At 71.2% G+C, this 55,737-nt stretch carries 51 protein-coding genes and 4 pseudogenes (1 of these 55 cut by a window edge); 26 read left to right on the forward strand and 29 right to left on the reverse strand.

The features are described 5' to 3' along the window. The 5 genes and pseudogenes from ACIBNA_RS33670 to ACIBNA_RS33690 form a co-directional block, all read right to left on the reverse strand. Positions 1 to 2,683 (reverse strand): trypsin-like peptidase domain-containing protein (locus tag ACIBNA_RS33670; RefSeq protein WP_399169022.1); only part of this gene is annotated, 2,683 nt, incomplete at its 3' end. Positions 2,684 to 2,716: 33 nt separating this feature from the next. After that, positions 2,717 to 3,058, reverse strand: coding sequence for a CU044_2847 family protein (locus ACIBNA_RS33675; protein ID WP_399168972.1), 342 nt, complete (start codon positions 3,056 to 3,058; stop codon positions 2,717 to 2,719). 192 nt (positions 3,059 to 3,250) lie between these two features. Continuing rightward, positions 3,251 to 3,566, reverse strand: a pseudogene (locus ACIBNA_RS33680) (transposase); the annotation flags it as partial. A 144-nt stretch (positions 3,567 to 3,710) separates the two neighbouring features. Next, positions 3,711 to 4,286, reverse strand: coding sequence for a hypothetical protein (locus ACIBNA_RS33685; RefSeq protein WP_399168973.1), 576 nt, complete (start codon positions 4,284 to 4,286; stop codon positions 3,711 to 3,713). A 139-nt stretch (positions 4,287 to 4,425) separates the two neighbouring features. Further along, positions 4,426 to 4,833 (reverse strand): SRPBCC family protein, encoded by a 408-nt coding sequence (locus ACIBNA_RS33690; RefSeq protein WP_399169023.1) that lies wholly within the window; start codon positions 4,831 to 4,833, stop codon positions 4,426 to 4,428. A gap of 124 nt (positions 4,834 to 4,957) precedes the next feature. Between ACIBNA_RS33690 and ACIBNA_RS33695 the strand changes: the two genes are divergently transcribed. Next, positions 4,958 to 5,362 (forward strand): VOC family protein, encoded by a 405-nt coding sequence (locus tag ACIBNA_RS33695; protein ID WP_274820575.1) that lies wholly within the window; start codon positions 4,958 to 4,960, stop codon positions 5,360 to 5,362. Here ACIBNA_RS33695 and ACIBNA_RS33700 read toward each other — a convergent pair. Both ACIBNA_RS33700 and ACIBNA_RS33705 read right to left on the reverse strand, forming a co-directional pair. Continuing rightward, positions 5,342 to 6,031 (reverse strand): DUF6597 domain-containing transcriptional factor, encoded by a 690-nt coding sequence (locus tag ACIBNA_RS33700; protein ID WP_399168974.1) that lies wholly within the window; start codon positions 6,029 to 6,031, stop codon positions 5,342 to 5,344. The genes ACIBNA_RS33695 and ACIBNA_RS33700 overlap by 21 nt on opposite strands. Before the next feature lie 109 nt (positions 6,032 to 6,140). Beyond that, positions 6,141 to 7,076 (reverse strand): AraC family transcriptional regulator, encoded by a 936-nt coding sequence (locus ACIBNA_RS33705; RefSeq protein WP_399168975.1) that lies wholly within the window; start codon positions 7,074 to 7,076, stop codon positions 6,141 to 6,143. A gap of 81 nt (positions 7,077 to 7,157) precedes the next feature. Between ACIBNA_RS33705 and ACIBNA_RS33710 the strand changes: the two genes are divergently transcribed. Continuing rightward, positions 7,158 to 8,003, forward strand: coding sequence for an NmrA family transcriptional regulator (locus ACIBNA_RS33710; RefSeq protein ID WP_399168976.1), 846 nt, complete (start codon positions 7,158 to 7,160; stop codon positions 8,001 to 8,003). Positions 8,004 to 8,306: 303 nt separating this feature from the next. Here the strand turns inward: ACIBNA_RS33710 and ACIBNA_RS33715 are convergent, their stop codons facing one another. Continuing rightward, positions 8,307 to 9,473, reverse strand: coding sequence for a YihY/virulence factor BrkB family protein (locus ACIBNA_RS33715; RefSeq protein ID WP_399168977.1), 1,167 nt, complete (start codon positions 9,471 to 9,473; stop codon positions 8,307 to 8,309). 108 nt (positions 9,474 to 9,581) lie between these two features. On the opposite strand from ACIBNA_RS33715, the gene ACIBNA_RS33720 reads away from it, so the two are divergent. The 17 genes from ACIBNA_RS33720 (at position 9,582) to ACIBNA_RS33800 (ending at position 29,297) form a co-directional block, all read left to right on the forward strand. Continuing rightward, entirely contained in the window at positions 9,582 to 11,216 is a 1,635-nt protein-coding gene (locus ACIBNA_RS33720) for an acyl-CoA dehydrogenase family protein (protein ID WP_399168978.1), read from the forward strand. A 247-nt stretch (positions 11,217 to 11,463) separates the two neighbouring features. Beyond that, positions 11,464 to 12,741 carry a GAF domain-containing protein gene (locus ACIBNA_RS33725; RefSeq protein ID WP_399168979.1) on the forward strand — a complete coding sequence of 426 codons (1,278 nt, stop codon included), beginning with the start codon at positions 11,464 to 11,466 and terminating at the stop codon, positions 12,739 to 12,741. Between the two features lie 173 nt (positions 12,742 to 12,914). Next, positions 12,915 to 14,243 carry a hypothetical protein gene (locus tag ACIBNA_RS33730; protein ID WP_399168980.1) on the forward strand — a complete coding sequence of 443 codons (1,329 nt, stop codon included), beginning with the start codon at positions 12,915 to 12,917 and terminating at the stop codon, positions 14,241 to 14,243. 42 nt (positions 14,244 to 14,285) lie between these two features. Next, positions 14,286 to 14,858, forward strand: a complete 573-nt coding sequence (locus ACIBNA_RS33735; RefSeq protein ID WP_399168981.1) for a GNAT family N-acetyltransferase — start codon at positions 14,286 to 14,288, stop codon at positions 14,856 to 14,858. Positions 14,859 to 14,984: 126 nt separating this feature from the next. Further along, the gene (locus ACIBNA_RS33740; protein ID WP_310887545.1) at positions 14,985 to 15,068 is read left to right on the forward strand and encodes a putative leader peptide; all 84 of its coding nucleotides are present in this window, start codon (positions 14,985 to 14,987) and stop codon (positions 15,066 to 15,068) included. A 129-nt stretch (positions 15,069 to 15,197) separates the two neighbouring features. After that, positions 15,198 to 16,895 (forward strand): nitrite/sulfite reductase, encoded by a 1,698-nt coding sequence (locus ACIBNA_RS33745; RefSeq protein WP_399168982.1) that lies wholly within the window; start codon positions 15,198 to 15,200, stop codon positions 16,893 to 16,895. After that, on the forward strand, positions 16,892 to 17,071 hold the full coding sequence (locus ACIBNA_RS33750; RefSeq protein ID WP_399168983.1) for a hypothetical protein: 180 nt from the start codon (positions 16,892 to 16,894) through the stop codon (positions 17,069 to 17,071). Before ACIBNA_RS33745 ends, ACIBNA_RS33750 begins: the two co-directional genes overlap by 4 nt. After that, positions 17,068 to 17,778: a phosphoadenylyl-sulfate reductase gene (locus ACIBNA_RS33755; RefSeq protein ID WP_399168984.1), complete on the forward strand. Its 711-nt coding sequence runs from the start codon at positions 17,068 to 17,070 to the stop codon at positions 17,776 to 17,778. Before ACIBNA_RS33750 ends, ACIBNA_RS33755 begins: the two co-directional genes overlap by 4 nt. A 29-nt stretch (positions 17,779 to 17,807) precedes the next feature. Next, positions 17,808 to 18,344 (forward strand): adenylyl-sulfate kinase, encoded by a 537-nt coding sequence (cysC, locus tag ACIBNA_RS33760; protein ID WP_399168985.1) that lies wholly within the window; start codon positions 17,808 to 17,810, stop codon positions 18,342 to 18,344. Then, a complete protein-coding gene (gene cysD / locus ACIBNA_RS33765) occupies positions 18,341 to 19,276 on the forward strand; it encodes a sulfate adenylyltransferase subunit CysD (protein WP_399168986.1) in 936 nt (311 codons plus the stop codon). Before cysC ends, cysD begins: the two co-directional genes overlap by 4 nt. Before the next feature lie 2 nt (positions 19,277 to 19,278). Continuing rightward, positions 19,279 to 20,613, forward strand: a complete 1,335-nt coding sequence (locus tag ACIBNA_RS33770; protein ID WP_399168987.1) for a sulfate adenylyltransferase subunit 1 — start codon at positions 19,279 to 19,281, stop codon at positions 20,611 to 20,613. 221 nt (positions 20,614 to 20,834) lie between these two features. Next, the gene (locus ACIBNA_RS33775) at positions 20,835 to 21,938 is read left to right on the forward strand and encodes an aliphatic sulfonate ABC transporter substrate-binding protein (RefSeq protein WP_399168988.1); all 1,104 of its coding nucleotides are present in this window, start codon (positions 20,835 to 20,837) and stop codon (positions 21,936 to 21,938) included. 36 nt (positions 21,939 to 21,974) lie between these two features. Continuing rightward, on the forward strand, positions 21,975 to 22,763 hold the full coding sequence (locus tag ACIBNA_RS33780) for an ABC transporter ATP-binding protein (RefSeq protein ID WP_399168989.1): 789 nt from the start codon (positions 21,975 to 21,977) through the stop codon (positions 22,761 to 22,763). Next, entirely contained in the window at positions 22,750 to 23,646 is an 897-nt protein-coding gene (locus ACIBNA_RS33785; RefSeq protein WP_399168990.1) for an ABC transporter permease, read from the forward strand. The genes ACIBNA_RS33780 and ACIBNA_RS33785 overlap by 14 nt, the downstream gene beginning before the upstream one ends. Positions 23,647 to 23,652: 6 nt before the next feature. Continuing rightward, on the forward strand, positions 23,653 to 24,393 hold the full coding sequence (locus ACIBNA_RS33790) for a sirohydrochlorin chelatase (RefSeq protein ID WP_399168991.1): 741 nt from the start codon (positions 23,653 to 23,655) through the stop codon (positions 24,391 to 24,393). A 156-nt stretch (positions 24,394 to 24,549) separates the two neighbouring features. Beyond that, positions 24,550 to 28,491, forward strand: coding sequence for a hypothetical protein (locus ACIBNA_RS33795; protein WP_399168992.1), 3,942 nt, complete (start codon positions 24,550 to 24,552; stop codon positions 28,489 to 28,491). Next, entirely contained in the window at positions 28,488 to 29,297 is an 810-nt protein-coding gene (locus ACIBNA_RS33800) for a hypothetical protein (protein ID WP_399168993.1), read from the forward strand. Before ACIBNA_RS33795 ends, ACIBNA_RS33800 begins: the two co-directional genes overlap by 4 nt. A 3-nt stretch (positions 29,298 to 29,300) precedes the next feature. Here the strand turns inward: ACIBNA_RS33800 and ACIBNA_RS33805 are convergent, their stop codons facing one another. The 6 genes from ACIBNA_RS33805 to ACIBNA_RS33830 form a co-directional block, all read right to left on the reverse strand. Next, positions 29,301 to 30,116 (reverse strand): GvpL/GvpF family gas vesicle protein, encoded by an 816-nt coding sequence (locus tag ACIBNA_RS33805; RefSeq protein ID WP_399168994.1) that lies wholly within the window; start codon positions 30,114 to 30,116, stop codon positions 29,301 to 29,303. Then, positions 30,113 to 30,475 (reverse strand): gas vesicle protein, encoded by a 363-nt coding sequence (locus tag ACIBNA_RS33810; RefSeq protein ID WP_399168995.1) that lies wholly within the window; start codon positions 30,473 to 30,475, stop codon positions 30,113 to 30,115. Before ACIBNA_RS33810 ends, ACIBNA_RS33805 begins: the two co-directional genes overlap by 4 nt. Continuing rightward, positions 30,472 to 30,723: a gas vesicle protein GvpG gene (locus ACIBNA_RS33815; protein ID WP_399168996.1), complete on the reverse strand. Its 252-nt coding sequence runs from the start codon at positions 30,721 to 30,723 to the stop codon at positions 30,472 to 30,474. Before ACIBNA_RS33815 ends, ACIBNA_RS33810 begins: the two co-directional genes overlap by 4 nt. A gap of 2 nt (positions 30,724 to 30,725) precedes the next feature. Further along, complete coding sequence (locus tag ACIBNA_RS33820) at positions 30,726 to 31,445, reverse strand: GvpL/GvpF family gas vesicle protein (RefSeq protein WP_274820553.1); 720 nt, start codon at positions 31,443 to 31,445, stop codon at positions 30,726 to 30,728. Next, entirely contained in the window at positions 31,442 to 31,828 is a 387-nt protein-coding gene (gvpJ, locus tag ACIBNA_RS33825) for a gas vesicle protein GvpJ (RefSeq protein ID WP_274820552.1), read from the reverse strand. Before gvpJ ends, ACIBNA_RS33820 begins: the two co-directional genes overlap by 4 nt. A 134-nt stretch (positions 31,829 to 31,962) precedes the next feature. Further along, on the reverse strand, positions 31,963 to 32,259 hold the full coding sequence (locus tag ACIBNA_RS33830; RefSeq protein WP_274820551.1) for a gas vesicle protein: 297 nt from the start codon (positions 32,257 to 32,259) through the stop codon (positions 31,963 to 31,965). Between the two features lie 98 nt (positions 32,260 to 32,357). Here ACIBNA_RS33830 and ACIBNA_RS33835 point away from each other — a divergent pair, with 98 nt between their 5' ends. Further along, complete coding sequence (locus ACIBNA_RS33835) at positions 32,358 to 33,200, forward strand: transglutaminase-like domain-containing protein (protein WP_399168997.1); 843 nt, start codon at positions 32,358 to 32,360, stop codon at positions 33,198 to 33,200. On the opposite strand, the gene ACIBNA_RS33840 is transcribed toward ACIBNA_RS33835, so the two are convergent. From ACIBNA_RS33840 to ACIBNA_RS33850, 3 genes are all read right to left on the reverse strand, one after another. Beyond that, positions 33,181 to 33,555: a DUF4440 domain-containing protein gene (locus ACIBNA_RS33840; RefSeq protein WP_399168998.1), complete on the reverse strand. Its 375-nt coding sequence runs from the start codon at positions 33,553 to 33,555 to the stop codon at positions 33,181 to 33,183. The genes ACIBNA_RS33835 and ACIBNA_RS33840 overlap by 20 nt on opposite strands. Further along, positions 33,548 to 34,093, reverse strand: coding sequence for a DUF1697 domain-containing protein (locus tag ACIBNA_RS33845; protein ID WP_399168999.1), 546 nt, complete (start codon positions 34,091 to 34,093; stop codon positions 33,548 to 33,550). The genes ACIBNA_RS33840 and ACIBNA_RS33845 overlap by 8 nt, the downstream gene beginning before the upstream one ends. 205 nt (positions 34,094 to 34,298) lie before the next feature. Further along, a complete protein-coding gene (locus ACIBNA_RS33850; protein ID WP_399169000.1) occupies positions 34,299 to 34,619 on the reverse strand; it encodes a hypothetical protein in 321 nt (106 codons plus the stop codon). A gap of 200 nt (positions 34,620 to 34,819) precedes the next feature. Between ACIBNA_RS33850 and ACIBNA_RS33855 the strand changes: the two genes are divergently transcribed. After that, positions 34,820 to 35,770 (forward strand): zinc metalloprotease, encoded by a 951-nt coding sequence (locus tag ACIBNA_RS33855; protein ID WP_399169001.1) that lies wholly within the window; start codon positions 34,820 to 34,822, stop codon positions 35,768 to 35,770. Positions 35,771 to 35,797: 27 nt separating this feature from the next. Here ACIBNA_RS33855 and mgt read toward each other — a convergent pair. The 5 genes and pseudogenes from mgt to ACIBNA_RS33880 all read right to left on the reverse strand — a co-directional run bounded on the left by mgt (position 35,798) and on the right by ACIBNA_RS33880 (position 41,170). After that, positions 35,798 to 37,037: pseudogene (gene mgt, locus ACIBNA_RS33860) on the reverse strand (macrolide-inactivating glycosyltransferase). Positions 37,038 to 37,049: 12 nt separating this feature from the next. Then, positions 37,050 to 37,829, reverse strand: coding sequence for a 23S rRNA (adenine(2058)-N(6))-methyltransferase Erm(O) (gene erm(O), locus ACIBNA_RS33865; protein WP_399169002.1), 780 nt, complete (start codon positions 37,827 to 37,829; stop codon positions 37,050 to 37,052). A 292-nt stretch (positions 37,830 to 38,121) separates the two neighbouring features. Beyond that, positions 38,122 to 39,396, reverse strand: a complete 1,275-nt coding sequence (locus ACIBNA_RS33870) for an ABC transporter substrate-binding protein (protein ID WP_399169003.1) — start codon at positions 39,394 to 39,396, stop codon at positions 38,122 to 38,124. Further along, positions 39,396 to 40,229, reverse strand: coding sequence for a carbohydrate ABC transporter permease (locus ACIBNA_RS33875; RefSeq protein ID WP_399169004.1), 834 nt, complete (start codon positions 40,227 to 40,229; stop codon positions 39,396 to 39,398). Before ACIBNA_RS33875 ends, ACIBNA_RS33870 begins: the two co-directional genes overlap by 1 nt. Continuing rightward, on the reverse strand, positions 40,226 to 41,170 hold the full coding sequence (locus tag ACIBNA_RS33880; RefSeq protein WP_399169005.1) for a carbohydrate ABC transporter permease: 945 nt from the start codon (positions 41,168 to 41,170) through the stop codon (positions 40,226 to 40,228). Before ACIBNA_RS33880 ends, ACIBNA_RS33875 begins: the two co-directional genes overlap by 4 nt. A gap of 179 nt (positions 41,171 to 41,349) precedes the next feature. Between ACIBNA_RS33880 and ACIBNA_RS33885 the strand changes: the two genes are divergently transcribed. Further along, positions 41,350 to 42,213: a phosphotransferase enzyme family protein gene (locus ACIBNA_RS33885; RefSeq protein ID WP_399169006.1), complete on the forward strand. Its 864-nt coding sequence runs from the start codon at positions 41,350 to 41,352 to the stop codon at positions 42,211 to 42,213. 3 nt (positions 42,214 to 42,216) lie between these two features. On the opposite strand, the gene ACIBNA_RS33890 is transcribed toward ACIBNA_RS33885, so the two are convergent. Beyond that, entirely contained in the window at positions 42,217 to 43,122 is a 906-nt protein-coding gene (locus tag ACIBNA_RS33890) for a LysR family transcriptional regulator (RefSeq protein ID WP_399169007.1), read from the reverse strand. 92 nt (positions 43,123 to 43,214) lie between these two features. Here ACIBNA_RS33890 and ACIBNA_RS33895 point away from each other — a divergent pair, with 92 nt between their 5' ends. Further along, positions 43,215 to 44,198 carry a DMT family transporter gene (locus tag ACIBNA_RS33895; RefSeq protein ID WP_399169008.1) on the forward strand — a complete coding sequence of 328 codons (984 nt, stop codon included), beginning with the start codon at positions 43,215 to 43,217 and terminating at the stop codon, positions 44,196 to 44,198. After that, a complete protein-coding gene (locus tag ACIBNA_RS33900) occupies positions 44,144 to 44,665 on the forward strand; it encodes a YbaK/EbsC family protein (protein WP_399169009.1) in 522 nt (173 codons plus the stop codon). Before ACIBNA_RS33895 ends, ACIBNA_RS33900 begins: the two co-directional genes overlap by 55 nt. A gap of 39 nt (positions 44,666 to 44,704) precedes the next feature. Here the strand turns inward: ACIBNA_RS33900 and ACIBNA_RS33905 are convergent. The 5 genes and pseudogenes from ACIBNA_RS33905 to ACIBNA_RS33925 form a co-directional block, all read right to left on the reverse strand. Continuing rightward, positions 44,705 to 45,126, reverse strand: a pseudogene (locus ACIBNA_RS33905) (exonuclease domain-containing protein); the annotation flags it as partial. Between the two features lie 482 nt (positions 45,127 to 45,608). Beyond that, complete coding sequence (locus ACIBNA_RS33910) at positions 45,609 to 46,325, reverse strand: carbon-nitrogen hydrolase family protein (RefSeq protein ID WP_399169010.1); 717 nt, start codon at positions 46,323 to 46,325, stop codon at positions 45,609 to 45,611. A gap of 217 nt (positions 46,326 to 46,542) precedes the next feature. Further along, positions 46,543 to 47,256: a 3'-5' exonuclease gene (locus tag ACIBNA_RS33915; RefSeq protein WP_399169011.1), complete on the reverse strand. Its 714-nt coding sequence runs from the start codon at positions 47,254 to 47,256 to the stop codon at positions 46,543 to 46,545. 65 nt (positions 47,257 to 47,321) lie between these two features. After that, positions 47,322 to 47,618: pseudogene (locus ACIBNA_RS33920) on the reverse strand (3'-5' exonuclease); the annotation flags it as partial. A 160-nt stretch (positions 47,619 to 47,778) separates the two neighbouring features. Further along, positions 47,779 to 49,020 carry an SAV2148 family HEPN domain-containing protein gene (locus tag ACIBNA_RS33925; RefSeq protein WP_399169012.1) on the reverse strand — a complete coding sequence of 414 codons (1,242 nt, stop codon included), beginning with the start codon at positions 49,018 to 49,020 and terminating at the stop codon, positions 47,779 to 47,781. 827 nt (positions 49,021 to 49,847) lie between these two features. On the opposite strand from ACIBNA_RS33925, the gene glgX reads away from it, so the two are divergent. Next, on the forward strand, positions 49,848 to 51,980 hold the full coding sequence (glgX, locus tag ACIBNA_RS33930) for a glycogen debranching protein GlgX (RefSeq protein ID WP_399169013.1): 2,133 nt from the start codon (positions 49,848 to 49,850) through the stop codon (positions 51,978 to 51,980). A 107-nt stretch (positions 51,981 to 52,087) separates the two neighbouring features. Continuing rightward, positions 52,088 to 54,457, forward strand: coding sequence for a malto-oligosyltrehalose synthase (treY, locus tag ACIBNA_RS33935; RefSeq protein WP_399169014.1), 2,370 nt, complete (start codon positions 52,088 to 52,090; stop codon positions 54,455 to 54,457). 514 nt (positions 54,458 to 54,971) lie between these two features. Here treY and ACIBNA_RS33940 read toward each other — a convergent pair. After that, on the reverse strand, positions 54,972 to 55,737 hold the 3' portion of the coding sequence (locus tag ACIBNA_RS33940) for a LysR family transcriptional regulator (protein ID WP_399169015.1). 185 nt of this gene lie beyond the right edge of the window; the window shows 766 of its 951 coding nt (coding positions 186–951); the start codon falls outside the window, past its right edge; its stop codon occupies positions 54,972 to 54,974.

Here is a 55,737-nt window from a genome sequence, read left to right on the forward strand (position 1 = left end):
CAGTGGCCAGGGTGCGGCCGTCAGGGCTGAACGCCACCGACTCCACGCCCCTGCTCAACACCGAGGTCGCGTCGTCCTTGTGGCCGGTGAGGGTGCTACGGGTACGACCGGTGGCCGTGTCCCACAACCGCACCGTCCCATCCCCGCCTGCAGTGGCCAGGGTGCGGCCGTCAGGGCTGAACGCCACCGACTCCACGCCCCTGCTCAACACCGAGGTCGCGTCGTCCTTGTGGCCGGTGAGGGTGGTACGAGTACGACCGGTGGCCGTGTCCCACAACCGCACCGTCCCATCCCCGCCTGCAGTGGCCAGGGTGCGGCCGTCGGGACTGAACGCCACCGAACGCATCCCGCCGGGCGCGTCGGGTTCTCCGGTGAGGCGGCGGCGGAGTGGGAGGTCTGCTGCCGCGTAGAGGCTGGCGGTGGCCTCGGCGGTGGTACTCGTGCGGTAAGCCTGGATCGCGAGCAGGGAGGCGAGGTCGGGGTCGGTGTCGATGAGTGTGTCGGACTGGACGGCTAATTGCCGGGACAGGGCCTGCTGCTGGGCGGCGACAGCGGTCTGACGTTGCCAGAAGGCCAGCCCGGCAGCGAGGAGGACCAGGACGAGGGTGCAGCCCAGGACGGTGTTGAGGCGGCGGGTGCGCCGGAGGGCGGCTTGCTGGTGGCGGCGGCTGGCGGTGACGTACGCGGCGGTGTTGCTGGGCAGCCCGCGTTGCTGGGCCCAGTCCAGGCCCTCGGCCAGGTCGGTGCCGTGCAGCAGGTCGTCGGGGTGGTGACGTGCGGTCCATCGGACCCGCTGGTCTTCAGCCCGGCGCAGCCAGGTGTGGAAGCGGTGGTCCTGGTCGACCCAGGAGCGCAGTTCTCCCCAGTCTCGGGTGAGGGTGTCGTGGATGAGTTCGGCGACCAGGTCGGTGGGCGGAGGGCCGGGGTCGCGGGCGTATGTGGTGATGATGCGGTGGTGGGTGAGGACGGCCAGGACGGCGTCGGTGATTCTGCCGGAGTCTTGGGTCGGGGTGGTGTGGGCTGGGTCGGCGGCGAGCTCCCGCAGGGTGTCGAGAGGGAGCTGCTGACGGGTGGCGGGGATGTGGTGGGCTGGGTCGGCGGGGCGGACCAGGGCAGTGAGGATCCGCCGGGCGGTGGGGCGGTGGTTTGCGGGCAGCTGACTGATGGCGGCGTTGCACCAGGTGGCCAGGGAGCCGGTGATCTGGCCGATGTGCCCGTAGGCGGCGTGGGTGAGGCGGCCGTCCGCGCGGCGCTCCCACAGCCGGCTCAGGGCGAGCTCCAGCGGAGCGAGCAGGGTGACCGGCGCGCGGCGGGTATGGGGGCTGTGGGGCTCGGCAGCCAGGACGTCGGTGATGATGCGCTCGGGCAGGCCCGCTTCGAGGTCGGCGCCGGCCTCCCGCGCGGGGCGGGTGATGATGGCGTGCAGGTCGTGCGGGCTGAGGGTGGCGGGTACGTTGACCAGGCCGGCGGCGACGGCGTTCATCAGGGCGGGGGCCTGGGCGGCCAGCTGCGGGTAGAAGTCGTCGCGCATGATCAGGAGCACGCTGACCGCCGCGCGGGAGTCGATCAGTGCGGTGAGCTGCTCCAGCGCCGGTAAGGCCAAGCCGGTGGAGAGCTGATCTGGTGTCAGCGGCGCAGTCGGCGGGGTGGGGTGGGTGAAGACCTCCTCGAACTGGTCGATGACCAGCACGATCCGCTCAACGCCGGGGTCGGTCTCCAGGCGACGATGTACGGCAGCTGTGAGGCCGCCGGTGGCGGCGCCGGACAGGCCGTGGCGGTCCATGGAGGCCAGCAGATCTTGTCCCGGGCGGGGTACGAGTACCGGCAGCCACCGATCGCTGCCGGGCAGGTGCCCGTCGGCCAGGGCCGGCAGTACCCCGGCTTGGACGAGGGAGGACTTGCCCGAGCCTGACGGGCCGAGCAATAGCAGGGCCCGGCGCTGACCGCCCAGCGTAGCCAGCACCGCGTCCACTGCCGCATCCCGCCCGTGGAAGAAGGCCGCGTGCTCGGCGGTGAACGGCTCAAGCCCCCGGTAGGGGCACACCGCCCGCTCGGTCAGATCAGGCCAGACCTCCCGCAGGATCTCGGTGGGGGTGGCGTAGGCGATGCCCAAGCCCCGCAGGTGAGCGTCGGGCGCGGTGATGGCGGTGACCATGCCGATCACCAGGCCGGTCACCTCATCGACCACCGGCCCGCCGCTGAACCCGGTGGTCAAGTCGTTGGCCGTGGTCAGCTGCAGCAGCCTGCCCGCGCCGCCCTCGGCAGCGGACAGCAGGTCCCCAGCCAGGCCGTAGCCGAAGTGGCCTCCAGGCGGTGCCTGAGTGGGGAACCCGAAGGAGCGCACCCGGTGCCCTCGGCACCCACCCGCAGATCCCACCGGCAGCGGCCGCACCGTCGGGGCACCGCTCAGGCGGATGATCGCCACATCATCGCCGTCCGGCGCCCGCCACGGCCCGACCAGCACCTGCCCTTCCACCTGCGGTGCCCCGGCCGCATGGGGGAAGACCAGCCGCAGTCTCTCGCCAGGGCCGTGCCCGCCATCACGCACCACGTGCGCACAGGTGACTACCACGTCCGGAGCAATCAGGAAGCCCGCTCCAGCCACGCCGCCGCTTGCGGATAGCACCTGTGCCACCGCTGCCTGAATGCCGCCCCCCGGCCCGCTGCCGCAGTCGCAGACCACAGCATCCGACGACGTCACCGCTTCCCTCGCCGGTCAGTTCGCGTCATCGCCGGAAGTCTCGGAGGCCCTGTGCCAGGTCACCTTCACCCTCAGGTGGCAGCCAGCCTCGCTCTTGGCGATCACCGCGCCGGCCTGGGCCGCGAGGTTGACCCCGAACTCAATCTCAACCTCGTCCGGGCTCGCCTGCCGCAACTGGTTCAGCGCTGACCGGGCCATGTCCGTGACCGGGACCAGCGCCGCCTGTAGCGTCGACGGCAACTCCTGAATCGCCTCACCGACTCGTCCGGCCTTCACCGGTCCGTCGGATATCTCCGGGGCCTCAAAGAGGATCGAACCCCCGCCCTCCAACGGAAGACGCGCAAGGCTACGCATCATCGTCCCCTCTCGCTGACTCAGCCCACATTCCAGGCCGTTCGTGGGCGCTCACGAACGTGCGCCACGGTAGCGGACCCTCACATCCCCTCATGCGGAACTTGACATCCGGCACCGACTCCGTACGGAGAATACGTTCTGCCACCACCCGCTGATGGGATTCGTTGATCGTCCGCTCCCCCGTCCGAGAATCCGCTCGATCGCCGCCGAGGCGGTGTCCGAGGCCAGGTGCAAGGACACGCCCGCCTGGCAGTTGGTGACCTTGCCGGCGGTGCCGGTGTACTGCCGCGACACGCAGGCCGACGCATCCCCGTCCTCAAGGAAGCCCGTGTCATAGATGATCAGCGCGGATGGTCTCGCTGGGGCCATCTTCCAGGCGAGTCGGGCGGACGTGCGCCGGATCCCACGGGCTGGTGGTGATGAAGTGGGCCAGGGCCTGACGGTTGCCGTCCTCACCCAGCCGGGCGGCCATCGGCTCCACCGATTTCCGCTGCCCGTCCAGAAGTCCTCCGGACGACATCGGACTTCATTCAACTCCTCAGGTGCACACACCGGTCAGCGACACAGCCCCTCGACCGGACACGCCACCGACAAACGCACCTGACCAAGCACTACTAGGGGGTGTCCGCAAAGCGCTCCGTGCTGCGGCCTGCTCTCAGCCGACGAGGTACTCGATGTCGAGGGTGTCGGAATGTCCGGCCCAGGAAAGGGAGAATCTCCAGCACCCCGGCTTCGGCAGGTCGATGAGGGAAGGGCCGGGGCCCCCGGTGACCGAGCGGGTCACCACTTCGTTCGTGCCGGCGAGGCCGGCCTTGATGGTCAGCCGGTCGTCAGGCCCTCTGCCGGCGGCCTCCTCGGTGTCCTTGGCCACCCAGAGGATCTTGTTTTCCCGGCCCTTGGCTGCCGGCGCGTGGTACGGGTATCCGAAGAGCACCGCGGCGATTTCGCCCTTGTCGCCGATGATGTGCCGCTGTGACACCTCTCGCGGGAATCCCTTCCGCGCCCACGAGGGAAGAGAGCCCTGCTTCACCGCGGGGCGGCAACCCCCCGCCGCGTTCGGCGCGGCGGCGGTGCGAGTGGATTTCGTCGCCTGCGCTTTGTCCGGGTTGCTCTCGCTCCCGCTGCAACCGCTTGCCGTGAGCACCGCGGCAGTCACCAGAGCAATGAGCGCGCCAGGCAGGACAGAGCCGTCCGGGCGCCGCACGCTCGGTCGACTCAGGTGTGCGGGCATCCCGCGGCTCCGATGCAGTGCGGCAGCTCGCCGGGGCGAACCCCAGCGAGTCGGGGTTGAACGTTGAATGACGAGTGGTCACTGTTCCACGGGTTCCGAAGGCGGGGAACCTGCTATCCGGCCAGCCCCGGCAGATGTCTCATGTGCGTTCCATCAGCCGCTTGAGGGCGGTGAGGTCGGCGGTCACCGCCTCCGCGTCGCGGCCGAACTCCTCGTCGCTCATCCAGGGCTGCCGGCGCAGGGTGAACACCACCTCGCAGCCGGGGCCGTCGGCGATCACCCGCATCGGGTTGTGGACGGTCTGCCCCGAGGGCAGCGTGACGTCGTGGTCGAGCACGCCGAAGTCGTTCCTGGGCGTGAAGACCACCACGACCCGCCCCATGGGCGACTCCCCCACCCACCGGCCGTCCACCAGCTCGATGGAACGGGCCAGTCCGGGAGCCCAGCCGGGGACGTTGGCGGGGTTCGAGACGTAGTCGTAGACCTCCTGTGCGGGGCGGTCGATGAAGACGCCGAGATGCCTGGATCGTCGTGTCGTGATCGTCATGGCGGCGACGTTACGGGCCTGCCCGGGGGCCGTCTTGAACGGATCGGACACGGATCGGACACCGTGCCGACCGATGTCCGATTCCTTCAAGACCGGGCGTCGCGGACCTGCCTACGGTGAGCCCATGACTGCTCGATTCGATGCCATCGGCCTGGTCGTCTCCGACATGGCCGCCTCCGTCGCCTTCTACCGCCGGCTCGGGTTCGCCTTCCCCGAAGGCTCCGAGAGCCAGCCACACGCCGAGGCCGGACTGCCCGGCGGGCTGCGGCTGATGCTCGACACCGAGGAGACGGTCCGCTCCTTCCTGCCCGAGTGGCAGCCGCCCGCCGGCGGCGGCCGGACCTCGCTGGCACTTCGCTGCGACGGGCCGGAGGAAGTGGACTCGTTGTACGAGGAGTTGGTGGGCGCCGGGTGCCACGGTGAGCTCAAGCCCTGGGACGCCTTCTGGGGGCAGCGGTACGCCGTCGTGCTCGACCCGGACGGCAACGGGGTGGACCTGTTCGCTCCGCTAGCCGCGGCCGGCGAGTAGCTCCCCCAGCGGCAGACCCGCCAACTCCCTGACGTCCCGGGCCAGATGGGCCTGGTCGGCGTAGCCGGCCCGGACCGCCGTGTCCGCGAACGGCACACCGCCCCGGGCCAGCGCGAGGGCGCGGCGCAGCCGCAGGATCCGGGCCAGGGTCTTGGGTCCGTAGCCGAACGCGGTCAGTGAACGGCGGTGCAACTGGCGTGCGCCGAGGCCGAGTTCGTCGGCGGTCGCGGCGACGGGGCGTCCCGCGCCGAGGGCGGCCACGACGTGCCGCAGCAGCGGATCCGGTGGATCGGCACCGGCCGCCTGCCGCAGGGCGAGGTCCTCCAGGCCGCTCGCCGGGTCGGGGGCCGCGTTCACCCGTGCCGCCAGTCGCCGTACCTCCGAGACCGGCCACAGGTCCGCGAGCGCGACGCGACGGTCGCGCAGCTCGTGCGCCGGTACGCCCAGCAGGGCCGGGGCCGTGCCCGGGTAGAAGCGGACACCCGCCCAGGTGCCGGTCTCCCCGTCCGTGATGTACGCGCGAGTATCGGGCCCGGCGACCAGCAGCCGCCCCTCATGCCACAGCAGGTCCATGCACCCGTCGGGCAGCACACGCGCCGCCCCGTCCCGCTCCGGGGCATTGCTCCACACAACCGCTCCCGCCAGCCGTGACGCCCGCTCCACGTACACGTAGGCCAGGCTACGCCGCGGGCCGCGTACGCGTGCCGCGAGCGGCCCGGGACGGGCTGCGCCACCGCTGCCGACCAGGTGGGCCAGGGCAGCGCCCCGTCCCGGGCCTCTACGCCAACCGCCCCCGGTACTCCACCGGACTCACCCCGTACACCCGCTTGAACGCCGTCGACAAGGCGAACGCGCTGCCGTACCCCACCCGGCGGGCCACGGCGTCGAGCGTGTCCTCACAGTCGCGCAGGCGGTCGGCCGCGAGGGCGAGGCGCCAGCCGGTGAGGTACGTCATCGGGGGCTCGCCGACCAGGGAGGTGAAGCGACGGGCGAGTGCGGCGCGGGACACCCCGGTCTTGGCGGCGAGCGCGGCGATGGTCCACGGGTGGGCGGGGTCGTCCTGGAGCAGACGCAGGGCGCCGCCGACGACCGGGTCGGCGAGGGCCCGGTACCAGGCGGGCGCCTCCGCCTCGGGGCGGGCGAACCACGCGCGCAGCGCGGCGATGACCAGCAGATCCAGCAGACGGTCCAGGACGACCTCCTGGCCCGGCTCGTCCCGGACGATCTCCTCGGAGACGTACGGCGTGAGCGGGCAGTCCCACACGTCGGACGTGAGGGTGAGCAGCGGCGGCAGCGCGTCCAGCAGCCGGCTGCTGATCTCACCCTGCATCGGGTACGTGCCGATCAGCATCACCGTCGCACCGTCGAGCCGGTCGCCCCAGGTGCGCACGCCCAGGTCCATGGAGCCGTTGAGGGGACGGCGGTGGGGGTAGCGGCACTCCTGACCGGGCAGGATCAGCGCCTGCGGTTCCGTGCCGGGGTCATCTGCGCAGGTGTACGGGTCCGGGCCGCGGGCGATGGCGAGGTCCCCGGCCCGCAGCCGTGTCCGCTCGCCCCGGTCGGGCAGGACCCAGGCCTCGCCGCGCGCGACGAGCATCACGGTGAGCGGCGCCCGGTCCTCCACCCGCACCGCCCACGGCGGGTCGAAACACGCCCTGGTCATGAACGCGCCCCGCGCGCGGGGGCCCTCCAGCAACCCGGCGAGTGCGTCCATGGTGCCAGCGTAGACGCGGTCGTATGGGAATGAGCCGTTCAGCGATGGTTCCGGGCGGTGTACGGAAGTTGACTCGACGGCATGACGAACACGACACGGAACACGCAGGGCATGACGGTTGTGGTGACGGGTGCCTCGGGCCGTACGGGGAGCCGGGTGGCCCGGGCGGCGGAGGCCGCCGGGCTCACGGTACGGGCGGCGTCGCGGGCGACCGGTTTCGACTGGTGGGACCGCTCGACCTGGGCGGACACCTTGCGCGGCACCGACGCGGCCTACCTCGCATACCCCTCGGACGTCGGCGCGCCGGGCGCCGCCGAGGCGGTCGGGGACCTCGCGCGGGAGGCGGCCGGGCTCGGGCTGCGGCGGCTGGTGCTGCTGTCCGGGCGCGGCGAGGAGCAGGCCCTGCCCACCGAGGAGGCGCTGCACGCCTCGGGGGCGGACTGGACGGTCGTACGGGCCGCGTGGTTCGCGCAGAACTTCAGCGAGGGGCCGCTGGTGGCGGAGTTGCGGGAGCGCGGGGAGTTGGTGTTCCCGGCCGGCGACGTGCGGGAGCCGTTCCTCGACGTGCGGGACATCGCGGACGTGGTGGTGGCCGCGCTGACGGCGGGCGACCGGTACGTGGGCCGGACACTCACCCTCTCCGGGCCGCGCCTGCTGACCTTCGGCGAGGCGGTCGCGGAGATCGCGGAAGCGACGGGCCGCCCGCTCACCTACCGGGCCGTGTCGACACGGGACTACGGCGAGGCGCTGCTCGGCTTCGGCGTACCGCCGCAGGAGGTCACGGCCCTGACCGAAATCTTCGACACCCTCCTCGACGGCCGCAACGCACATCTCTCGGACGGCGTACGGGAGGTCTTGGGCCGCGCTCCCCGGGACTTCACGGACTTCGTACGGGAGGAGACGACGGCCGGGACCTGGAAGGTGTGACGCCGACGGGCCGCCTGCCGGCGACCGGCGCGGGCCACGACCAGGCCGGGCCCCGGAGGGCGGGTGACGGTGCGTCGCCCGCCGACGGGGAGCGCGGGCCGCAGCCGGGGCGGGACCCGGAAGGTGGGTGACGATGCGTCGCCTGCCGACGGGCGGCGCAGGCCCCGACCAGGCCGGAACCCGGCAGGAGCGAAGACGGCGGGCCGCCCGCCAACGAACGGCGCAGGGCGCGGCCGCGGCCGGGCAGGGCCCGGCGGCGATGCGCCGACCGCGGCCCCGGCCGGCGCGGCGACCGCGCGCCCGTCACTTCTCGGACGGCGGCGGAGCATCCCGGTTGGCCTGGCCCCCGGCGTTGCCGGTGCTCTTCGCGTGGGTGGACTTCGCATGCGTGCGCAGCCGGGCCGACACGTCCTCCGGGGGCAGGAAGCGGGACCAGCGTTCCGGGAACTCGGAGGGCATGTCGGGGTCGGCCTCGCCCGCGGCGGCGGCGCGGGCCACGTACTCGGCGACCTGCGCCTGCCGCAGCCGCTCGTTGGCCTCGCGGGCCGCGGCCGTCGCGGCGGCCGGCCAGACCCGGTCGATGGCGGCGTTGACCGCGGCCCCGACGAGCACGGCGAACGCGGCCACACCGATCCACAGCAGCACGGCGACGGGCGCGGCCAGGGAGCCGTAGATCGTCGGCCCCTCGACCGTGCTGGTCAGGTAGATCCGCAGCAGGAAGCTGCCGAGGACCCACATGCCGAGGGCGACGAGCGCGCCGGGCACGTCCTCGATCCACGGGGAGCGGACGGGGACGGACACGTGGTAGAGCGTCGTCAGGAAGGCGATCGACAGGAGGATCACGACCGGCCAGTACAGGACCTGGACGACCGTCGTCGACCACGGCACGATCCGCACCACCGCGTCCGGCCCGGCCACCATCAGCGGCAGCGCGATCGAGCCGATCAGCAGGGCGACGATGAACAGCGCGAAGGCCATCAGGCGGGTCTTGACGATGCCCCGGACGCCGTCGAGGCCGTACATGACGGTGATGGTGTCGATGAAGACGTTCACCGCGCGGGAGCCGGACCACAGGGCGAACAGGAAGCCGATGGAGATGATGTCGGGCCGGCCGCCCTTCATCACGTCGTGCAGGATCGGCTCGGCGATCTGCCTGACGCCCCGGTCGGACAGCACCGTGCGGGCGGCCTCCAGGATGTTGGTCTGGAGGCTCTCGATGGTGTCGGCGCCGGTCCACGCGTCGACGTAGCCGAGCAGTCCGATCATGCTCAGCAACAGCGGCGGCACCGACAGCAGCGTGAAGAACGCCGCCTCCGCCGCCAGCCCCAGGATGCGGTACTCGATGCACGAGTTGACGGTGTCCTTGAGCAACAGCCAGGCGGTCCTGCGCTTGGAGACGTTCCGGTAGAGAGCACGCGCCCGGTGGAGGCGCCCGGAGGGTGTGTCGGGGGTTTCACTTGCTGGCTGCACCCCCTAACGGTATCCGTCGCGCCCGACCGCACTCACCCGCAGGTGGTCTCCGGCGTCCGGGCCCCGTCCCTTGGTGACCAAGGTGCCGCGCCGGGGTACTTTCGCAGCATGGCTGGCAGCACCCACTCCGTGAACAACCAGGTCCCGCCGCTGGTCGGGTACGACGTCTTCTCGGCCGACCCGGCCCTCACGGCGGCGGTCGAACGGCATCTCGATCCCGGCCTGCGCGACGAGGTGCTCGGCGAGCTGTCGGCGCTCGGGCGGACCGCCGGCTCGGCCCAGGTGCAGGAGTGGGGGGCGCAGGCCAACGAGAACCCGCCCCGGCTGCGCACCCACGACCGGTACGGCCACCGGATCGACGAGGTCGAGTTCCATCCGTCCTGGCACCGGCTGCTCGGCAAGGGCGTCTCGGCCGGTCTGACCGCGGCCTGGGACCGGCCGGCCGGGCATCTGCGGCGGGCCGCCGCCTTCCTGGTGTGGACGCAGGCCGAGGCCGGCAGCGGCTGCCCGCTGTCGATGACGCACGCGGCGGTGCCCGCCCTGCGCACGGACCCGGACCTGGCCGCCGAGTGGGAGCCGCGGCTGACGTCCATGGTCTACGACCGTGAGCTCAGGCCCGCGCACCTCAAGGCGGGGGCGCTGTTCGGGATGGGTATGACGGAGAAGCAGGGCGGCAGCGACGTACGGGCCAACACGACGTCCGCGCGGCCGCTCGCGCAGGACGGGACGTACGAACTGACCGGGCACAAGTGGTTCTGCTCGGCGCCGATGTCCGACGGTTTCCTGGTGCTGGCGCAGGCGCCGGGCGGCCTCACCTGCTTCCTGGTGCCGCGGGTGCTGGCGGACGGCACGCGCAACGTGTTCCTGCTCCAGCGGCTCAAGGACAAGCTCGGCAACCGGTCGAACGCCTCGGCCGAGGTCGAGTTCGACGGGACCTGGGCGCGCCGGGTCGGCGAGGAGGGGCGCGGGGTACGCACCATCATCGAGATGGTGGCGGCGACCCGGCTCGACTGTGTGCTGGGTTCGGCGGGGCTGATGCGGCAGGCCGTGGCGCAGGCGGTGCACCACTGCACGTACCGGGAGGCGTTCGGCGGGAAGCTCGCCGACAAGCCGCTGATGCGCAACGTCCTCGCCGATCTCGCCATCGAGTCGGAGGCGGCGACGACATTGGCGCTGCGGCTCGCGGCGGCCTGGGACGACGGCGGCGAGCAGGAGCGGGCGCTGCTGCGGATCGCGGTGCCGGCGGCCAAGTACTGGGTGACCAAGCGGTGCCCGCCGGTGGCGGTGGAGGCGGCCGAGTGCCTGGGCGGCAACGGCTACGTCGAGGAGTCCGGGCTGCCGCGACTGGTGCGCGAGTCGCCGCTCAACTCCATCTGGGAGGGCGCGGGCAACGTCCAGGCCCTCGACGTGCTGCGGGCGTTGCAGCGGGAGCCGGGGGCGTTCGACGCGTATCTGCGGGAGGTCGGGCAGGCGCGCGGCGCCGATCACCGCCTCGACGGGGCCATCAAGAACCTGCTGACCGAACTCGCCGATCTGGAGGGTGTTCAGGGGCGGGCGCGGCGGCTGGCGGAGCGGCTGGCGCTGGTGCTCCAGGGGTCGCTGCTCGTCCGGTTCGCGCCGCCGCAGGTCGCCGACGCGTTCTGCGCGGCGCGGCTGGGCGGCGACGGGGGCGCGTCGTTCGGGACGCTCCCGCACAGTCTCGATCTGGCGTCGGTGGTGGAGCGGGCCCGGCCGGTGACCTGACCCGGGCACCCGAAAGCGGGGGTGGTGCTGCGCCGACACGGCACCACCCCCGCCGCACTGGCCCGTTCGAGCCACCGAACGCCGCTCGGGACGGCGCCGCTCAAGTCTCAGACACGGCGGGGCTGTCCACCAGGGTTGCAAGGGGTTGCAACTTGCTGCTGACTGTGTGCGGACTGTACGCGTCCGCTCGGGGGCAGGCGGCACTATGAGACGGTCGGTCAGAAAAGCCTCCGGGGGGCCCACGCCTATGGACGTCACGCAGCTCGCCGCCGTGGACACCACGCGCGCGGCCCGGGTGCTCAGCGAGGTCCGTTCCGCCCGGTTGTCCGGGCAGCGCGTCCCCGTGCCGCCGCGCCGGGTGATCGAGCAGTCATGGGAGCGCATGCTGCGCAGCGGTGTCGATCCGGATCACGACTTCCGGGCGGATCTGCTCTCCCGCGAGGAGCTGCAGCGGCGGCGCGAGGCGTCGGCGCTGCGCCATGTGCTGCCGGTGCTGCGGGAGGGGCTGCTGAGGTTCGCGGACGTCGCCCACCACATCATGGTGGTCGCCGACGAGGAGGGCCGGGTGCTGTGGCGGGAGGGCAGCTCGCCGGTACTGCGCAAGGCCGACGGGCTCGGCTTCGAACTCGGCGCGGACTGGCGTGAGGACGTCGTCGGCACGAACGGTCTGGGCACCCCGGCGGTGGTGCGCCGGCCCGTACAGGTCTTCGCCTCCGAGCACTTCGTGCGCTCCCACGCCGGCTGGACGTGCGCCGGCGCTCCGCTGACGGATCCGCGGGACGGCCGGCTGCTCGGCGTGGTGGACGTGAGCGGGCCGCTGGAGACGATGCATCCGGCCACGCTCGCCTGGGTCGACTCGGTGGCGAAACTCGCCGAGGCCCGGCTGCGGGAGAGGCACCTGGAGTCGCTGGAGCGGCTGCGGGCGGTGGCGGCGCCGGTGCTGGCCCGGCTCGGCGGGCGTGCCCTGGTCGTCGACCGGGACGGCTGGACCGCGGCGGTCGGCGGGGTGCCGTACACGCGGCGCGTGGCCCTGCCCAAGTCCCTGTCGCCGGGCCCGAGGTGGGTGCCGGCGCTCGGGCTGTGCTCGGTGGAGCCGCTGGCCGGGGGCTGGCTGCTGCGGGCGGCCGCCGACGAGCCGGTGCCGCGCGAGGCGGCCAGAATCGTGCTGGACCTGAGACAGGCCCGCAGATGGACGGTGGCGGTCTCCGGCGGCGCGGGCTCCTGGACGCGCGAACTGAGTCCCCGGCACGCCGAGTTGCTTTACCTCCTCGCCGTCCACCGCACCGGCCGCAGCGCCTCGGGCCTGGCCGGCGACGTGTTCGGCGACCCGGCCCGCACGGTGACGGTACGCGCCGAGATGTCGCGGATCCGGCGCTACCTCGGCGCGTTCCTGGAGCACCGGCCGTACCGCTTCGCCGAGGACGCCGAGGTCGAGGTGCTCCTCCCGGAGGACCCGCACGACGTGCTGCCGCACTCGACGGCACCGGCGGTGGTGCGGCTGCGCGCCGTTGCACCGGCCCCCTGAGGTTCACGGGACGTGCCGTCCGCCCGCCCCCAGGGGTGCATCTTGCGCATATTTGCAGGGTCTTCGCCCCCCACCCCGCCCACCTGCCGTAGCATCCCCTACGGGTCACCCCACCTGTTCCTCCGTCAACGTACGGACCGCAAGGCGCAGTTGGCCCGCCTCGGGAGGACGTTATGAAGCATCGCGGCAGACACCGGCGGCGCAGGCGGGGCAGGGCGCTGCGTGGGGCCCTGGCCGGGACGGCTCTCGCACTCACCGCCGCCGCCACCCTGATCAGCGCCTCGCAGGCCACGGTCGCCGACGCGCCCGGGGCTCTGGAGCCGATCTCCGTGTCCGCCGAGGCCGGGCGGCTGCCGCTGGCCGAGCACCGGGTGCCCGGGCGGTGGCTCGACCGGCTCGCCTCGAAGATGGGCCGGCCGGTCGGTGTCGGCACGGTGCTGGACAGCGCCGACCGCACGCTGCGGAACGCGGCCGACTGCCCGGCCGCCGAGAAGCACACCCTGCCGGTCGAGCCGGCGGCCACGCGCGCGTACTGCTTCGGCGGCGCCGACACCCGGGGCTGGCGGTCCGGCGCGGTCACCACCTCGGGCGACGCGGACGACGACGGCCGCTGGAGCCGGAACCGCGTGATCCTCTCCGGCTGGACCCGCGGCGGCGCCGGGGGCGGCTCCATGGACGGCCCGGCCCCCGAGCAGGGCCTGGCCAAGGTCGCCTTCGTCGACGCCGACGACCCCGGCCGGCTCCGTTACACCTGGGCGCTGCTGGCCGTCCCGATGGACGGCGGTCGGGACTACCGGGGGCTGGTCTCCCCGCTGTCCGGCATGGTCTGGTACCAGGACAAGCTGCTGGTGACGACCCGCGAGGGCGACCGGAACGCGCTGTATGTCTACGACATGGACCGCATCCAGCGCGCCACGGTCGACTCCGACGCGGTCGGCCGGGTGCGGGGCGGCTGGTCGGCGTTCGGCTCCCGGTACGTGCTGCCCGCGGTCGCCTCCTACGCCCTGCCCGGCGGGGACGACGTGCCGCACCCGGCCGCGGTCTCCCTCGACCGCAGCACCGCGCCCGACAGTCTGGTGGCGAGCGAGTGGGTACCGGCGGACGGCGACCGGCGCACCCGGCTGTGGCGCTACGCGCTGAGCCGGGACCCGGCCCGTTCCGGCCTGCTCGCCACCAACTCCTCACGGCGCGCGGACCCGGTCGAGGCGTACGAGTCGAAGACGGCCGACGTGCGGGGCGTGCTGTCGTACCGCTCGGGCTGGTACCTGGACCGAGCGGCGGGCACGCGCGGCGGGCACGGGACGCTGTGGCGCCAGGACGTGAAGGGCGCTCGGGCGGCGGAGTGCGCGAGGGACGAGACGCGTCACTGCTGGAGCGGGCGGGCGGGTTCGCTGTCCTACTGGGAGGAGACCGGCGAGCTCTGGTCCCAGTCGGGGCGGATGCTGTTCGCGCTGCCGCTGGCGTCGGTGGACGGGACGCTGGACCGGTCGGCAGAGCAGTAGGTCGATCGACAGACCAGTGGGTCAGATGATTTTCTGGCCCGCATGACCACCATCGCCGTGACCACCTGGTCCCTGGAGCAGACCGCCCCGACCGATCTGCTGCCGGCCGCCGCGCCGGACGGGGACGTCCGGATCGTCCGATCCGAGGTGCCCTCGCCCGAGTTCAGCCGGTTCCTGTACGCCTCGATCGGCGGCGACATCCGCTGGACGGACCGGCTGAGCTGGTCGTACGCGCGGTGGCTGGAGCACCTGGAGCGGCCCGGCGTGGAGACGTGGGTGGCGTACGACCGTGGCACGCCCGCGGGGTATGTGGAGCTGGAGGCGCAGGACGACGCGGTCGTGGAGATCGCCTACTTCGGCCTGCTCCCCGCTTTCCGCGGCCGGCGCATCGGCGGGCACCTGCTGTCGTACGGCACGGCCCGGGCCTGGGACCTCGCGGACCGCTGGGCGGGACTGACGCCGACGAAGCGGGTCTGGCTGCACACGTGCAGCAAGGACGGCGAGCACGCGATGGGCAACTACCAGCGCCGCGGGTTCAAGCTGTTCGACACCAAGGTCGAGGAGGAACCGGACGTCGCCGCTCCGGGGCCATGGCCTGGGGCGTTCCCCGTCTGACCTGGCCGGACACTCCGGGGTGGTCCGATGTGACCAAGGACACTCGCGTCTTGGATTTCGAGACAGGAGTGTCCGAATATTGGACGAAGCTGGACTCTGTCCAGATCGCCGTGACACGCTTCCGTCATGCCTGGAACTGGGATCGCCTTGGTGAGTCGACGCCACGTCGACCTCGGCCGCATGTCCAGCGCCATCTGTCCGGCGCGCTGAGAGCACTCACGCAGCCCGACAATCCCCCTTTCTCGTCTCATCACCTGCGCAATGACGCGCCCTATGCCCATGCGCCCGCACGCGCAGGTCAGAGCCGCTTTCCCGCCTGTCCCGAAGGACGTATCAACCATGGCCGCCACCCCGCAGAAGCCTGCCGCCGCGACTCCCCGCCGCAAGGTGAGCCGTCACCGCGGTGAGGGTCAGTGGGCCGCGGGGCACCACACCCCGCTCAACGGCAACGAGCAGTTCAAGAAGGACGACGACGGTCTCAATGTGCGGACACGCATTGAGACGATCTACTCCAAGCGGGGCTTCGACTCGATCGACCCGAACGACCTGCGCGGCCGGATGCGCTGGTGGGGCCTGTACACCCAGCGCCGCCCCGGGATCGACGGCGGCAAGACGGCGGTCCTGGAGCCGGAGGAGCTGGACGACGAGTACTTCATGCTGCGCGTCCGCATCGACGGCGGCCGTCTCACCACGCAGCAGCTGCGGGTGATCGGCGAGATCTCGCAGGAGTTCGCCCGCGGCACCGCCGACATCACGGACCGGCAGAACGTCCAGTACCACTGGATCCGGATCGAGGACGTGCCCGAGATCTGGAACCGGCTGGAGGCGGTCGGCCTGTCCACCACCGAGGCCTGCGGTGACACGCCCCGCGTGGTCATCGGCTCGCCGGTCGCGGGCATCGCCGAGGACGAGATCATCGACGGCAGCTCCGCCATCGACGAGATCCACCGTCGGTTCATCGGCAGCAAGGAGTTCTCCAACCTGCCGCGCAAGTTCAAGACGGCGATCTCCGGATCGCCGCTGCTCGACGTGGCGCACGAGATCAACGACGTCGCGTTCGTCGGTGTGCACCACCCCGAGCACGGCCCGGGCTTCGACCTGTGGGTCGGCGGCGGTCTGTCCACCAACCCGAAGATCGGCGTCCGGCTCGGCGCCTGGGTGCCGCTGGCGGAGGTCCCGGACGTCTGGGCGGGCGTGATCGGCATCTTCCGCGACTACGGCTACCGGCGTCTGCGTACGCGCGCCCGCCTCAAGTTCCTGGTCGCCGACTGGGGTGCGGAGAAGTTCCGGCAGGTGCTGGAGGACGAATACCTGGGGCGCAAGCTGGTCGACGGCCCCGCTCCCGAGCAGCCGGTCCAGCAGTGGCGCGACCACATCGGCGTGCACCGGCAGAAGGACGGCCGCTTCTACGTCGGCTTCGCCCCGCGCGTGGGACGCGTCGACGGCGCGACGCTCACGAAGATCGCCGACCTCGCTCAGGCCCACGGCTCCGGCCGGGTGCGCACCACCGTCGAGCAGAAGATGATCGTCCTCGATGTCGAGGAGGACAAGGTCGAGTCGCTCGTCGAGGGCCTGGAGGCGCTCGACCTGACCGCCCGGCCGTCCTCGTTCCGGCGCGGCACCATGGCCTGCACCGGCATCGAGTTCTGCAAGCTCGCCATCGTCGAGACCAAGCAGCGCGGCTCGCAGCTCATCGACGAGCTGGAGCGTCGTATGCCGGACTTCGACGAGCCGATCACCATCAACCTCAACGGCTGCCCGAACGCCTGCGCCCGTATCCAGGTGGCGGACATCGGTCTCAAGGGCCAGCTGGTCGTCAACGACAAGGGCGAGCAGGTCGAGGGCTACCAGGTGCACCTGGGCGGCGCGCTCGGCCTTGAGGCGGGCTTCGGCCGCAAGGTGCGCGGCCTGAAGGTCACCTCCGAGGAGCTGCCCGACTACGTCGAGCGCGTCCTGAAGCGGTTCCAGGCGGAGCGCGAGGACGGCGAGCGGTTCGCCACGTGGGCGGCCCGGGCCAGCGAGGAGGCCCTGTCATGAGCGAACGCGCGGCCCCGTTCTACTGTCCCTACTGCGGTGACGAGGACCTGCGTCCGAGCGAGGAGGGCCACGGCGCGTGGGAATGCGCGGCGTGCAGCCGAGCCTTTCAGCTGAAGTTCCTCGGGCTGCTGGCCCAGGGGCTGAAGCGATCCGACCCCGGAGGGGCGAAGATATGACCACGGTTCAGGACCAGCGCACGACCGCGGATCTCAAGGCGCTCGCCGAACAGGCGGGCCGCGACCTTGAGGACGCCTCCGCGCTGGAGATCCTCCAGTGGGCGGCCGAGACGTTCGGCAAGCGCTTCTGCGTGACCTCCTCGATGGAGGACGCGGTCGTCGCCCACCTCGCCTCCCGCGCGATGCCCGGCGTCGACGTCGTCTTCCTCGACACCGGCTACCACTTCGAGGAGACCATCGGCACCCGTGACGCGGTCGACGCCGTGATGGACGTCAACGTCATCACGCTCACGCCGCGCCAGACGGTCGCCGAGCAGGACGCGGAGTACGGCCCCAGGCTGCACGACCGCAACCCCGACCTGTGCTGCGCGCTGCGGAAGGTCCGGCCGCTGGAGGAGGGCCTGAAGAACTACCAGGCCTGGGCGACCGGTCTGCGCCGCGACGAGTCCCCGACCCGGGCGAACACCCCGGTGGTCGGCTGGGACGACAAGCGCCAGAAGGTCAAGATCTCCCCGATCGCCCGCTGGAGCCAGGACGACGTGGACGCGTACGTCACCGAACACGGCGTCCTGACGAACCCGCTGCTGATGGACGGCTACGCCTCCGTCGGCTGCGCCCCCTGCACCCGCCGGGTCCTTCAGGGCGAGGACGTGCGCGCCGGCCGCTGGGCGGGCCGCAGCAAGACCGAGTGCGGACTGCACGGATGACGACGACTCAGACGATTCAGGAGACCGACGTGACGACCGGAGCCACCGTCTGGCTCACGGGTCTGCCGAGTGCCGGCAAGACCACCATCGCCCACGAGCTGGCCGGCCGGCTCCGCGCCGAGGGCCACCGCGTCGAGGTGCTCGACGGCGACGAGATCCGCGAGTTCATCTCGGCGGGCCTCGGCTTCAGCCGCGAGGACCGGCACACCAACGTGCAGCGCATCGGCTTCGTCGCCGAACTGCTCGCCCGCAACGGCGTGCTCGCCCTCGTCCCGGTGATCGCGCCGTACCAGGACAGCCGCGAGGCGGTGCGCAAGCGGCACCAGACGAACGGCACCGCGTACCTGGAGATCCACGTGGCGACCCCGGTGGAGGTGTGCAGCGAGCGGGACGTGAAGGGCCTGTACGCCAAGCAGGCCGCGGGCGAGCTCACGGGGCTCACCGGGGTCGACGACCCGTACGAGGCGCCCGAGTCGCCCGATCTGCGCATCGAGTCGCAGAACCAGACCGTGCAGGAGTCCGCGGCGTCCGTGTACGCCCTGCTCAGCGAAAGGGGACTGGCATGACGACCGCCGCGACGGTTTCCGAGGAGACCGACAGCCCGTACGCGCTCTCCCACCTCGACGCCCTCGAGTCCGAGGCGGTGCACATCTTCCGTGAGGTGGCGGGTGAGTTCGAGCGGCCGGTGATTCTGTTCTCCGGTGGCAAGGACTCGATCGTCATGCTGCATCTGGCGTTGAAGGCGTTCCGGCCGGCGTCGGTGCCGTTCTCGCTGCTGCATGTGGACACCGGGCACAACTTCCCCGAGGTCATCGACTACCGGGACCGCACGGTGGCCCGGCACGGGCTGCGGCTGCATGTCGCCTCGGTGCAGGACTACATCGACCGGGGTGCGCTCAAGGAGCGCCCGGACGGTACGCGGAACCCGCTGCAGACGGTGCCGCTGACGGAGAAGATCCAGCAGGAGCGTTTCGACGCGGTCTTCGGCGGCGGCCGGCGCGACGAGGAGAAGGCCCGGGCCAAGGAGCGGGTGTTCTCGCTGCGGGACGAGTTCTCGCAGTGGGATCCGCGCCGGCAGCGCCCCGAGCTGTGGAACCTCTACAACGGCCGGCACGCCCCGGGCGAGCACGTGCGCGTGTTCCCGCTGTCGAACTGGACCGAGCTGGACGTGTGGCAGTACATCGCCCGCGAGGGCATCGAGCTGCCGGAGATCTATTACGCGCACGAGCGTGAGGTGTTCAAGCGCAGCGGTATGTGGCTGACGGCCGGTGACTGGGGCGGGCCGAAGGACGGCGAGAGGGTGGAGAAGCGCCTGGTGCGCTACCGCACGGTGGGGGACATGTCCTGCACCGGCGCGGTCGACTCCGAGGCCGATACGATCGAGAAGGTGATCGTGGAGATCGCCGCTTCCCGGCTGACGGAGCGCGGCGCCACCCGCGCCGACGACAAGCTGTCCGAAGCCGCGATGGAAGACCGCAAGCGCGAGGGGTACTTCTAGAGATGAGCACGATCACGACCGAGGAGCTCTCGGCCACCACGCTGCTGCGGTTCGCCACCGCCGGTTCCGTCGACGACGGCAAGTCCACCCTGGTGGGCCGGCTGCTGCACGACTCCAAGTCGGTTCTGACCGATCAGCTGGAGGCGGTGGAGCGGGCGTCGGCCAGCCGGGGGCAGGAGGCGCCGGACCTGGCGCTGCTGACGGACGGGTTGCGGGCCGAGCGCGAGCAGGGCATCACCATCGACGTGGCCTACCGCTACTTCGCCACGCCCCGGCGCCGGTTCATCCTGGCCGACACCCCCGGCCACGTGCAGTACACGCGGAACATGGTCACCGGTGCCTCGACGGCCGAGCTGACGGTGATCCTGGTCGACGCCCGCAACGGGGTGGTCGAGCAGACCCGCCGGCACGCGGCGATCGCCGCCCTGCTGCGCGTCCCGCACGCGGTCCTCGCCGTGAACAAGATGGACCTCGTCGGCTACGACGAGACGGTGTTCGCAGCGATCGCCGAGGAGTTCACGGCCTACGCGACCGAACTGGGCGTCCCCGAGGTCACCGCCATCCCGATCTCCGCGCTCGTCGGGGACAACGTGGTGGACGCCTCCGCCAACATGGACTGGTACGGCGGGCCGACGGTGCTGGAGCACCTGGAGACGGTCCCGGTCGCGCACGACCTGAGCCACTGCCACGCCCGGCTGCCCGTGCAGTACGTGATCCGGCCGCAGAGCGCCGACCACCCCGACTACCGGGGCTACGCGGGGCAGATCGCGGCCGGTTCCTTCCACGTCGGCGAGGAGGTCACGGTGCTGCCGTCGGGCCGCACCTCGAAGATCTCCGGCATCGACCTGCTGGGCGAGCCGGTCGACGTGGCGTGGACGACGCAGTCGGTGACCCTCCTGCTGGAGGACGACATCGACATCTCGCGCGGCGACCTGATCGTGCCGACCAAGGACGCGCCCGCGACCACGCAGGACATCGAAGCCACCGTCTGCCACGTCGCCGACGCCCCGCTGACCGTCGGCCACCGGGTGCTGCTCAAGCACGGCACGCGCACGGTCAAGGCGATCGTGAAGGACATCCCCTCCCGTCTCACGCTGGACGACCTGTCCCTGCACCCGCACCCGGGACAGCTCGTCGCCAACGACATCGGCCGGGTGAAGATCCGCACCGCCGAGCCGCTGCCGGTCGACTCCTACGCGGACTCGCGGCGCACCGGCTCGTTCATCCTGATCGACCCCAACGACGGCACGACACTGACCGCGGGCATGGTCGGCGAGTCCTTCGCCGCCCCCGAGCCGGTCAAGGACGAGTCCGAGGACGACGGGTGGGACTTCTGACATGAACTCCCCCGACTTCTACTCGATGTTCGCGAAGGAGGGCGGCCGCGTCGGCAGCGGCGCTCTCGGCAGCGGGCAGGGCGGAGTGGCGCGATGTGTGCGCTGACGTTCGCGCACCGCTCGCGCGCCCGCACCCCCCACCGCCGTAGACGAAAACCTGCCGACCTCCCGGCCACGACCTGAGAGACGTGACCGCCGGGCCTCCGAGAGGAAACCCTCCCGTGCCTGCATCATCCGCTCTGCGCCGATCCTTCGCGGTGCTGGCCGCGCTGCCGCTGCTCACGCTGGCCGGGTGCGGCTACGGCTCCCAGCCCAAGGACGACGGCGCGGCGAAGATCGCCGCCGGGGCGAAGAAGATCGAGGGTCTCGACACCGTCAAGATCGGTTACTTCGACAACCTGACCCACGGCACCGCGCTCGTAGGCATGCGGAAGGGCTTCTTCCAGAAGGCCCTCGGCGCCACCAGGGTCGAGCCCGCGATCTTCAACGCGGGGCCCTCCGAGATCGAGGCCCTCAACTCCGGCTCCATCGACATCGGCTGGATCGGCCCCTCCCCCGCCATCAACGGCTACACCAAGGCGGACGGCAAGAACCTGCGGATCATCGGCGGTTCGGCGTCCGGCGGCGTGAAGCTGGTGGTCAACCCGGACAAGATCAAGTCGCTGAAGGACGTCAAGGGCAAGCGGATCGCGACCCCGCAGCTCGGCAACACCCAGGACGTGGCGTTCCTGAACTGGGCCGCGGAGCAGGGCTGGAAGGTCGACCCGCAGAGCGGCAAGGGTGACGTCACGGTCGTCCGCAGCGACAACAAGGTCACCCCGGACGCCTACAAGTCCGGGTCGATCGACGGCGCCTGGGTGCCGGAGCCGACCGCGTCGAAGCTGGTCGCCGAGGGCGGCAAGGTGCTCCTCGACGAGGCGTCGCTGTGGCCGGACAAGAAGTTCGTGATCACGAACATCATCGTGCGCCAGGACTTCCTGAAGAAGCACCCGAAGGTCGTCGAGGCCGTGCTCAAGGGCTCGGTCGAGACCAACAAGTGGATCAACGCCCACCCCGATGAGGCGAAGGCGGCAGCGAACGAGCAGCTGGCGGACTCTTCCGGCAAGGCGCTGCCCGCCGATGTGCTGGACCCGGCGTGGAAGTCGATCCAGTTCACCGACGACCCGCTGGCCTCCACCCTCAACACCGAGGCGGAGCACGCCGTGAAGGCCGGGCTGCTGGAGAAGCCGGATCTGAAGGGCATCTACGACCTCGCGCCGCTGAACAAGGTCCTCAAGGCCGAGGGCGAGCCCACGGTCGACGACGCCGGTCTCGGCGCCAGTTAAGCCCGCATCCCGACCCGTTCCCAGGAGGTGACGACCATGGCCACGACCCTCGCCAAGGCCGCCGACGGCACCGAGACGGCCACCCACGCCGCCCGGATCGCCCACGTCTCGAAGTCGTTCCCGGGCCCCGCCGGGCAGCAGCTCGTCCTGGACGACATCACCCTCGATGTCGCCCCCGGCGAGTTCGTCACCCTCCTGGGGGCCTCGGGTTGCGGCAAGTCCACCCTGCTCAACCTCGTGGCCGGCCTGGACCGGCCGTCGGCCGGCGACATCACCACCGACGGCCGCCCGGCGCTGATGTTCCAGGAACACGCGCTCTTCCCGTGGCTGTCCGCCGGCAAGAACATCGAACTCGCCCTGAAGCTCAGGGGCGTGCCGAAGTCGGAGCGCCGGGAGCGGGCCGAGGAACTGCTCGAACTCGTCCGGCTCAAGGGCGCCCACCGCAAGCGGGTGCACGAACTGTCCGGCGGGATGCGCCAGCGCGTGGCGATGGCCCGCGCGCTCGCGCAGGAGAGCAAGCTCCTGCTGATGGACGAGCCGTTCGCCGCACTCGACGCCATCACCCGCGATGTGCTGCACGACGAGCTGACCCGTATCTGGCGCGAGACGCAGCTGTCCGTCCTGTTCGTCACGCACAACGTGCGCGAGGCCGTCCGGCTCGCCCAGCGCGTGGTGCTGCTGTCCTCCCGCCCGGGCCGCATCGCCCGCGAGTGGACCGTGGACATCGAGCACCCGCGCCGCATCGAGGACACCGCCGTGGCGGAGCTGTCCGTCGAGATCACCGAAGAACTGCGTGGGGAGATCCGCCGTCATGGCCAGCACTGATTCGACGACCGTCGCCAAGGACGGCAGCGATCTCGCCGGACTGGAGGCGGGCCTCGACGCGCTGGAGTCGAGGCAGACGAGCCGCACGCCGTTCCGGCAGACCTTCGTCGAGAAGATCCTGCCGCCCGTCCTCGCCGTCGCGCTGGTGCTGGCGGTCTGGCAGGCCCTCGTCTCGTTCAAGGTCGTCGACGACCCGACCAAGCTGCCCGCGCCGTCCGCCGTATGGGACGTGGTCCACACGGCGTGGCTCCAGGGCGAACTGCTCGGCTACATCTGGACCAGCGTCTCGCGCGGCCTGCTCGGCTTCTGCTTCGCGCTGATGATCGGCACCCCCCTGGGGCTGCTCGTGGCCCGCGTGAAGTTCGTCCGCGCGGCCCTCGGCCCGATCCTGTCCGGCCTGCAGTCCCTGCCCTCGGTCGCCTGGGTCCCCCCGGCGGTCATCTGGCTGGGCCTGAACAACTCGATGATGTACGCGGTGATCCTGCTCGGCGCCGTCCCCTCCATCGCCAACGGCCTCGTCTCGGGCGTCGACCAGGTGTCGCCGCTCTTCCTCCGCGCGGGCCGCACCCTCGGCGCGACCGGCCTGAAGCACACCTGGCACATCGTCCTCCCGGCCGCCCTGCCCGGCTACGTCGCCGGTCTGAAGCAGGGCTGGGCCTTCTCCTGGCGCTCCCTGATGGCCGCCGAGATCATCGCCTCCTTCCCCGACCTCGGCGTCGGCCTCGGCCAGCTCCTGGAAAACGGCCGCAACGCCAGCGACATGGCCATGGTCTTCGAAGCGATCCTCCTCATCCTCATCGTCGGCATCGCCATCGACCTGCTCATCTTCAGCCCGCTGGAGCGGTGGGTGCTGCGCAACCGCGGCCTGCTGGTGAAGAGCTGAAGTCCCATGACCAACAAACCTGTTCTCCTCGTCATCGCCCACGGCAGCCGCGACCCGCGGCACGCCGCGACGGTGCACGCCCTGGTACGCCGGGTCCGCTCCCTGCGCCCCGACGTGCGCGTGGAGACAGGCTTCCTGGACTTCAACGTGCCCTCGGCGCAGGGGGTGCTGGAGTCCCTGGCGGTCCAGGGCGTCCGTGACGTCGTGGCCCTCCCCCTCCTCCTGACCCGGGCGTTCCATGCGAAGGCGGACATACCGGCGGTCCTCGCGGCCGCTCCCCCGCAGCTCCGCATCCGCCAGGCGGAGGTCCTGGGCCCGTCGCCCCTGTTGCTGTCCGCCCTGGAGCGACGCCTGTACGAGGCGGGTCTGTCCCCCGCCGACAAGTCCTCGACCGGAGTCGTGCTGGCCTCGGCGGGGTCCACCGACCCGGAGGCGATCGCAGTGATCGCAGAAATCGCGCGGGAGTGGCGGCACACCGGTTGGTGCGCCGTGCGACCTGCGTTCGCCTCCGCATCTCTCCCCCGCACGCAGGACGCCGTCCGGGAACTCCGCGCCCTCGGCTGCTCCCGGGTGGCGGTCGCCCCCTACGTCCTCGCCCCCGGCTTCCTCCCGGACCGCATCGCCCGGGGCGCGGCGGAGGCGGACGTCCTGGCGGATGTACTGGGGCCGGCGCCGGAGGTGGCCCGGGTCGTGCTGGAGCGGTACGAGGCGGCCCGGGTGCCGGCGTTGGCGGCGATCGGGGCATGAGCAGCAGGTGTGACAGTCGTACAGCGGCCTGAACAACCGCGATCGGGTAACGTCTGGAGACCGCGCCGCACAGCAGCGTCGGCGACCCGTCAAGCAGGTTGCACAGGGGAAGAATTGACGACGTCAGTGGATCTTCGCGCAACGCACCGTGTCTCCGTGCTGTCCATCGGCGTGGGACGTTTCGACGAGGGCGCCGACGTGGAGGAGCTCGGCTTCGTCGACTCCCGGATGGCTGAGGTCGCCCGGGCCTTCGAGCAGCTGGAAGCTTCAGTCGAAGACTCACGTGACCAGTCGGAAGGGGAGATCGAGTCCCTTTTACGCCGCCGGCTCATCGACGAGCGTGACGCCGCAGATGTCCTCGTGATCCACCTCATCGGGCACGGGCGCGCCGACCGCAGTGGCCGGCTGTCCTTCGTCGCTCGTGACAACCGCGATGTGGACCTGGATCGCTGGATCGAGAAGGCACAGCAGGAAGTCGAGCGGGACGGCAGTCAACGGCACGTCGTCTTCCTCGTTGACACCTGCTCCGCAGGAGCCGCGACGGGACGTCAGCCGATCTCCGAACTGGGTGGCGAGCGGGGTGTGTGGACGCTCGGGGCGTCCGTGAGCAGTGCGCCCACTGAGCAGGGCCGGTTCAGCCGCTGGATCGCCACGGCGCTGGACCGTCTAAGGGGCGGTGACTTCGCGCTCCAGCGCGAGTCGATCACCTTCACGGCGTTTGTCCAAGAGCTCATACGCGTGGGGAAGAGGGACGCTGCCGGGCGACGCATCTCCCTTGGTTTCAGCGTGGAACAGGGCGACGGGGACTGGCCGTTCCTGCCCAACCCGAAAACCGCAGGGCTCACCGCCGAGCAGATCAGGATGCAGCGCCGTTCACTCGGCTACGTCCCCGGCGAGGAGGACCTGCGCAGGGACATCGGCGCCCGCATGGCCGCAGGCGAGGAGATCGACGACGCGGTCTACTTCCTCGACCGTGCCTCTGGACGCGGTCTTGTACCGACCAGTGGCAGGCACGGGTTCTTCTCCGGGCGTACGGCGGAGTTGGGGCGCTACGTCGCCTGGCAGTCCGGGGACTGTCCCCTGCTCACTGTGACTGGTGCGGCCGGTGCCGGCAAGTCCGGACTGCTGGGCCTGATCGTCTGTTCCGCACACCCGGACCTGCGCGGACGGTTCCACGAGCTGTGGGAACCTGTTGCCGCCGCGCTACCGGAAGTACCGGACATCGTCGCCGTGCACGCGCGTCAGCGCTCCCCGCAGCAATTGATCGAAACCGTCGCGAACCTCGCCGGACTGGAGCCGCCCGTCCCGGACGACGAGCAGAAGTCCCCTGCGGACACCCCGCACGAATGGACGGTCCCTTCCCTGCGTGAGGCTCTGCAACGGGAAGGGAAGAACCGGCTCATCGTTCTCGACGCCGTCGACGAGAGCATCGACCCACAGTCGGTTCTGCAACTCGTGGCCACTCTCCTGAGGCCGGCGGATGGGCACACCGTCAAGGGCCCCTGCCGAGTAGTGCTGGGCGGGCGGCCCGAGGTGGTAAACGCTCTCGCGGCCCTGGATGAGATGTCCGGGGTCCTGAGTGAGCAGATCGATCTGGACAGGGCGGACCCGGTCGAGGTCGAGAGGAATGTGCGCCGGTACATTGAACGGTTGCTGCTGGCCAGCGATTCCTACGCTGTCGAACCCGCTTCCGCGTTCGTGGAACCGCTGGCGAAGCTCGGAGCGGAACGCATCGTGCACAACCTGCAGCCGGGCGGTCCATGGGGGCCGTTTCTTCTCGCAGGCCTGTACGTCCACTACCTGGTCACACTCGACCACCCTCCGCAGGACCTGGCCAACGCAAACGCACACGCACGGTGTGCTTCGACGGACCTGCCGGACCTCCTGGAAGCCGTGCTCACCGCTCGTGCTCATCGGTACCCCGCTTTGCGGGCCGTCCTCGCGATCCTGGCGCGGTCCAAGGGGCCGGGCATGCCGCGAGTGACCCTGCGGCGCTGTCTCAACGCCCTCAACGCCCAGGAGATCTCGGATCAAAAATTCGACGAGACCCTCCGTGAGGCTTCCCCGTTCCTTCGCACCGGGATCGACGCTGAGGGCAAGACCCTGTACCGGATCTTCCAACAGGGACTGGCGGACTATCTGGGTGACCACCCACTGAGCGCCGACCCGGTGGACGATGCCCAGCAAGCCGAACTGGATCAGAAGATCTTGTCGGAGATCTTGCGGCCGTTCGTCGAGGATCACGCCGATGAGTCCACAGACCGTTGGTACTCCGCCGAGCCCTACGTCCTTCACCATGCCCTCGGGCACGTCATGACCACCCGGTCGGCGGAGCATGCCGAGCTTCTGCTCACCGACCCCTATTTCCTCATCCGGTTCGATCCGCGCGAGGATCATCGAGCGATCGATCTGTGCCAGTCACCGCAGTCCGCTGAGTACATTCGGCTGCTCAGCGCTTCCTGGCTGGCGCACGGGCGGCTGAGCAACGCCGCTGACCGGGCCTCAGTCTTCGCTTATGACGCCGATCGCCTTGGTCTCGAGGAGCACCGAAGGCTTTTTCTGCGCGTCGCCGGAGAGGTCGCCTTCCAACCGGAGGAAACCGGTCACTCCTTCCTCTGGGCCACCGGGGGGTTGGTGGACTCGAGTGTCCGTTTCATCGACAGTGGGAGCGTCAGCGTCACCGGCAATGTTTCCTTCTCGCCGGACGGTCAGCTCCTCGCCGCCTCAACGCTGTTGGGCGTGCAGATCCTGGAGACAGAGACGTGGCGGCACGTAACGCCGCCGTTCGGCCGCTCCGTCGGTCACTGGATCACTCACGTCGCATTCTCTCCGGACGGCCGTCTGCTCGCCTTTGCAGGAAACGCGGGAGCTCGCAACATCCAGTTCTGGGATGTCCGCAACCGTGTTTTTCGCGGCAAGCCGTGGGAATGCCGCACGGGTACCGTCCGGACTCTCGCCTTCTCACCGGACGGACGGCTACTCGCGGTGGCCAGCGAAGAACTGGAGGTCTCAGTCTGGGACATCACCGGCGACGACCCCGTCGAGACGGCACGCCTCACGGACACGGAGCAGTCCTACGACGTGGAGTTCAGTACCACGGGGGACACGCTGGTGGTCTGCGGGGACTACGGAGTGTCGCTCTGGGACACAGACTCCTGGACGGCGTCCCAGCTGAGCAGAGCCAAGGCACGAGCCGCCGCCTTCTCCCCCGACGGTCTGGGACTCGCCCTGCTGAACGGAGACGGCGTCACGCTGTGGGAGGTGAGCACGCGCCGAGAGGTGGGCCGTGTGGACATGGTGAAGGACCTCGGAGTGGGCCTCGCTTTCTCACCGGACAGCGCCCTCCTGGCCGTCAGCCGTTGGAACTCCCTGCATGTCATCGACACCACCTCACAATTGGTCCTGAGCGACCTCATCGAGGACGGGCCGCACATGAACGGAGCGGCATTCCATCCCGTCAACAGCACTTTGCTCGTGAGCGGTGACTCAGACGGTCGTCTGCGCATCTGGAACGGGCTCACAGACAAGACCGAAGCCGTTGAGCTGACACGATTCGAGTCGGAATCCGCGGTCGCCTCACCCGACGGCCGGCTCATCGCGGCCTTCGAGGGCGGAAGCGGGCATCTCACCCTGCACTGGGCTCGAAGCGGAGAGGCGCGCGCGAGCATGCCGCTGCTCGTCGGGGCCCAGGAACGCACGTGCTTCTTCTCGCCGGACTCTCAAACACTTGTGGCTGTCGGGAGACGCGAGGACGTGCTGCGTGTCGTCCACGTCGACTCCCTCACGTCTGACGGCACCGCCGTGCACCTCGGTGGCACCCCGAGCAGCTTCGGCCACTTCGGGGCTTCGAGGATGTTGTTCTCATTCGCTCCCGACAGCCGCCTGTTCGCGCTCGTCCTGGAAGAAGCCTCATCCCAGGGAACTTACGTCATCAAGGTCTGGGATGCTCGGACGCTGCGCCTCATCGCTCGGATCCCTCTGCCTGGAAAAGCAGACTCATTCCGCTTCTCCGGACCTGACAAAGTCTTCGTCGGCATCAATGGCGCGCTCGCCGTTTACGCCATCAACGGCCCTGACTCGGAGGATCCCCAGGTATGAGCTCAGTGCTCGGCATCCACGGCGTCCGCAACTACAAAGCCGCCGACACCACGCCCGACATCGGCAGCAAGCGCCTGCGGACGGACTGGCTCGAGGCCCTCGGCAGCAGAGTCCCGGGCCTCGAACTGGAGACGGCGTACTACGCGGACCTGCTGCGCAGTGAGCGGCAGAGTGACGAGCTGGATGAGGCCGAACTCGTGCTGGTCGAACAGTGGGCACGGGCCTGGGGAGTGGATCCGAACGGCGTGCAGGGGCGGGCGACCGGGTGGCTGAGGTGGATCTGTGGGCAGGTCGCCGAACGGTCCGGGCAACGCCCAGCGGTCGTCGAGAAGATGGTCCGGACGCTCTTTCCCGAGGTGGCCCGCTACTTCGGGCCCGGGCGAGCGGCCGTGCGCGGGCGGGTGCGGGCCGCGTTGCTGCGGCAGCGTCCCGATGTCGTCATCGCGCACTCGCTGGGCAGCATCGTCGCCTATGAGACACTGCACGAACTGACGGACGAACTGGACGTGAAGCTGCTGCTCACCCTCGGCTCGCCACTGGCGCTCCCGCACGCCGTCTTCCCTCGCCTCGATCCCGCCCCGCGCGACGGGACGGGCACCAAGCCCCCCGGCGTGCGGCGGTGGATGAACCTCTCCGATGTCGGGGACTTCGTGGCCGTTCCCAAGGGGCAACTGGCGTGTGCCTTCCCGGGGGTCGAGGAGTTGCCGGAGATCAGCATCGCGCCCGTGTGGCCGCACGGCGTGCTCGACTATCTCCGGCACCGGTCGGTGCCCGAGGCCATCACAGCCGGGCTCCGCGCGGAGTGAGGGTCACGACGCCGGTTCCGGCTGGAGGGCGAAGGAGTACGGGGCCCAGGGGCCGGTGATCTCCACGTGGAGGCCGGGAGTGTCGCGGGCGGCTGCCAGGACGCCCGTGCGGAAGGCGTCGACGCGGTCCCTGGGGACGAGGTAGGCGTCGTTGCCGACGTTGGTGCCGGGGGCCGGGCCCGCGAGGCTGCCGCGTTGCGGGGTGTGTGCGACGCGGTCGACGGCGAGGGTGCCGGCCGTCCGGGTGAGGTGTGCGGCGGCCTGGACGACCGTGCGCCAGGCTTCCTCGTTTCTGCGTTGTCTGCGGCGGCGGATCGACAGGTAGGCGCGGCCGGCACCGAGGCCGGTGGGTGTTTCCGGTCCGGCTTCGGTGTCCGGCTCGGGTGGGGTGATGTCGGGTGTGGCGTAGATCCTGACGCCGAGTTCGACGTGGCCGGTGAGGCGGTCCAGGAGGGACAGGAAGTACGCGCGGCGGGTGTCGAGGGCCTGCCGGGCGCGGTCCTCGTCGGGGTAGACGGTGGCCAGCCGTAGGGGCAGGACGGCGGCGCCGCCTGCGACGAGCGCGGCGACGACGGCCTGATGGGACCGGACCGTGGACTCCAGCCAGTCCAGGTCGTGGAGGTGGGCCTCGAGGGGAACCTCGTCGTAGTCGGCGGCCGGGACGTGGCCGACGGCGAAGGCCAGCTGAGAGGTGGGGTCCGTGGGTTCCACCAGGTGTATCGGGTCGGCGGCGACCCCGCGCAGGGCCGCCACCGCCGCGGCGGCCTCGGGGGTGCGGCGCAGGACGGCGTAGGCGTAGACGAGGTTCGGGTCGCTCATGGCTCCGGTCTCCTGTCGGCCGCCTTGAGGGCGGCGATCTCGGCGCGCAGTCGTGCGTTCTCGTCGGCCAGGGACCGCTCGGGGCGGGCGGCCCGGGAGGAGAGGGAGGGATCGTGTTCCCACCAGTCGATGCCCATCTCCTTCGCCTTGTCGACGGAGGCGACGAGCAGGCGCAGCTTGATGGTGAGCAGTTCGATGTCGAGCAGGTTGATCCGGATGTCGCCAGCGATGACCACGCCCTTGTCGAGGACGCGTTCGAGGATGTCGGCGAGGTTGGCGCTCTGGGCGCCGGGCCCGTGGTCGTAGGGGGAGGGAAGGCGGGACGGTCCGGTGAGTCCGCCTGCTGCCGGATGGGTCATGGTCGTCGGGCTCGTCTCCGGGCGTTGATCTCGTCGAGTCGGTCCAGCAGTTCGTCCTCGCGGCGGTCGTACTCCTCCTCGCCGATGCGTCCCTCCAGCAGGGCCCGTTCGAGGTCGACGAGGGCCTGCCGGACGGGGGCCGGGTCGTAGTACTGCGCCTCGGCGGCTGCCTGTAGCTGCTCGGCGGCCCAGAGGGTGGTGCGCAGGGGCGCGAGCGGGAGGGTGAGGATGCCGGTGAGCAGGCCCATGGTCAGGCGGCGAAGCTGTAGGGGGGCAGTGGGCCGCGCAGCCGGAAGTCGTAGGCGTCGCCGTAGTCCTGGGCCAGGCGCCGGCCGGCCGTGGTGAACTCCTCGGCGCGGGCGTGTTCGACGAGGAACGACACGTTGAGGAAGTCGTCCTTGGACGGATCCGCCACGACACTGGACCTGGCCAGTCCGGACAGCCGCCCGACGATCTCGTCGGCCTGCCGCCGCTGCCGGGCGTCGACCTGCCGGGCCACCAGTTCGCCGAGGGCGAGGCGGTCCTCGTAGCCGCCGGTGCCGTCACGGGTGCGCCGGTTGAGCCGGCGGGCCTCCTCGGACTCGTCGAGCACCTCGCGCAGCAGATCGTCCTGGTCGCGGGCGGCCTTGAGGTTGAACTCGGCGGTGCCGTGCAGTTCGCCGAGCCGTCGGGCGTAGTCCTGGCCGCGCTCCTCCAGTGCCGTCCTGACGGCGGTGTCGTCGGGGGCGAGCAGTCCGAATCTCATGGGCAGGACCGACCCGTCGGCCATGAGCCGTTCCTGGAGTTCCTGGTGGGCGGCGAGGTCGCGCCGTTTGGGACGCAGGTCGGGGGGTGCGGGGCTGACCACGGCGGCGAGCGGGCCGTGGACGACGACGCGCGGGGGGTCGTCGGTTCCACCGACGGTGCGCAGGCCGTCGAGCCGCAGGGGGTGGTCGGAGCGGGTGACGGCGTAGACGTAGACGCCGCTCACCGCTCTTCCTCCTTGGCGTCCTTGTCGTCGCGGTCGAAGATGTCGCCGATCGCGTCGATGGCGCCGCCGATCGCGCCGCTGGTCTTGCCCCGGGCGCCGCTCTCGACGAGGTTGCCGACGATGTCGGTGAGCTTGTCGGGGGCCTTGCGGCCGGCCTCCAGGTCGAGGCGGTTGCAGGCCTCGGCGAAGCGGAGGTAGGTGTCGACGCTCGCGATGACGATGCGTATGTCGATCTTCAGGATCTCGATGCCGACCAGGGAGACACGGACGAACACGTCGATCACGAGCCCGCGGTCCAGGATCAGTTCGAGGATGTCGAAGAGGCCGCCGGTTCCCGACCCGCTGGAGGTGGCGGCGGGTTGCATCCCGCCGGTCTGTGTCATGACGGTCACGGTGCGATTCCTCTCGCGAGACTCGTTCTCGTGCCGCCCGTAGGTACGGCAGTGGCGGCGGGCGTGTTCACGCACACACCGAAAACGGGTCCCGCGGAGGGAAGTCGACAGGAGCGGTTCGAGTGCTACCGCCCTCGGTCGAGCTGGCCGCGGGCGTACCGGCGCACCCGCTCGTAGCCCAGGAGCCGGCCCTCCAGGTCGAGGGTGACCTGGTAGGTCGCCATGATGGTCATGGTGTCGGGGACCCGCTCCAGCTCCACGACCTCGACGTCGGCCGTCCAGCCGTCGGGGGTCGGGCGGACGGCGGTGACGGAGTCGGGGGCCGTGCCGAGCAGTTCGGCAAGCTGCGCCGCCGCGCCGCGCATGGCCTGGACGGCCGTCGTACGACCGGATGGAGTCGCCTGGTCATCGGTGCTCGTCATGGTCCTACCGTGCCAAGGCCCCGGTTCGTGTGGGGGTGATTCGGCCAAACGTCCGGTGTCGTTGACCTTGCCCCTGGGGCAGGGGCGAGGTCCGGGGCATGGACGACTACCTGAGGCAGACGCCGTACAGCGACCCCGGCGACCTGGACACGAGCGGCCTGCCGCGTGAACCGGGGGAACTCGCCGGGCTGGTACGGAATGTGATCATCCATCGGGGTGAGGGAGAGATGTTCGGCTACTGCGTTCCCGAGGCGCGGCTGCACCACGACGCCGAGTCCCGTTACGTCACGGAGATCCTGCGGATCCTGCGGGAGCGCGGTGACTCCCCGCTCACCGAACGGCGGGCGCCGAAGGAGCGGTTCGTGGGCACGTGCCGGGACTTCTCGCTGCTGCTGTGCTCGCTGCTGCGGGCGACGGGGGCGCCCGCGCGGCTGCGCTGCGGCTTCGCGACGTACTTCGTCGACGGTTTCCACCAGGACCACTGGGTGACCGAGTACCGCACGCCTCAGGGGCGGTGGCGCCTGGCCGACGCGCAGGTCCACCACGGGTACGACGTGCCGTTCGACCCCGTGGACGTGCCGAGGGACCGCTTCCTCGTGGCCGGGAAGGCCTGGCGGGCCTGCCGCGAGGGGCGGGCGGACCCGATGGACTTCGGGCTCAGCGGCGTCGACCGGCTGCGGGGGCTGTGGTTCGTGTGGGGCAACGTGGTGCGCGACCTGGCCGCCGTCAACGGCGTCGAACTGCTCCCCTGGGACGGCTGGGGCCCGCAGTTCCTCGGCCGGGTGCCGCTCACCGAGCACGAACTGGCGGCGGCCGACGCGGCCGGCTCCCAGGACGATCTGGCACGGCCCTGCGAGGACCCGCGGCTGACCGTCCCGGCCGAGATCACGTCGTACACGCCCTACCTCGGCGACCGCGAGGTCACTCTCGCCGCTCGCTGAACGGCGTCGCCTGGTGGAAGTAGAGCAGCCACCCGTCCTCCGTCCGCCGCCACAGCGAACTGCGGTGCGCACGTCTGCCGTCGTACTCGGTGTCGAAGGTGAGGTGGACGAGGTCGGGGGCCAGCCGTGTGCCGTGCACCTGGGAGGTGACGACAGGCGGGGTCTCCACGTCGGTGGTCTCGGCCAGGGCGGCGATGATGGCGGCCCGGCTCCAGTGCCGCCCGGAGGCGCCGAACTCGTGGAAGTCGGGGTGCAGCAGCGCCCCGACCCGCTCGGGCGAGCGGCGCACATCCGGGTCGAGCAGCGCCAACTCGCCGTCGATGGCGGCGTCGACGGCCGGGTCGTGTTCAGGCATCCGTCAGCTCCACCAGCTTGACGACGGTGTTCCAGTTGCGGGTCGTGGCGACGATCCCCTTGTTGATGCGCGGCTTCGAGAGGTGTTCGGCCAGCTTGGAGCGGCCCAGGCCGTTCGGGGCGTACAGGTACAGGGCGCGGTCGCCGAGGCGGAACTCCTCGGGGAGGTAGGCGGATTCGTCGATCTCCGCGAAGCGCTCGGGGGCCACGGGGGCGGAGAAGTAGGTGACGTGGAGCTGCTTGGGCTCCAGGTCGGCGGCCGGGAACGGGCAGGCGTCGGCGACCGCCTTCAGATAGGCGTGGTCGCGCACGATCACGTCGACGCCGAAACCGAAGTGCTTCTCGATGGCGTGCGTGATCTCGGCGGCCAGCGACTCCTCGTCGCCGTGACCGGAGGCGAACACGGCCTGGCCGCTCTGGAGGTACGTCCGTACGTCCTCGTAGCCGAGCTCTGCCAGGAGGCCGCGCAGGTCCGCCATCGGGACTTTCTTGCTGCCGCCCACGTTGATTCCGCGCAACAGTGCCGCATACGTCGTCATCCGCACACCCTAAGGCGGCCGTCACACCCTGAGGCGGCCGTCGTGCCCCGTGGGGGTGGGCACGACGGCCGGTGGGCGGCTACCCGAGTCCCGTAAATTACTCACCGGTCACCGCGGGGCACAACCTTCTGCTCAGGATCCACACAGCCGAGGAGGCCGATAGGTGTGCGGGGCCCGTCGGTTCCGGGGGAACCGACGGGCCCTTTCAGCCGGTGAGCCGCCGCACGTGCAGCACGTCCTCGTCGCAGCGCAGGATCTCCAGCTCCCGGTCCGGGCGAGCGCCCCCGAACGTGAGCGCGATGTGACGTTCCGACGCGAGCCGCCAGCGGCCGGGCACGGCATCGGGAGCGTCACCGCGTCCCAGCGGGTGGTCGACGAAGGTGCCGTCGGGCACGAACTCCATACCGCGGCGCCCGCGTGCCGGCGGGAACGGGTGGTCCTCCGGCCGGTACACCCGCACGTCCTCGTGGTCCTCCTCGTAGGAGTGGACCCACGAGCGGAACAGGCCCGATGGGGGCTCACGCATGACCCGGCCACCTCACTCACCCAACGCGGTCCAAATTGCCGGTTTTATAACTGAGTGACTAGGATTACCAGTGTATGGGTTCGGAGGGCACGGGCAACCAACCGCTCCGCCCGGCGTCGCCCGGCCCTCACGGCGCGTGTCACAAGCGCACTTCCGCAGCCGCGCGCGCGGCACATCCCCAGCTCCCCCTAGGGACAGTCATGTCCGATGCGCAGTCCTACCATCGCGTCACCTCCGCCGACTACAGCCGCTGGTGCGGCGCCATGGAGGTGCACCGCAGACTCCTCACCCTGAACCCCGAGTACGCCGAGAACCGGGCCGAGATCGAGAACGCCGCGTTCGCCTACGAGCACTTGGAGGCGTTCACCGCCCGGCAGAGCCTCGTCGACATCCCCGTCGTCGTGCACGTCGTGCACAACACCCCCGAGCAGAACGTCAGCGACGCCCAGATCCACAGTCAGATCGACGTGCTCAACCAGGACTTCCGGGCGAGCAACCCGGACGTCGGCAAGGTCCCCGAGGCCTGGCAGGACCTGGTGGCCGACGCGCGCATCCAGTTCCACCTCGCCCGAACCGACCCGCTGGGCCGCCCCACCAACGGCATCACGCGGACCCCGACCTCGACCCCGGACTGGGACACGGACGACCTGGTCAAGTTCAGTCTGAGCGGCGGCCACGACGCCTGGCCCGCGGACGTCTACCTGAACTTCTGGGTCTGCCGGCTGCGCCGCGGGCTGCTGGGCTACGCCCAGTTCCCGGGCGGCGCCGCCTCCACCGACGGAGTGGTCGTCACGCACACCGGCTTCGGGACCACCGGCACCGCCACCGCGCCGTTCGACGGCGGCCGTACGGCCGTGCACGAGATCGGGCACTGGCTGAACCTGCGGCACATCTGGGGCGACGACGACGAGGGGTGCAGCGGCAGCGACTTCGTGGCGGACACCCCCAACCAGGGCGGGCCGAACACGGGTTCACCCGACTTCCCCCATGTGACGTGCGGCAACGGACCGAACGGCGACATGTTCATGAACTACATGGACTACACGGACGACGCCGCGATGTTCATGTTCACCCAGGGGCAGACGGCGCGCATGGACGCCGCGCTCGACCACGCCCGCACGACCCTCACCCGCCAGGCCGTCGCGGTGTGACGGACCGGTGGGTGACGGCCGCCCCGACTATCCCTGGCGAGCGGGCAGTTCGGCCTCGATGAGGTCGGCCGCGCGCCGGGTGCCGCCCTCCCGGGCCGCCTCCGCCTGGATCTCCTTCAGACGGCGGGCGACCTCCGGGTCTCCGACGAGGGCGAGGGCCGCCTCGCGCAGGGCCTCGGCGGTCACCTCCTCCGTGGGAAGGTGCCGGGCGACGCCGAGACCCTGGAGCATGTCGGCGTTGCCGAACTGGTCCACCGCCTGCGGTACGGCGATCATCGGCGTGGCCGTGACCATGCCCTCCTGGCTGCCGCCCGCGCCGGCGTGCGTGACGAACAGGTCGGCCTGCTTCAGGATCGCCAGCTGCGGCAACCAGGAGCGCACCTCGACGTTCGCGGGGATCTCCCCGAGCTCGGCGGGATCGACGTGCTTGCCGATCTGGAGCACCAGGTGCCAGCCGGGCAGGTCGCCGAACGCCCTGACGCACTCGCGGTAGAAGCGGGGCTGCTTGGTGAAGGCGGACCCCAGCGAGACAAGCGCGACCTTCTCGGCCCCTGCCGGGCGCTGCCAGTCACCCTCGGCGGTGCGGTCACCCTGGCAGGCGCCGACGAAGGTGTGCACGGTCTCGTCGACCCGGTCCGCGTTCGGCTGGAGCGCCCTGGGGATCAGGACGACGGAGCGGGCGGGATCGGCCGCGAACCGGTCGGGGTGCCAGGCGATCCCGTTCTCCTCCAGCCAGGCCTGGAAACGGGCGTAGTAGGCGCGGCCGCGCTCGGTCTGCCTGGGCTCCGCCCACATCGGCTCCCAGACCTCCTCCATGTACCCCTCCCAGGCGACGATGTTCGGCGACAGGGAGACCGCCGGGACGCCCCAGCAGTGCGCGAGCACGCGGGCCGGGTACGAGCTGATGTCGTACAGCACGAGGTCCGGCTCGTCGCCCTCGTACGCCTCGATCAGCTGCGGGAGGGCCTGGATCGCGTCGTCGAGGAACGGTTCCACGTTGTCCAGCAGTGTGCTCCCCCAGGCCTCCGGGTCGTCGTCGGGCGAGGGCAGCGTCGAGTGCCACGGCTTCACCTCGGCACCGGTGTCCGCGACCTTCTCCGCGAGGGCCGGCGGGATCGCGTACGTCACGCGGTGGCCGCGCGCCACGAGCTCGCGGATCACCTCCAGACTCGGGTTCACGTGGCCGTGGGCGGCGATGGAGAACATGGCGATATGAGCGCGACTGGTCATGCGCTCGACCGTATGCGAGACGAGACGTCTCGTGCAACTCCTTTGGCTTTCAGCAAGTCAGCTCCTCGTGCAGGCGCAGCCACCGCTCCGGCGCCACCTCGCCCACCAGCACGCCCGGGTCCAGGCGCGCAGCCCGGAACGCGGCGTCCACCCGCCGCCTGGGGTGGTCCCGCCGCAGCGACGCGTGCAGTGAGCCGCCGACTCCCAAGAAGCCCAGCTCGACCAGATGACGCCAGCTCCGGTACCCGGCGGCGTCGAGCAGCGGGGCCTCGCGCCGTTCCATGCGCAGCACCCCGGCGTCCACGCGCGGCACGGGACGGAAGCTGCGCCTGCCGACGCGGCCCAGCAGCCGCCACTCGTAGCGGGGCCAGGTCCGGACCGTCAGCAGCGTCCAGCTGCCGTAGTCGCCGGTGCGTTTGCGGGCGTACTCGAGCTGGGTGAGCAGCGTGGCGTCGTTGAGGGCGGGAGCGCGCAGGCACCAGTCGACGACGGCCGCGGTACGGGAGAACGGCACGTTCCCGGCGACGGAGAAGGGTGTGCGCGGCGGGTGTGCGGCCAGGAAGTCCCCGCCGACGACACGCACGTGCGGGGTGCCGGAGAAGCGGCTGCGCAGGGCGGGTACGAGCCTCGGGTCGATCTCGTACGCGTGCAGCTCCCGGCAGCGTCGCGCCAGCGGGGCGGTCAACGCGCCTTTGCCCGCGCCGACTTCGAGCAGCAGCGGGATCGGCCGGGCCTGCGGGGCGGCGAGCCGGGCGAAGCGTTCGGCGGTGGCGCGGTCGGCGAGGAAGTTCTGCGAGAGCGCGCGGGAGGCGGCGGTGGGGCGGGCCATGGCCTGCGGTCCTTGTCTTCCGTGAGGGGTGTGAGGGCAGCCGAAGGCCCCGACCGGAAGACAGGGAGAGACGGGAGAGGTGAGACGCCGGGCTCGAAGACTCAGAGGCTCAGAGGCGCTCAGAGGCTCAGCGGGCGTGGCTCCCCGGGCCGGTCAGGGCTCCGGGGCCGCGGCGCACGCGTGCGGCGTGTGCGCAGCCCCGGCCGTGACCGGAGATGCAGATCGCGTTGATTCCCACGGGCAGCACGCTAGGCGCTGCCGGTGACGACGCACAACGGAATTTCGCCGGGGCTCAGCGCTGGTAGCGCGCCAGCACCAGGTTGCCGTCCTCCTCCAGGCGTTGGCGCAGCTCGCGGATGCCGATCGCCCCGCTGTAGTACTCCTGGAGGGCCGGGGTCGCCACCTTGTCCTTCCACTCGGGGTAGCCCCGTACGGTCTGTGCGGGCGCCGGGCGCAGGTGGGCGGCGAGCGCCGTGCCCGTGGCCCAGCCGTGCTCGGGTGTGCGCAGGGCCGGGTCGTTCAGCGCCCGGGTGCCGGTCGGCAGCATCCAGTCGCCGAGGGCGAGGCGGACCATGTTCTTTGGCCTCAGCAGGAAGTCGATGAAGGCGGCTGCCTCCTTCTTGTGCGGGGAGTCCTCGGCGACGGAGAGGGTCTGCGGGCTGACGCCCTGGGTGAGTCCTCCGGCGCCGGCCGGGGCGGGCAGCACCTGCCATGCGAAGCCCTTCGGGGCCTGCTGCACGATCTGCTGGCGGTAGGAGAAGCCGAGCGGAACCATCGCGTATCTGCCGCCGAAGAAGCCGGGCAGGGTGTCGGAGCCGCCGCTGCCCAGGGTCGTGGGCGAGGCGCTGCGGTCGGTGCCGGCCTGGGCGTGGATGGTGCGCGGCACCACCTGGTCGGCCGCCTCGAACCGGACCGTCACCTTGCCGTCGGGCCCGCGGTGGAAGAGCTGTCCGCCCGTCGACAGGGAGAGGTTGAGCGTGGCGGAGACCGGTTCCTTCAGGGGCCAGGCGATGCCGTACTTCCCCCGGCCGCTGAGCTGTTCGGTGATGCGGCGGAACTCGGCCCAGCTCCACGGCTTCTCCGGGGTCGGGATCCGTACTCCCGAGCGCTTGAGCCACTTCGCGTTGGCGATCAGCACACGCGGCTCCTGGAGGAACGGCACGCCGTAGATGCCGTCCCCGAAGGTGGTCGTCTGCCAACTGCGCTGCGGGATGTCCGACTTCAGCCGGGCGGGCAGCAGATCGGTGAGGTCGGCGAGGTAGCCGCCGTAGGCGAAGTCGGCGAGGTCGTCCGAGGCGTCGTGGATGATGTCGGGTGCCTCACCGCCCTCGAAGGCGGTGAGGAGCTGGTCGTGGACGCTGTCCCAGCTGCCCTGGACGTACTCGACCCGGACGTCCGGATGCGTGGCGTTCCACTCCTTCACCAGTTCCTTGTTGGCCTCGACCGACTCCTCCTGCCAGGCCAGGGACTGGAAACGCAGGGTGATCCGGCCGTCGTCGCGGGTGTCGCCGGAGGAGCAGCCGGCGAGGAGCAGCAGGAGGACGAGGGCCAGCAGGCGTGCGCGCATCAGCTCTTCACCGCCCCGGTGAGCATGCCGCCCGTGATCCGCCGCTGGATGATCGCGAAGACGACCAGCGAGGGCAGCGTCGCGAGGAACGCGGCCGCCGCGAGCGGGCCGAGGTCGGCGACGCCCTCGGCGCCGATGAAGTGGGTGAGCACCACCGGAAGGGTCTGTTTCTCCGGCGTCTTGAGCAGCACGAGCGCGAAGAAGAACTCGTTCCACGCGGTGATGAACGCGAACAGCCCGGTCGCCACGATGCCCGGCGCGAGCAGCGGCGCCGTCACCGACACCAGCGTCCGCACCCGGCCCGCCCCGTCGACCGCGGCGGCCTCCTCCAACTCGGGCGGTACGGCCCGCACGTACCCGGCGAGCATCCACAGCGCGAACGGCAGCGCCCACACCACGTACACCAGCACCAGACCCGGCACGGAGTTGATCATCTGGAGGTTCTTCAGCACCAGGAACAGCGGGATGATCAGCAGCACGAACGGGAACGCCTGGCTGACCACCACCCAGCCCGTCACCGCCTTGGCGAGCCGGGTGCGGCGCCGGGCGACGACGTAGGCCATCGGTGTCGCGATCAGCACGGCGACGACCGCCGCTGCGAGCGCGGCGAGCAGGGAGTTGAGGGCGGCGTGCAGCAGCGGCTGTTCGTCGAAGGCCTGCCGGAAGTTGGCGAGGGTGGGGTCCTCGGGGATCCAGGTCGGGTGCAGGCTGCCCAGCTCGCGCGGCGGCTTGAACGCGGTGGAGACCAGCCAGAGGAACGGGAAGGCGAGGAAGACGAGATACGCGAGCAGCGCGGTGTACTGGCCGACGCGGGCCGGGCGGCTGGTCCTCACGCGTCGTCACCTCCCCTGAGGCGGCCGGCGAGGAAGACGGCCAGGACGATCGAGATCACGGCCACCATCACGCAGCCCATCGCCGCCGCATAGCCGAACTGCCCGTAGCGGAAGGCCTCTTCGTAGGCGAAGAGCATGGACAGGCGGGTCCGGCCGCCCGGGCCGCCGCTGGTGAGGACGTAGACCAGGGCGAAGGAGTTGAAGTTCCAGATCAGGTTGAGTGCGGTGATGGCGAGGGCGATGGGCCTGAGGGCGGGCCAGGTGACCGTGCGGAAGCGGCGCCAGGCGCTCGCGCCGTCGACCGCCGCCGCCTCGTGCAGTTCGCGCGGGGTGTTCTGGAGTCCGGCGAGCAGCGCGACCGTCGTCTGGGGCATGCCCGCCCAGACGCCGACGACGATCACGGCGGGCAGCGCGGTGGCCAGCCCGCTCAGCCAGTCGCGGCCGCCGCCCAGGCCGACGTCGCGCAGGGTCTCGTTGAGGATGCCCGCGTCCGGGTTGTAGACGAGCCGCCACATGATGCCGACGACGACCTCGGGCATGGCCCACGGAACGATCGCCAGGGCGCGGGCCAGCCAGCGCAGCCGCAGGTCCTGGTTGAGCAGCAGGGCGAGGCCCAGCGCGAGCAGGAACTGCGGCACGGTCACCCCGACCGCCCACATCAGCCCGATCCGGAACGACTCCCAGAACAGCGTGTCGTGCAGCAGGTCCCGGAAGTTGAGGGCGCCGATCCACTCGGTGGGCTCGGTGCGGCCCGACTGGGCGTCGGTGAAGGCCAGCAGGACCCCGTACAGCAGCGGCCCGACGCTGAGGACGAGGATGGGGAGCAGGGCGGGCAGCACCAGGAACCAGGCGCCGTGGTCGACGACCCGCCGGGGCCGGGCCCTGCCGGGCTCCCGGCCTGCCGGTCTCCTCGGTGGCGAAGCCTCGGTCACCAATGTCACGGAATCAGCCCCTTTGACGGCTCGGCCGGCCACGTCATGCTCGTGAAGGCGGTCTGCCTCGTCAAGGCACCGCGCACGCCGCCCGACCTGTGCCGATGCGACACTGACCGGCGGATGGCCGGAACCCGACGGTGGAAGACGTGGACGACGGCGGACGACGTGGACGACGGAGGCGGACGATGGACGAGGCACGGGCTCGGGACGTACTGGCCGCGGCGGGAGTACTGCCCGGCGCGGCCCGGGAGGCACGGCTGCTCGCGCTGGGCGAGAACGCGGTGTTCGCCGCCGGTGACCTGGTCGTCAAGGTGGGCCGCGACGCCGAGCTCCTCGACCGGGCGCGACGCGAACTGGACATCGCGCTGTGGCTCGCCGAGGCGGGTGTACCGGCGGTACGGGCGGCCGAGCCCAAGCCGCTGCTGGTCGACGGGCACCCGGTGACGGTGTGGCACCGGCTGCCCGAGGCCGTACGGCCCGCCGAGCCGCGGGATTTGGCCGAACTGCTACGGGTCGTGCACGCCCTGCCCGCGCCCTCCTTCGCGCTGCCGCCCCGTGATCTGCTGGGCGGTGTGGAACGCTGGCTGCGGCTGGCGGGAGACGCGATCGATCCCGCGGACGCGGCATATCTGCGGGAGCGGCGTGACGGTTTCGCTGCGGAGGCAGCGGATCTGACACCGCATCTGCCGCCGGGGCCGATCCATGGGGACGCGCTGCCGCGCAATGTGCATGTGGGGCCGCAGGGGCCGGTACTGGTCGACCTGGAGACGGTCTGCGCGGACCTGCGCGAGCATGACCTGGTGGTCATGGCCCTTTCCCACGACCGCTACGGGCTCCCCGACGAGGCGTACGACTCCTTCACCGAGGCGTATGGGTGGGACGTGCGGGAGTGGGAGGGGTGTTCGGTATTGCGGGGCGCCCGGGAGACGGCCAGTTGTGCGTGGGTGGCTCAGCATGCGCCGAGTAATCCGAAAGCCTTGGCCGAGTTCGAGCGGCGGGTGGGATCGCTCCGGGAGGGGGACGAGGCGGTGCGGTGGTATCCGTTTTGAGCGCTACGGCTCTCTGTCCTGGATGCTCTGGGCGGCTCGGCGTAGTTCCGCGAGGACCGTGCGGACCGCTGTGCGGGCCGTGCGCTCGGGGCGGTACAGGGCGTCGATGTGGCGTCGCGCCTGCGCTCCGCTGAGCGGCCGGAGCACGAGCGCCGGATGCGGGCGCGTGGTCCAGCGCGGCATCAGGGCGATGCCGCCCCCGGCGGCCACGGCCTCGGCGACAACCGAGAACTCGTTGATGCGATGGGCGAGATGGAGCCTGCGGCCCGCCGCGGCGGCGATGGCCTCGATCGTCGCCAGGACCGGGAACCCCTCGTGCACGGTGATCCACGGCTCGTCGGCCACGTCGCGCGGGGTGACGCGGCGCTTGGCGGCCAGGGGGTGGTCGGCGGGCATGGCCACGTCCAGCGGCTCGCGCAGCAGTGTCGTCGTGGTCACCGTGTCCGGCCAGGGCGGGGCGTGGTCCAGACGGTGGGCCAGGACGATGTCGTACTCCCGGGTGAGCCGGGGGAAGTCCTCCTGCGGTACGTCCTCGTCGGCCAGCCTCGGCGCCGGTTTGCCCGGACCGGCCAGCGCGCGCAGCAGCGGCGGGAAGAACGCGGCGCCCGCGCTGTGGAACGCCGCCACCGACACCTCGCCGTCAGGCCGTCCGACGAACTCCTCGACGGTGTGCCGTGCGCGTGCCAGCGCCGTCTCCACCTCCGCGGCCGCGCCCGCCAGCGCCTGCCCGGCGTCGGTGAGCACCAGCCGTCGCCCCTGGCGCTCGGTGAGCGGCACGGGGATCGCGCGCTGCAGCAGCCGTAGCTGCTGGGAGATCGCCGACGGCGTCACCAGCAGCGCCTCGGCGACCGCCGTGACGCTGCCCAGTTCGCCGAGCTCCCGCAGGATCCGCAGCTGACGTTCGTCCATCGTCTCAGTGTAGGGACGATGTAGGGCTGCTAAATGATCGTTTTAGAGATTGGTCCTGGGCTTCATGGATGCCTTCGGTGCACCGTGGGCGGGTGTCCGACGTCCGCCGTACCGATGCGGTACTCCTCGTTGTCGCGCTCGTCTGGGGTTCCAGTTATCTGTCCGCCCAGACGGCCACTGCCGCGCTCCCCGTCCTGCTGGTGCTGTTCGCCCGCTACGCCCTCTCCGCGCTCGCCTGTCTCGGCGTCGTCGCCGCGCGACGGCGCGGGTCGCGCCGGTGGACGCGTGACGAGCTGCGGGCCGGTGTGCCCCTGGGGCTGACCCAGGCCGCGGTCCTGGTCGTGGAGACGTACGGCGTCGCTCACACCAGCGCCGCCAACGCCGGGCTCATCATCAGTCTGACCATCGTCCTCACTCCGCTCCTCGACCGCGGCGCCCGCCGCGGCGCGCTGCCTCTTTCCTTCTTCGCCGCGACCGGCGTGTGCGTCCTGGCCGTCGGGCTGCTGATGTCCGGCAACGGCTTCCACGCGCCACGCCTCGGCGACCTGCTGATGCTCTGCGCCGCGCTGATCCGGGCCGTGCATGTCGCGCTGGTCGGCCGCTTCACGACCGGGCGGGCGATCCGTCCCCTGCAGCTGACGACGGTGCAGACCCTCGTCGGCACGGCCCTGTTCCTGCCGGTCGCCGCCCCGAGCCTGCCGGCGCTGGTCCGCACGGACCCGGCGACCTGGGCCCAGCTGGTCTATCTGGCCCTGTTCTGCAGTGTGTTCGCCTTCCTGGCCCAGACCTGGGCCGTGCAGCGCACCTCCGCCAGCCGGGCCAGCCTGCTGCTGGGCACCGAGCCGGTCTGGGCCGTCGCGGTGGGCATCGCCCTCGGCGGCGAACACCTCACGCCCCTCACCGGCCTCGGGGCGGCCCTGATGGTGGCCGGCACGTACTGGGGGCAGGCGGTGGAACGGGCGCACCGCGACACCCCCGGACCCCTGCCTGCCCCGTCCCACTCCCCCGACAAGGACTCCGCATGCCCGACCGCACCCACGACGACTCCAGCCGGCACGACACCTACGACCATCTGATCTCCCTGCTCGACTCCGCCTCCGTCGACTACCGCCTCATCGACCACGAGCCCGAAGGCGCCACCGAAGCCGTGTGCGCGTTGCGCGGGCATCCGGCCTGCGAGGCCGCGAAGTGCATCGTGCTGCGGGTCAAGGTGGACCGCCGCACCACATGCCACGTCCTTGCGGTCGTCCCCGGTGACCGGCGGGTGGATCTGGACGCCGTCAAGGCGTTGTTCGCGGCCCGCTACGTGGGCTTCAGCGATCCCGAGACCGCCGAGCGGCTGGCCCGCGCCGTCCCCGGCACAGTCCTGCCGTTCAGCTTCGATCCCGACCTGGAACTGGTCGCCGACCCGGACGTCGTGGCCCGGCCGAAGCTGTACTTCAACGCGGCCCGGCTCGACCGCTCGCTGCTCATCTCGGGCGCCGACTACGAGCGGCTGGCCAAGCCCCGCATCGAACGCATCGCGGCGCCCGCACCGGTGTGACGGAGGCAGCGCCGGGCCTTCTGGCGGGCGGACACCCCCTTAGGCGTCCGCCAACTCCCGCAACGGCCACGCCCCGTCCACCAAGGCCGTCGCGTCGCCCCCTTGCCGTGCAGGAAGCTCTGGAAAACCGCCGCCCACTGCGCGTACCACTCGATCTGGCGGCGGTGGAGGTCCGCCGGGCCGAGGGACGCGATCTTGGGGTGGCGGGTGGCTATCGCGCCGGCCAGGCGGGCCGCTGCGAGCGCGTCGGCCATGGCGTCGTGGGCGGAGTCGAGGACCACGCCGTACTCGGCGCAGACCGCTTCGAGGTTGCGCTTGCCACGGCGGTAGCGGTCGACCCTGCGGTCGATGGTGTACGGGTCGATGACCGGCGCCGGGTCCACGCCGCCCAGGCGGTCGCGCAGGGACGGCAGTCGATAGCGGCGCAGCTCGGCGGAGAGCAGGGTGAGGTCGAAGGCGTTATCCATGCGCGCGCGGGGACACCGAGCGAGCCCTCGCCTTCGTCGGGCTCTCCGACCTCCAGCGCACAGCTCTGCGGCAGCCTGAACGACATCAACAAGGTGATCGAAGGCGTCGACCATGCCAAGGACTGAGCCCATCGAAGAAGCCCTCCGTGCAGCCTCCGAACGCCTCCTTCGCAGAGAACCTATTCGTAGCGACGGCTCCCTCACCGTCGCCTCCCTGGCCGTTGAAGCCGGTGTCGACAGGGCGAGCGCCTACCGACGCCCCCAGGCTGTGGCCGACTTCCGAAAGCTCGCCGCCGAGCAGGAGGACACGGCGTCTTCTTCCGTGACGCTCCGGCAAATCGATCAACGTCCTCGCCCAGCATGTGCAGTTTCTCACCCTGGAGAATCAGCGTCTCGCTCAGGCGACCGACCAGCGCAATCGCGTCACCCGCATCGAGGGCCACCGTTGAAAAATCTCAGTGAGCGCCTGACATGACTCAAGCAGTCGCTCTGGCTCGGACTTCCTTCGTGAAGATCCCCCGCGCAATCTCATCGGGGGCGGTGCTCGCCTCGGCGATCAGCTCCCCGTTCGCGGACCAGATCCCCGAACGGCCGGACGTGCGGTCGAAGCCGCCACCGGTCGGACCCGCGAAGGCCGCCGTGACGACCCACAGACCGTGGTCGGCGGCGACCCGGCGGGCACGCTCACCGTGGACCTCAGCCTCGTGATCGGCGTGGACAACCCCAGCCACATACCCATCGATGCCCAGTGCGGCCGTCCTCGTGGCATGCTCGGGGATGCCCGTGTCGCGGCAGACGGCGAGCCCCAGCCGCCACCCGTCCACTTCGATCACGGCGGGCTCACCGGGCACGAAGTGGACTGCCTCACTGCCGTGCAGGTACACCTTCCCATAAGCCACCCGCGCGCCCTCGCCGTCAACAGCCAGGATGCCGATACGCGGACCCGGCACAGGCGCGCCGACCAGGGCAAGCGTCCCGGTCTCGGCGCACGCAGACAGGATCGGAGCCAGCCGTTCATCGTCTGGGGCGACCGGCGGCGCATCCAGCTCGTATCCCGTCAGCGACATCTCGGGGAACACCACCACGCGCGCATTCGCTGCCCGAACCGCCTCCGCGTGGGCCACCGCGTTGGCCGTCACGTCGTGAGCCACGCACCTCGGCTGTGCCACCGCGATGCTCAACAACTGCTCCACCCTGGACACCCCTCGTCAATCGCGTGATCACCCGATACACCAGCCGCTCGGCCGAGCCGTTGCACGCCTGCCTCAGAAACCCTGCCGGCATTCCATCAGATCACCGCTTGCCGGGGTTCACGGCCGCTCTCGTCGTCACAGGAAGTCACCGTTCGGGGCTGAAGTGGAACACGCCGGTTGAACAATCGAGCGGGCCGGCGCCAAGCCGCTTCCGCCGTCAGCCGACGTACGGGACAACGGGCCAGGCCGACTCGACAATCGCCTTCGGGTCAGAGGTACGTCGAAGGTACTTCTGCAGCGATGCGGCCTGCTCTGCCGCCGCCCGTACCTGAAGGTCGTGGAGATCTGCCGGGGCCAACGCTCCTATGGCCTCGTGCTTGACGCCCATGGATCGCGCCGCACATGCCGCGGCCACCGCGTCCGCGACCGCGTTGTGCGCGTCATCGAGCGCCACACCGTAATGCGCACAGAGGGCCTGAAGATTCCGTGACCCCTTCCTGTACCGGTCCACGTGCTTGTCCAGGACCAAGGGGTCGATGACCGGCGATGCCTTTCCGTGCAACCGATCACCCAGTGGCTTTATCCCATGCCGTCGGCACTCACGGTCCAGGAGCGAGAGGTCGTACCGCGCGTTCATCACGACCAGTGGAGTCCTCGAGTTCAGCGCCTCGGCAACGGCCGAGGTGATCTCTTCGATCGCTGGCGCCGCCTGCATCCCGTGCTCGCGGGCGTGGTCGGTGGAGATGCCGTGGATGGCCGAAGCCTGCTGAGGTATCGCCACCCCGGGATCGAGCAGCCATGTCCGGGGCTTCGGAAGCCGCCCGTCCGGATCCACAGCCACGACCGCCGCAGTGACGATCCGGTCGCTCTCGATGTCCGTTCCTGTGGTCTCCAGGTCGAAGGCCACCAGCGGCTGACTCGTCCAGCTCATCACAGAGCCCCACCCACCAGAGCACCCTGAGACACCTGAGACGCACTCGAAGTGCGGGGATAAAGGGCTGCGTTGTAGGCGACGGCCGGCACGCCCGTCTTCCAGTAGGAGGTGAGGACGAGGGCATCCGCCACCTGGTCGGCCGGTCTGCCCTCGGCTGCCGCCCGCTCGCCGCTGATGCCGTGCACCGCCACCGGGTCCTCGGGGATCGGCACCCCCGGGTCGGCCAGCCACTCCCGGCGCCCCATCGGCTCCCCGCCCCTGACCTCGATCACGGCTCCCGTGACGATGCGCGCCTCGCGCGGATCCGTGCCCGTCGTCTCCAGCTCGAAGCCGATCAGCAGCTCCCGGTGCCAGCCCATGGGCAGCCCCCCTTCTATGGTGCGTTCCCCCAGTGGTCTTCACCTTCCCATGCACCACTGACAATCAGAGGACCGCATTCCGCTTAGCCGCCTGCGGCAGCCGGGCAAACCCCAACCAGACCAACGCAACCACCGCAACCACCGCACGGCGGGGCACAGTTCACGACACCGGCCGCGAATCCGCCCACATCACCTCGAACTCCTCGCGATAGGTGGGGAAGAGGCCGCTTTCATCGATCTCGCCCGACTTGACCACCTTGCCGCTGTTGCGCAGCACGAACACCGGCGCCTCCATGCCACGGGTCCGGCGCAGATAGTTCTGCACGACCGCGATGCCGTCCGCACCGTCGCCGTCGACCAGGTACGCCGTGAAGCGGGGCGTCTCGTCGAAGACCTGGATCTCGAAGGCCCCGGGGTCGCGCAGCCGGGCCCGTACCCGGCGCATGTGCAGGATGTTCATCTCGACGGCCCGGCTGAGCTCGCCGCGCTTGATGCCCAGTTCGCGCTCGCGCCGCTTGACCGCGCTGGAGGCCGGGTTCAGGAACAGCAGCCGGACCCGGCAGCCGGACTCGGCCAGCCGGACCAGGCGGCGGCCGGAGAAGTTCTGCACGAGCAGGTTGAGGCCGATGCCGATGGCGTCGAGGCGGCGGGCGCCGCCGAAGATGTCCTCGGCGGGGAACTGGCGCATCAGCCGCACCCGGTCCGGGTGGACGGCGACCACGTCGGCGTACCGGTCGCCGACCAGGTCCTCGACCGCGTCGATGGGCAGCCGGCGCGCGGAGGGCACGTCACCGCCCGCGCCTAGTATTTCCAGCAGCCGGGCGGAGGCGCGCTCGGCCTGGTTCAGGACGGCCTCGGACAGGGCCCGGTTGCGGGAGACGACGTTCCGGGTGACCTCCAGCTCGTCCAGGGCGAGCTCGACGTCCCGGCGGTCGTCGAAATAGGGCTCGAAGCAGGGCCAGTGCTGCACCATCAGCTCGCGCAGCTGGGGCAGGGTGAGGAAGGACAGGACGTTGTCGTCGGCCGGGTCGAGGAGGTAGCCCTTGCGGCGGCTGACCTCGCGCACGGCGACCGCGCGCTGCACCCACTCCTGCCCGGCGGGTCCGGCGGCGGCCACCACCCAGTCGTCGCCGTGGACGGGTTCGTAGACGGGCCGCAGGACGGCGGCGACGACCGCGCGCAGCCGCTGCTCGACGAGGTTCAGCCAGATGTAGGCCCGGCCGGCCCGCTGGGCGCGGGTGCGCACCTCGCGCCAGGCGTCGGCGTCCCAGTCCAGTTCCGGACCGATCGAGCCCGTCGCGTCCATCGGCCGTGCCAGGGACACGGCACCGGTCGGGACGTCTGTGGAGTTCCCCTCGTGACCCTCGTCACCAGGGGGCAGCTCCAGCCCTCCCGAGCCCACCCGCGCACCGCCTTCCGCTCCCCCGAGCACTCCCGAGGGGCCTGGCGTCACATTCCCGCCTGCTCCGCGGCGTCTGGCACGCGCATCCGCGACGTCGTCGTCGGTCGCCGACGCTCCGCGTCGACTCCCTCCTCCGCCTTGCGGCTGCACGCACCAGACGCCGCGGAGCCCGTCCTTCGGACGGACGACGGGAATGTGACGCCAGGCCCCACCCAACGATCAAGGAAGGGTACTCCGGGAGCGGTCGGCGGTGCAGCCGGATGGGCAGGGTAGTTCTCAACCGTGCGGCGGCCAGTGCCCGTTCTGCCGTCCGGGCTCAGCCGGAGTGAGCTGATTCATAGCGGTGACGCCGCGCGGGGCGATTCGGCGCTCCGGGGCGCGGCCGGGGCGCCGGCCTCGCCGGACTCGGGTTCGGCGAGGCCGACGGCGAGACGCTGCGGGCCGCGCCCCCGTCGGCGTCCTCGCTGCCTGGAACGGCTGCCGGCTCAGGGCGATCTTCCCGCCCCGCTCCGTCTCGTCGCCGGTCGGCGGATCGCGGCCCGTGTCCTTCGCCGCTTCGGCCGGCGCCTCCGCTACGCCCCCGGGCGCCCGGGCCCGGCCCGAACCGGCCCCCTGCCGGACGGGCTGCGCCCGGGTTCCCGTGTCATATCTTTCCCCTACTCCCCCAAAAGCCCCGGGAGTATCACTTGCCCCACTGGCTCGGCATAACGCGTATGCACTGGTCACTCGGTAAGAGGGACATAAGTCATAGGAGGTTCCCTCACTTTCGGGGAGACTCGGGGCCAAGGCGTCCCCACCGGCGCCGCTCACCTGAAAGAGTCGTATCCATGCAGGTCTGGCCTGGAGAGGCGTATCCACTCGGTGCCACGTACGACGGCGCCGGAACGAACTTCGCGGTGTTCACGGAGGCCGCGGACCGAGTAGAGCTGTGTCTGCTGCACGACGACGGCTCGGAGACGGCGATCGAGCTCCGGGAGAGCGACGCGTTCGTGCGGCACGCGTACGTGCCCGGCATCATGCCGGGGCAGCGGTACGGGTTCCGGGTGCACGGCCCGTACGCCCCGGAGCGCGGCCTGCGCTGCAACTCCGCGAAACTGCTGCTCGACCCGTACGCGCGTGCGATCAGCGGTTCGGTCAGCTGGGGCGAGGAGGTCTACGGCTACCACTTCGACGAGCCCGACCGGCGCAACGACCTGGACTCGGCGCCGCACACGATGACGTCGGTCGTGGTCAATCCGTACTTCGACTGGGGCGACGACCGGCGCCCGCGCACCGAGTACCACCACACGGTGATCTACGAGGCCCACGTCAAGGGCCTCACCATGCGGCACCCGGGCCTGCCGGAGGAGCTGCGCGGCACCTACGCGGCCCTCGCGCACCCGGCGATCATCGAGCACCTCACCGAGCTCGGCGTCACGGCCCTGGAGCTGATGCCCGTACACCAGTTCGTGAACGATCACCGTCTGGTCGACATGGGCCTGAACAACTACTGGGGCTACAACACGATCGGTTTCTTCGCCCCGCACAACGCCTACGCCTCCTGGGGCGACCGGGGCCAGCAGGTGCTGGAGTTCAAGTCGGCGGTGAAGGCACTGCACGAGGCCGGGATCGAGGTGATCCTCGACGTGGTCTACAACCACACGGCCGAGGGCAACCACCTGGGCCCGACACTGTCTTTCAAGGGCCTCGACAATCCGCGCTACTACCGGCTGACGGAGGACCCCCGCTACTACATGGACACGACAGGGACGGGGAACTCCCTGCTCATGCGGTCCCCGCACGTGCTCCAGCTGATCATGGACTCGCTGCGGTACTGGGTCACGGACATGCACGTCGACGGGTTCCGCTTCGACCTGGCGGCGACGCTCGCCCGGCAGTTCCACGAGGTGGACCGGCTGTCGTCGTTCTTCGACCTGGTGCAGCAGGACCCGGTGGTCTCGCAGGTCAAGCTGATCGCCGAGCCGTGGGACGTGGGCGAGGGCGGCTACCAGGTGGGGAACTTCCCGCCGCTGTGGACCGAGTGGAACGGCAAGTACCGGGACACCGTGCGGGACGTGTGGCGGGGCGAGCCGCGCAAACTGGCGGAGTTCGCCTCGCGGCTGACCGGCTCGTCCGACCTGTACCAGGACGACGGGCGGCGTCCGCTGGCCTCCATCAACTTCGTGACCTGCCACGACGGCTTCACGCTGCACGATCTCGTGTCGTACAACGACAAGCGCAACCAGGCCAACGGCGAGGACAACCGGGACGGCGAGAGCCACAACCGGTCCTGGAACTGCGGGGCCGAGGGCGAGACCGACGACCCGGACGTGCTGCGGCTGCGGGCCCGGCAGATGCGCAACTTCGTCGCGACGCTGATGCTGTCCCAGGGCGTGCCCATGATCAGCCACGGCGACGAGTTCGCCCGCACCCAGCGCGGCAACAACAACGCCTACTGCCAGGACAACGAAGTGGCCTGGGTCGAGTGGCCCGAGGAGGAAGAGGACGCCGAGGGGGGCCTGAGCCGGGAGCTGCTGGCCTTCACGCGCGCGATGGTGTGGCTGCGCCGGGACCACCCGGTCTTCCGCCGCCGGCGCTTCTTCCACGGCCGGCCCGTGGAGGGCACCCACGACGACCTGTCCGACATCGCCTGGTTCACCCCCGAGGGCCGGGAGATGACCCAGCGGGACTGGGACTCGGCGCGGGCCTCGGCGCTGACGGTCTTCCTCAACGGCAACGCGATCTCGGAGCCCGGCCCGCGCGGGGAGCGCATCACCGACGACTCGTTCCTGCTGATGTTCAACGCCTCCCCCAAGCCGCTGGAGTTCCTGGTTCCGGTCAACCACGGGCAGCAGTGGCAGGTGGTGGTCGACACGGCCCGCGCGGACGGCGTGCCGCCGGGCACGGGCCCGAAAGTGCAGGCCGGGGACCGGCTGACCCTGACCGACCGGAGCATGACGGTGCTCCAGCGGCCCGTGTGACCGCCGACCCGTGCGTCGCCCGGAAAGAGCCACTCGTCCGGGCGACGCGCGGCGCACCTGGCGCGGGCGATGACACGAACGGCGGCAGGGCGGGTACGTAGGTCTGCATGACACCTGAGCGACCTGACCCGGTGGTGCCCACGGCCACGTACCGGCTGCAGTTGCAGCCCGAGTTCCCGTTCGGGGCCGCGGCGGCCGTCGTGCCGTATCTGGCCTCGCTCGGCGTCTCGCACCTGCATCTGTCCCCCGTCCTGGAGGCCGTGCCGGGCTCGATGCACGGCTACGACGTCGTCGACCACGCGCGCGTGCGAGAGGAACTGGGCGGCGAGGACGGACTGCGGGCGCTGGCCCGCACGGCGCGCGAGCACGGGCTCGGCCTGGTGGTGGACATCGTCCCGAACCACATGGCCATGGCGCCGCGCCACAACCGCGCCCTGTGGGAGGTGCTCCGCGAGGGCCCGAAGTCGCCGTACGCGCGCTGGTTCGACATCGACTGGGAGGCCCAGGAGGGCCAGGTGCTGCTGCCGGTGCTCGGCGGGCCGCTGGGCGAGGTGCTCGGGGAGCTGCGCGTCGACGGTGACGTCCTGCGCTACTACGACCATGTGTTCCCGCTGCGCGAGGGCACCGAGGACCTGCCGCTGCCGCACCTGCTGGACGCGCAGTGGTACCGCCCGGTGTGGTGGCGCCTGGCCCGGACCGAGCTCAACTACCGACGGTTCTTCAGCATCTCGGAGCTCATCGGGGTGCGGGTGGAGGACCCCGAGGTGTTCGAGGCCACCCACGACAAGATCCTCGAGCTGGTCCACGAGGGCGTGATCGACGGGCTGCGCGTCGACCATCCCGACGGGCTCGCCGACCCCGACGACTACCTCCGGCGGCTGCACGAGGCGACCGGCGGCCGCTGGACGGTCGTGGAGAAGATCCTCGCCGACGGTGAGCACCTGCCGGCCGCCTGGCCCGTCGCGGGCACCACCGGCTACGACGCCCTGCGGCACGTGGACGGGCTCTTCACGGACCCGGCCGGGTTCGGGGACCTCCTGGGTCAGTACCGGCGGTTCGCGGCCCCCCAGACCGACCGGGGCGGGCAGTGGGAGGCGACCGTGCGGCGGGCGGCGTACAAGGTCCTCACGCACGAGCTGGCCACCGAGACCGACCGGCTGGTGGGGGTGGCGGCCCGGCTGTGCGCGACCTCGCCGGAACCGGCGCTGCGCGACCGCGCGCCCTGGGCGCTGCGCACCGCGCTCCAGGAGCTGCTGGTGCGGATGGAGGTCTACCGGCCGTACGAGTCCGTCGACGCGGCGTCCGTGGTCACCGAGGAGGCCGCCGCCGAGGCCCGGCTCGCCTTCACCGTGCCCGAGGAGGCCGGTGCGGTGGACGTCGTACGGGACCTCGTGCTGGGGCGCTACGGCGACGGGCCCGCGCAGGTGGAGTTCCGGACGCGGTTCGCGCAGACCTCGTCGGCGTTGCGGGCGAAGTCCGTGGAGGACACGGCGTTCTACCGCTACGTGCCGCTGCTGTCGGCGACCGAGGTGGGCGGGAATCCGGGCCGTCCCGCGCTGTCACCGGAGGAGTTCCACGCGTACTGCGCGCGCGTGCAGCGCGACTGGCCGGTGACCGGGACGGTGGCCTCGACGCACGACACCAAGCGCAGTGCCGACGTCCGGGCGGCGCTGCACGTGCTCACCGAGTGCCCGGACCGCTGGGCGGACGTCCTCGCCGAGGTGACACGCACCGGTGAGGGCGTCCCCGACGCGCAACTGGCCTGGGCAGCCTGGCAGACGGTGTTCGGGCTCGGCCCGGCGCCGGGGGCCCACGAGCGGGTGCAGGGGGCGCTGCTGAAGCACGTGCGCGAGGCGGGCCTGTACACCAGCTGGACCGAGCAGGAGCCGCCGTACGAGGAGGCGGTGGCGCGGTTCGTGGCGGCCGGGCCGTGCGGGACGCCGAGTGAGCGGGTCGCCGCGTTCCGGGACTCTCTCGAGCCGCACATCCGGGCGAACGTGCTGGGCACGGCCCTGGTGCAGCTGACGATGCCGGGCGTGCCGGACGTCTACCAGGGCACGGAGGCCGAGTACCGGGCGCTGGTCGACCCCGACAACCGGCGGGCGGTGAGCTTCCCGCCCGAGGAGTGCGGCGTGACGTCCGGAGCGAAGGTGGCGCTGACGCGGGCGGCTCTCGGCCTGCGGGCGCGACGCCCCGACGCCTTCGGCGACACGGCGACGTACATGCCGCTGCCGGCCGAGGGACCGGCGGCACAGCACTGCCTGGCGTTCGTCCGCTCCGGCGAGGCACTGACGGCCGTCACCCGCCTGTCCCTCCGGCTCGCGGAGGCGGGCGGCTGGCAGGACACCCTGCTGCCGCTGCCGCCGGGGCGCTGGGCGGATGTACTGGAACCCGGGCGGGAGTTCACGGGGCACGCGCGCGTGGAGGAACTGTTCGCGCGGGTGCCGGTGGCGTTGCTGGAGCGGGTGGGCGACTGAGGCGGGGCTGATTGCGGCGTGGCGGGGCGGGGCAAGCGGGCGTGCGACGCACGCGGCAGCGCGGCACGCTGAGCGAGCATGCGAGGCACGGGAGGGGCAGCACGGCGAGCGGGCGTCGGGGCAAGGCAAGCGAGCATGCGAGGCACGGGAGGGCGGCACGGCGAGCCGGCATGCGAGGCACGGCAAGCAAGCACGCGGGGCACGGCAGCGCGGCACGCGCATCCCGGCGTCGATCCGCGCCAGGTCGACCCGCCGCCGGACCCGGCTCAGCTCCGGAAGCACGTGCGGGACACCGCAGCGCGGCCCCCGCGCGTAGCGTTGCGCCGGGGCCACCTCGGGCACCGCCGGCCTGCGAGGCGTGGCAGGGCGGCACCGGGAGCGCGCGCGGGGCACCGCTGCGGGCGCCCGCGCGTAGCGTTGCGCCGGGGCGGCCCCGGGCGTCGCGGCGTCACGCACGCGTGGTCCGCGCGTGGCAGCGCGTGGCCCCCCCTCACCGCCCCCTCCCCTGCCCTGCTCAGGCAACCGCGGGTCCGGCCTCAGGACAGTCCTCGTACGCGCGCAGCGGTGCGGCGGGAGCGACGGGCGGGTGGGCCCAGGCCGAGTGCAGCAGGTTCACGAAGGCCTCGGCCGCCCCGGTCGGTGGCAGTCGGGAGAAGACCGTCAGCGTGCGCTTCCAGGCTGGGTCGGGAGTCAGGACGACGCAGCCGTCGCCGACCGCGTCGCGCACGAGGTGCGAGGGCACGGCGCAGACGCCGACCCCGGCGGCGGCCATCCGTACCGCCGTGGAGCTGTGCTCGGTGAACACGGCGGTGCGCGGGGTGAATCCGGCACGGCCGCAGGCCCAGTCGAGGAAAAGTTCGCCCTGGACGACGGGTTCCATGGCGCAGCGCACCCAGGGGCGGTCGGCGAGTTCGGGCAGCGTCACCGTCGTACGGCCGGCGAAACGGTCGTCGAAGGGCACCACGAGGATGATGTCCTCCTCGCCGACCGGCACGACGGTCCCCGGCCAGTCGGCGGGTGCGGGGCCGACGGCGAGGTCGGCCGCGCCTCGCTCGACCTGTTCCTCCAAAACCGGCGAGGAGGCGTACTCGTGGAGGTGCAGCAGTACGCGCGGATGGGCGGCGCGCCAGCGGGCGAAGACGTCCGGGAGGACACCGACCGCGACGGAGTGGACGGCGGCGACGTGCAGTTCACCGCCCTCGGCACCGGCTGCGGCGCGGGCCGCGCGGCGGGCCTGCGCGGCGCTGCGCACGGCGAGTTCGGCGTGCGGCCGGAAGGCG

The organism is Streptomyces sp. NPDC050164 (assembly GCF_044459945.1).
Classification (GTDB): Bacteria; Actinomycetota; Actinomycetes; order Streptomycetales; family Streptomycetaceae; genus Streptomyces; species Streptomyces coeruleorubidus_A.

What these genes read in the sequence shown, in the direction of transcription:
- cysD (WP_399168986.1), top strand. Translation starts at nt 18,341, where the DNA reads ATGACGACCGCCGCGACGGTTTCCGAGGAGACCGACAGCCCGTACGCG.
- ACIBNA_RS33725 (WP_399168979.1), top strand. Translation starts at nt 11,464, where the DNA reads ATGGACGTCACGCAGCTCGCCGCCGTGGACACCACGCGCGCGGCCCGG.
- ACIBNA_RS33855 (WP_399169001.1), top strand. Translation starts at nt 34,820, where the DNA reads ATGTCCGATGCGCAGTCCTACCATCGCGTCACCTCCGCCGACTACAGC.
- ACIBNA_RS33840 (WP_399168998.1), bottom strand. Translation starts at nt 33,555, where the DNA reads ATGCCTGAACACGACCCGGCCGTCGACGCCGCCATCGACGGCGAGTTG.
- ACIBNA_RS33720 (WP_399168978.1), top strand. Translation starts at nt 9,582, where the DNA reads ATGGCTGGCAGCACCCACTCCGTGAACAACCAGGTCCCGCCGCTGGTC.
- ACIBNA_RS33785 (WP_399168990.1), top strand. Translation starts at nt 22,750, where the DNA reads ATGGCCAGCACTGATTCGACGACCGTCGCCAAGGACGGCAGCGATCTC.
- ACIBNA_RS33790 (WP_399168991.1), top strand. Translation starts at nt 23,653, where the DNA reads ATGACCAACAAACCTGTTCTCCTCGTCATCGCCCACGGCAGCCGCGAC.
- ACIBNA_RS33800 (WP_399168993.1), top strand. Translation starts at nt 28,488, where the DNA reads ATGAGCTCAGTGCTCGGCATCCACGGCGTCCGCAACTACAAAGCCGCC.
- ACIBNA_RS33915 (WP_399169011.1), bottom strand. Translation starts at nt 47,256, where the DNA reads ATGAGCTGGACGAGTCAGCCGCTGGTGGCCTTCGACCTGGAGACCACA.
- ACIBNA_RS33885 (WP_399169006.1), top strand. Translation starts at nt 41,350, where the DNA reads ATGGACGAGGCACGGGCTCGGGACGTACTGGCCGCGGCGGGAGTACTG.
- ACIBNA_RS33835 (WP_399168997.1), top strand. Translation starts at nt 32,358, where the DNA reads ATGGACGACTACCTGAGGCAGACGCCGTACAGCGACCCCGGCGACCTG.
- ACIBNA_RS33805 (WP_399168994.1), bottom strand. Translation starts at nt 30,116, where the DNA reads ATGAGCGACCCGAACCTCGTCTACGCCTACGCCGTCCTGCGCCGCACC.
- ACIBNA_RS33710 (WP_399168976.1), top strand. Translation starts at nt 7,158, where the DNA reads ATGACGAACACGACACGGAACACGCAGGGCATGACGGTTGTGGTGACG.
- ACIBNA_RS33780 (WP_399168989.1), top strand. Translation starts at nt 21,975, where the DNA reads ATGGCCACGACCCTCGCCAAGGCCGCCGACGGCACCGAGACGGCCACC.
- ACIBNA_RS33755 (WP_399168984.1), top strand. Translation starts at nt 17,068, where the DNA reads ATGACCACGGTTCAGGACCAGCGCACGACCGCGGATCTCAAGGCGCTC.
- gvpJ (WP_274820552.1), bottom strand. Translation starts at nt 31,828, where the DNA reads ATGACACAGACCGGCGGGATGCAACCCGCCGCCACCTCCAGCGGGTCG.
- ACIBNA_RS33750 (WP_399168983.1), top strand. Translation starts at nt 16,892, where the DNA reads ATGAGCGAACGCGCGGCCCCGTTCTACTGTCCCTACTGCGGTGACGAG.
- ACIBNA_RS33690 (WP_399169023.1), bottom strand. Translation starts at nt 4,833, where the DNA reads ATGACGATCACGACACGACGATCCAGGCATCTCGGCGTCTTCATCGAC.
- ACIBNA_RS33890 (WP_399169007.1), bottom strand. Translation starts at nt 43,122, where the DNA reads ATGGACGAACGTCAGCTGCGGATCCTGCGGGAGCTCGGCGAACTGGGC.
- ACIBNA_RS33815 (WP_399168996.1), bottom strand. Translation starts at nt 30,723, where the DNA reads ATGGGCCTGCTCACCGGCATCCTCACCCTCCCGCTCGCGCCCCTGCGC.
- ACIBNA_RS33730 (WP_399168980.1), top strand. Translation starts at nt 12,915, where the DNA reads ATGAAGCATCGCGGCAGACACCGGCGGCGCAGGCGGGGCAGGGCGCTG.
- ACIBNA_RS33845 (WP_399168999.1), bottom strand. Translation starts at nt 34,093, where the DNA reads ATGACGACGTATGCGGCACTGTTGCGCGGAATCAACGTGGGCGGCAGC.
- treY (WP_399169014.1), top strand. Translation starts at nt 52,088, where the DNA reads ATGACACCTGAGCGACCTGACCCGGTGGTGCCCACGGCCACGTACCGG.
- ACIBNA_RS33810 (WP_399168995.1), bottom strand. Translation starts at nt 30,475, where the DNA reads ATGACCCATCCGGCAGCAGGCGGACTCACCGGACCGTCCCGCCTTCCC.
- ACIBNA_RS33830 (WP_274820551.1), bottom strand. Translation starts at nt 32,259, where the DNA reads ATGACGAGCACCGATGACCAGGCGACTCCATCCGGTCGTACGACGGCC.
- ACIBNA_RS33685 (WP_399168973.1), bottom strand. Translation starts at nt 4,286, where the DNA reads ATGCCCGCACACCTGAGTCGACCGAGCGTGCGGCGCCCGGACGGCTCT.
- ACIBNA_RS33770 (WP_399168987.1), top strand. Translation starts at nt 19,279, where the DNA reads ATGAGCACGATCACGACCGAGGAGCTCTCGGCCACCACGCTGCTGCGG.
- glgX (WP_399169013.1), top strand. Translation starts at nt 49,848, where the DNA reads ATGCAGGTCTGGCCTGGAGAGGCGTATCCACTCGGTGCCACGTACGAC.
- ACIBNA_RS33850 (WP_399169000.1), bottom strand. Translation starts at nt 34,619, where the DNA reads ATGCGTGAGCCCCCATCGGGCCTGTTCCGCTCGTGGGTCCACTCCTAC.
- ACIBNA_RS33870 (WP_399169003.1), bottom strand. Translation starts at nt 39,396, where the DNA reads ATGCGCGCACGCCTGCTGGCCCTCGTCCTCCTGCTGCTCCTCGCCGGC.
- ACIBNA_RS33900 (WP_399169009.1), top strand. Translation starts at nt 44,144, where the DNA reads ATGCCCGACCGCACCCACGACGACTCCAGCCGGCACGACACCTACGAC.
- ACIBNA_RS33740 (WP_310887545.1), top strand. Translation starts at nt 14,985, where the DNA reads ATGCCTGGAACTGGGATCGCCTTGGTGAGTCGACGCCACGTCGACCTC.
- ACIBNA_RS33695 (WP_274820575.1), top strand. Translation starts at nt 4,958, where the DNA reads ATGACTGCTCGATTCGATGCCATCGGCCTGGTCGTCTCCGACATGGCC.
- ACIBNA_RS33675 (WP_399168972.1), bottom strand. Translation starts at nt 3,058, where the DNA reads ATGATGCGTAGCCTTGCGCGTCTTCCGTTGGAGGGCGGGGGTTCGATC.
- ACIBNA_RS33705 (WP_399168975.1), bottom strand. Translation starts at nt 7,076, where the DNA reads ATGGACGCACTCGCCGGGTTGCTGGAGGGCCCCCGCGCGCGGGGCGCG.
- ACIBNA_RS33735 (WP_399168981.1), top strand. Translation starts at nt 14,286, where the DNA reads ATGACCACCATCGCCGTGACCACCTGGTCCCTGGAGCAGACCGCCCCG.
- ACIBNA_RS33745 (WP_399168982.1), top strand. Translation starts at nt 15,198, where the DNA reads ATGGCCGCCACCCCGCAGAAGCCTGCCGCCGCGACTCCCCGCCGCAAG.